General features: G+C 58.1%; 40 protein-coding genes, 1 tRNA gene and 1 pseudogene (2 of these 42 cut by a window edge). 19 read left to right on the top strand and 23 right to left on the bottom strand.

Annotated elements, in window-relative coordinates:
* From rplI to UH5x_RS16570, 4 genes are all read left to right on the top strand, one after another.
* Nucleotides 1–365, top strand: partial view of a 50S ribosomal protein L9 gene (gene rplI, locus UH5x_RS16585; protein WP_047814680.1) — the 3' portion only. The gene continues 181 nt to the left of window position 1, outside the view; only the last 365 of its 546 coding nucleotides appear in the window; its start codon lies beyond the left edge, outside the window; the stop codon is at nucleotides 363–365.
* 138 nt (nucleotides 366–503) lie between these two features.
* Nucleotides 504–585 (top strand) — tRNA-Leu (locus tag UH5x_RS16580).
* Between the two features lie 24 nt (nucleotides 586–609).
* Nucleotides 610–1,641 (top strand): hypothetical protein, encoded by a 1,032-nt coding sequence (locus UH5x_RS16575; RefSeq protein ID WP_482633066.1) that lies wholly within the window; start codon nucleotides 610–612, stop codon nucleotides 1,639–1,641.
* Between the two features lie 228 nt (nucleotides 1,642–1,869).
* Nucleotides 1,870–3,465 (top strand): endo-1,4-beta-xylanase, encoded by a 1,596-nt coding sequence (locus UH5x_RS16570; RefSeq protein WP_482633065.1) that lies wholly within the window; start codon nucleotides 1,870–1,872, stop codon nucleotides 3,463–3,465.
* Between the two features lie 314 nt (nucleotides 3,466–3,779).
* Here the strand turns inward: UH5x_RS16570 and UH5x_RS16565 are convergent, their stop codons facing one another.
* Nucleotides 3,780–4,406, bottom strand: coding sequence for a DJ-1/PfpI family protein (locus tag UH5x_RS16565; RefSeq protein WP_482633064.1), 627 nt, complete (start codon nucleotides 4,404–4,406; stop codon nucleotides 3,780–3,782).
* Nucleotides 4,407–4,806: 400 nt separating this feature from the next.
* On the opposite strand from UH5x_RS16565, the gene UH5x_RS16560 reads away from it, so the two are divergent.
* Nucleotides 4,807–7,461, top strand: a complete 2,655-nt coding sequence (locus tag UH5x_RS16560; protein ID WP_482633063.1) for a flagellin hook IN motif-containing protein — start codon at nucleotides 4,807–4,809, stop codon at nucleotides 7,459–7,461.
* A gap of 24 nt (nucleotides 7,462–7,485) precedes the next feature.
* On the opposite strand, the gene cydB is transcribed toward UH5x_RS16560, so the two are convergent.
* The 4 genes from cydB to UH5x_RS16540 all read right to left on the bottom strand — a co-directional run bounded on the left by cydB (nucleotide 7,486) and on the right by UH5x_RS16540 (nucleotide 15,204).
* Nucleotides 7,486–8,514, bottom strand: coding sequence for a cytochrome d ubiquinol oxidase subunit II (gene cydB / locus UH5x_RS16555; RefSeq protein WP_047814676.1), 1,029 nt, complete (start codon nucleotides 8,512–8,514; stop codon nucleotides 7,486–7,488).
* The gene (locus UH5x_RS16550; RefSeq protein WP_482633062.1) at nucleotides 8,511–9,986 is read right to left on the bottom strand and encodes a cytochrome ubiquinol oxidase subunit I; all 1,476 of its coding nucleotides are present in this window, start codon (nucleotides 9,984–9,986) and stop codon (nucleotides 8,511–8,513) included. Before UH5x_RS16550 ends, cydB begins: the two co-directional genes overlap by 4 nt.
* 238 nt (nucleotides 9,987–10,224) lie before the next feature.
* The gene (locus UH5x_RS16545; RefSeq protein ID WP_047814674.1) at nucleotides 10,225–11,658 is read right to left on the bottom strand and encodes a DUF1501 domain-containing protein; all 1,434 of its coding nucleotides are present in this window, start codon (nucleotides 11,656–11,658) and stop codon (nucleotides 10,225–10,227) included.
* A gap of 321 nt (nucleotides 11,659–11,979) precedes the next feature.
* On the bottom strand, nucleotides 11,980–15,204 hold the full coding sequence (locus UH5x_RS16540) for a DUF1553 domain-containing protein (RefSeq protein WP_482633061.1): 3,225 nt from the start codon (nucleotides 15,202–15,204) through the stop codon (nucleotides 11,980–11,982).
* Nucleotides 15,205–15,310: 106 nt separating this feature from the next.
* Here UH5x_RS16540 and UH5x_RS16535 point away from each other — a divergent pair, with 106 nt between their 5' ends.
* Both UH5x_RS16535 and UH5x_RS16530 read left to right on the top strand, forming a co-directional pair.
* The gene (locus tag UH5x_RS16535; RefSeq protein WP_047814672.1) at nucleotides 15,311–16,048 is read left to right on the top strand and encodes an AraC family transcriptional regulator; all 738 of its coding nucleotides are present in this window, start codon (nucleotides 15,311–15,313) and stop codon (nucleotides 16,046–16,048) included.
* A gap of 490 nt (nucleotides 16,049–16,538) precedes the next feature.
* Nucleotides 16,539–17,399, top strand: a complete 861-nt coding sequence (locus tag UH5x_RS16530) for a hypothetical protein (RefSeq protein WP_482633060.1) — start codon at nucleotides 16,539–16,541, stop codon at nucleotides 17,397–17,399.
* 218 nt (nucleotides 17,400–17,617) lie between these two features.
* Here the strand turns inward: UH5x_RS16530 and hemW are convergent, their stop codons facing one another.
* From hemW to UH5x_RS16515, 3 genes are read right to left on the bottom strand one after another with little or no spacing between them, the layout of a single operon-like run.
* Complete coding sequence (gene hemW, locus UH5x_RS16525; RefSeq protein WP_482633059.1) at nucleotides 17,618–18,796, bottom strand: radical SAM family heme chaperone HemW; 1,179 nt, start codon at nucleotides 18,794–18,796, stop codon at nucleotides 17,618–17,620.
* A gap of 1 nt (nucleotide 18,797) precedes the next feature.
* Complete coding sequence (locus UH5x_RS16520) at nucleotides 18,798–19,637, bottom strand: MBL fold metallo-hydrolase (RefSeq protein WP_047817557.1); 840 nt, start codon at nucleotides 19,635–19,637, stop codon at nucleotides 18,798–18,800.
* Nucleotides 19,637–20,440, bottom strand: coding sequence for a segregation and condensation protein A (locus UH5x_RS16515; RefSeq protein ID WP_047817558.1), 804 nt, complete (start codon nucleotides 20,438–20,440; stop codon nucleotides 19,637–19,639). Before UH5x_RS16515 ends, UH5x_RS16520 begins: the two co-directional genes overlap by 1 nt.
* A 323-nt stretch (nucleotides 20,441–20,763) precedes the next feature.
* On the opposite strand from UH5x_RS16515, the gene ilvN reads away from it, so the two are divergent.
* The 3 genes from ilvN (at nucleotide 20,764) to UH5x_RS16500 (ending at nucleotide 23,001) form a co-directional block, all read left to right on the top strand.
* Entirely contained in the window at nucleotides 20,764–21,303 is a 540-nt protein-coding gene (gene ilvN / locus UH5x_RS16510; protein WP_047817559.1) for an acetolactate synthase small subunit, read from the top strand.
* A gap of 62 nt (nucleotides 21,304–21,365) precedes the next feature.
* Nucleotides 21,366–22,370 (top strand): ketol-acid reductoisomerase, encoded by a 1,005-nt coding sequence (gene ilvC, locus UH5x_RS16505; RefSeq protein ID WP_047817560.1) that lies wholly within the window; start codon nucleotides 21,366–21,368, stop codon nucleotides 22,368–22,370.
* 4 nt (nucleotides 22,371–22,374) lie between these two features.
* Nucleotides 22,375–23,001 (top strand): DUF4254 domain-containing protein, encoded by a 627-nt coding sequence (locus tag UH5x_RS16500; RefSeq protein WP_482633058.1) that lies wholly within the window; start codon nucleotides 22,375–22,377, stop codon nucleotides 22,999–23,001.
* On the opposite strand, the gene UH5x_RS16495 is transcribed toward UH5x_RS16500, so the two are convergent.
* Both UH5x_RS16495 and UH5x_RS16490 read right to left on the bottom strand, forming a co-directional pair.
* Nucleotides 22,979–23,164 (bottom strand): DUF1589 domain-containing protein, encoded by a 186-nt coding sequence (locus UH5x_RS16495; protein ID WP_150122731.1) that lies wholly within the window; start codon nucleotides 23,162–23,164, stop codon nucleotides 22,979–22,981. The two genes, UH5x_RS16500 and UH5x_RS16495, sit on opposite strands and share 23 nt — an antisense overlap.
* Nucleotides 23,165–23,327: 163 nt before the next feature.
* Nucleotides 23,328–24,164 carry an amidohydrolase family protein gene (locus UH5x_RS16490; RefSeq protein ID WP_047817562.1) on the bottom strand — a complete coding sequence of 279 codons (837 nt, stop codon included), beginning with the start codon at nucleotides 24,162–24,164 and terminating at the stop codon, nucleotides 23,328–23,330.
* A 357-nt stretch (nucleotides 24,165–24,521) separates the two neighbouring features.
* On the opposite strand from UH5x_RS16490, the gene metH reads away from it, so the two are divergent.
* Nucleotides 24,522–28,226, top strand: a complete 3,705-nt coding sequence (gene metH, locus UH5x_RS16485; protein ID WP_047817608.1) for a methionine synthase — start codon at nucleotides 24,522–24,524, stop codon at nucleotides 28,224–28,226.
* 412 nt (nucleotides 28,227–28,638) lie between these two features.
* Nucleotides 28,639–29,964 carry an ArnT family glycosyltransferase gene (locus tag UH5x_RS16480; protein ID WP_482633057.1) on the top strand — a complete coding sequence of 442 codons (1,326 nt, stop codon included), beginning with the start codon at nucleotides 28,639–28,641 and terminating at the stop codon, nucleotides 29,962–29,964.
* A 223-nt stretch (nucleotides 29,965–30,187) separates the two neighbouring features.
* Here the strand turns inward: UH5x_RS16480 and UH5x_RS16475 are convergent.
* The 6 genes and pseudogenes from UH5x_RS16475 to UH5x_RS16450 all read right to left on the bottom strand — a co-directional run bounded on the left by UH5x_RS16475 (nucleotide 30,188) and on the right by UH5x_RS16450 (nucleotide 38,603).
* Nucleotides 30,188–31,860, bottom strand: a pseudogene (locus UH5x_RS16475) (serine/threonine-protein kinase).
* Between the two features lie 82 nt (nucleotides 31,861–31,942).
* Nucleotides 31,943–32,608, bottom strand: coding sequence for a sigma-70 family RNA polymerase sigma factor (locus tag UH5x_RS16470; RefSeq protein ID WP_047817564.1), 666 nt, complete (start codon nucleotides 32,606–32,608; stop codon nucleotides 31,943–31,945).
* A 183-nt stretch (nucleotides 32,609–32,791) separates the two neighbouring features.
* Nucleotides 32,792–33,517: a 3-keto-disaccharide hydrolase gene (locus UH5x_RS16465; RefSeq protein ID WP_047817610.1), complete on the bottom strand. Its 726-nt coding sequence runs from the start codon at nucleotides 33,515–33,517 to the stop codon at nucleotides 32,792–32,794.
* Between the two features lie 168 nt (nucleotides 33,518–33,685).
* Nucleotides 33,686–34,966 carry a glutamyl-tRNA reductase gene (hemA, locus tag UH5x_RS16460; protein WP_047817565.1) on the bottom strand — a complete coding sequence of 427 codons (1,281 nt, stop codon included), beginning with the start codon at nucleotides 34,964–34,966 and terminating at the stop codon, nucleotides 33,686–33,688.
* Nucleotides 34,963–35,898 (bottom strand): cytochrome c assembly protein, encoded by a 936-nt coding sequence (locus UH5x_RS16455; RefSeq protein WP_047817566.1) that lies wholly within the window; start codon nucleotides 35,896–35,898, stop codon nucleotides 34,963–34,965. Before UH5x_RS16455 ends, hemA begins: the two co-directional genes overlap by 4 nt.
* 53 nt (nucleotides 35,899–35,951) lie before the next feature.
* On the bottom strand, nucleotides 35,952–38,603 hold the full coding sequence (locus UH5x_RS16450; protein WP_482633056.1) for a ComEC/Rec2 family competence protein: 2,652 nt from the start codon (nucleotides 38,601–38,603) through the stop codon (nucleotides 35,952–35,954).
* A 255-nt stretch (nucleotides 38,604–38,858) separates the two neighbouring features.
* Here UH5x_RS16450 and UH5x_RS16445 point away from each other — a divergent pair, with 255 nt between their 5' ends.
* Nucleotides 38,859–39,287: a hypothetical protein gene (locus tag UH5x_RS16445; protein WP_201778970.1), complete on the top strand. Its 429-nt coding sequence runs from the start codon at nucleotides 38,859–38,861 to the stop codon at nucleotides 39,285–39,287.
* 46 nt (nucleotides 39,288–39,333) lie between these two features.
* On the opposite strand, the gene UH5x_RS16440 is transcribed toward UH5x_RS16445, so the two are convergent.
* The 3 genes from UH5x_RS16440 to UH5x_RS16430 are packed head-to-tail and all read right to left on the bottom strand — an operon-like array spanning nucleotide 39,334 to nucleotide 42,774.
* The gene (locus UH5x_RS16440; RefSeq protein ID WP_482633055.1) at nucleotides 39,334–40,086 is read right to left on the bottom strand and encodes a formylmethanofuran dehydrogenase subunit C; all 753 of its coding nucleotides are present in this window, start codon (nucleotides 40,084–40,086) and stop codon (nucleotides 39,334–39,336) included.
* Nucleotides 40,083–41,087 (bottom strand): formylmethanofuran--tetrahydromethanopterin N-formyltransferase, encoded by a 1,005-nt coding sequence (fhcD, locus tag UH5x_RS16435; protein ID WP_482633054.1) that lies wholly within the window; start codon nucleotides 41,085–41,087, stop codon nucleotides 40,083–40,085. Before fhcD ends, UH5x_RS16440 begins: the two co-directional genes overlap by 4 nt.
* Nucleotides 41,080–42,774 carry a formylmethanofuran dehydrogenase subunit A gene (locus UH5x_RS16430; RefSeq protein ID WP_482633053.1) on the bottom strand — a complete coding sequence of 565 codons (1,695 nt, stop codon included), beginning with the start codon at nucleotides 42,772–42,774 and terminating at the stop codon, nucleotides 41,080–41,082. Before UH5x_RS16430 ends, fhcD begins: the two co-directional genes overlap by 8 nt.
* Before the next feature lie 227 nt (nucleotides 42,775–43,001).
* Here UH5x_RS16430 and glmM point away from each other — a divergent pair, with 227 nt between their 5' ends.
* Nucleotides 43,002–44,345 carry a phosphoglucosamine mutase gene (gene glmM / locus UH5x_RS16425; protein ID WP_482633052.1) on the top strand — a complete coding sequence of 448 codons (1,344 nt, stop codon included), beginning with the start codon at nucleotides 43,002–43,004 and terminating at the stop codon, nucleotides 44,343–44,345.
* Nucleotides 44,346–44,569: 224 nt separating this feature from the next.
* Here the strand turns inward: glmM and UH5x_RS16420 are convergent, their stop codons facing one another.
* Nucleotides 44,570–46,192: an Nramp family divalent metal transporter gene (locus tag UH5x_RS16420; RefSeq protein WP_482633051.1), complete on the bottom strand. Its 1,623-nt coding sequence runs from the start codon at nucleotides 46,190–46,192 to the stop codon at nucleotides 44,570–44,572.
* Here UH5x_RS16420 and UH5x_RS16415 point away from each other — a divergent pair.
* The 5 genes from UH5x_RS16415 (at nucleotide 46,186) to UH5x_RS16395 (ending at nucleotide 53,086) form a co-directional block, all read left to right on the top strand.
* Complete coding sequence (locus UH5x_RS16415; RefSeq protein ID WP_047817573.1) at nucleotides 46,186–47,109, top strand: RDD family protein; 924 nt, start codon at nucleotides 46,186–46,188, stop codon at nucleotides 47,107–47,109. The genes UH5x_RS16420 and UH5x_RS16415 overlap by 7 nt on opposite strands.
* A gap of 445 nt (nucleotides 47,110–47,554) precedes the next feature.
* Entirely contained in the window at nucleotides 47,555–48,682 is a 1,128-nt protein-coding gene (locus tag UH5x_RS16410) for a KpsF/GutQ family sugar-phosphate isomerase (RefSeq protein ID WP_482633050.1), read from the top strand.
* Between the two features lie 19 nt (nucleotides 48,683–48,701).
* Nucleotides 48,702–49,226 (top strand): KdsC family phosphatase, encoded by a 525-nt coding sequence (locus tag UH5x_RS16405; RefSeq protein WP_482636008.1) that lies wholly within the window; start codon nucleotides 48,702–48,704, stop codon nucleotides 49,224–49,226.
* On the top strand, nucleotides 49,220–52,627 hold the full coding sequence (locus tag UH5x_RS16400) for a hypothetical protein (RefSeq protein ID WP_482633049.1): 3,408 nt from the start codon (nucleotides 49,220–49,222) through the stop codon (nucleotides 52,625–52,627). The genes UH5x_RS16405 and UH5x_RS16400 overlap by 7 nt, the downstream gene beginning before the upstream one ends.
* Before the next feature lie 135 nt (nucleotides 52,628–52,762).
* Nucleotides 52,763–53,086: a hypothetical protein gene (locus UH5x_RS16395; protein ID WP_236696786.1), complete on the top strand. Its 324-nt coding sequence runs from the start codon at nucleotides 52,763–52,765 to the stop codon at nucleotides 53,084–53,086.
* Between the two features lie 793 nt (nucleotides 53,087–53,879).
* Here the strand turns inward: UH5x_RS16395 and UH5x_RS16390 are convergent.
* The 3 genes from UH5x_RS16390 to UH5x_RS16380 form a co-directional block, all read right to left on the bottom strand.
* The gene (locus UH5x_RS16390; protein WP_482633045.1) at nucleotides 53,880–55,013 is read right to left on the bottom strand and encodes an IS110 family RNA-guided transposase; all 1,134 of its coding nucleotides are present in this window, start codon (nucleotides 55,011–55,013) and stop codon (nucleotides 53,880–53,882) included.
* A gap of 596 nt (nucleotides 55,014–55,609) precedes the next feature.
* Nucleotides 55,610–57,151 (bottom strand): YifB family Mg chelatase-like AAA ATPase, encoded by a 1,542-nt coding sequence (locus UH5x_RS16385; protein ID WP_482633048.1) that lies wholly within the window; start codon nucleotides 57,149–57,151, stop codon nucleotides 55,610–55,612.
* 120 nt (nucleotides 57,152–57,271) lie between these two features.
* Nucleotides 57,272–57,671, bottom strand: partial view of a hypothetical protein gene (locus UH5x_RS16380; protein ID WP_236696234.1) — the 3' portion only. The gene runs 11 nt beyond the window's last position; 400 of the gene's 411 nt are visible here — the last part of the coding sequence; its start codon lies beyond the right edge, outside the window — the gene reads right to left on this strand; it ends in the stop codon at nucleotides 57,272–57,274.

Genomic DNA, 57,671 nt, shown 5'->3' with positions numbered 1-57,671 from the left:
TCGCGACCGATCACCACAAACGAATGGTCGAAAAGCACCGCGAAAAATTGCGTGCCATCGAGTTGGAAAAGCTGAAAAGCTATCGCGAACAAGCCGACGAATTGGCCAAGCAGTCGATCACGATCGAAGCCAACGCCAACGACGAAGGTCACTTGTACGGCAGTGTCGGCCCTCACGAAATCGTGGATGCCCTCAAGGCCAGCGGGATCACCTTGGCTCAAGACCAGATCCGCTTGGAAGGTCCTTTGAAAGAGTTGGGTCTGTACACGGTGAAGATTCACCTGCACAGCGAAGTCGACGCCAGCCTGAAGGTTTGGGTCGTTCCAACGGTGGCCGCCGAAGGCGGCGAACCCGGCGCCAGCTGATCGGGACTGCGAGTTATTCGTCGTTGCAACCAGCAACGACGAAAAGCCAAAGTGACGATGCAACGATGTTCGACTTCACCGTCGAATGCTCGCTTCGGTGCTTTTGATTGACCGACCAGGCCTGAGTCTGGTCGCCACGGGGCTGTGGCGGAACTGGCAGACGCGCTAGATTTAGGATCTAGTTCCTTCGGGAGTGCAGGTTCGATTCCTGTCAGCCCTATCCCATCTGAACGAGTGAGACCTCATGGACGAGGGCACACGGTTTCGACGTCGCACATTGGATCGTGCACGTTCGTTCGTTCTGGGTGGTTTCTTTTTGTGGTTCACCGCTGGAACCGCTGTCGCTCAAGGGCAACCAACTCAACCGTCGGTCGCTCAGTTTTCAGCGGCCGAACTGCCGGTGCAAATCAATGCGCCCCAGCAATGGGCCGTCGCGAGTCCGCCGGAGATGGAACTCGAGAATTTCCGACGAGGTGTTTTCCAAGGTGGCGAACTGCTGGGTGGTTATCTCACCGATGGCAGTGGCTCACCCGTCGGTCCCGGGACAACGGGCGGACTGGATGAGACGTTTTGGGAGATTCGTCTGAGCACAGGGATCCCCCTGGGCAGCCTTGACAATTTGCTGGGAGTGCGTCCGTTCTTTCGTGCGGACCATCTCAGCGGTCTATCGGGCATTGATGCTCCCGAGACGCTGTACAGCACCGGCGTGACGTTGTTTCACCGCAAGAAGTGGAATGAGCGAATCTCAACGATCGTGATTGCAACGCCGTCCGTTCGCAGCGATTTCACCACCAGTGACAACGCGTTTCGCTTGTTTGGACTGGGGCTCGTGAATTGGCAATGCCGAGATGATCTGAGCCTTTCGCTGGGGGCGGTTTACTTCGATCGCAGCGACCTGGGTGTGTTGCCAGCGATTGGCCTGACATGGACGCCTTCGCCGGAGTGGAAGATTGATCTGATGATGCCCCGTCCGCAACTCAATCGCCGATTGTGGGTCGATCCGGGCCAGGCAGAAGGCTGGGCGTTTCTCGGCGGTTCAATCGGTGGCAATACATGGGCGGTGACCCGCGAAGGCGGCGTCAGAGACGGCCAAAGCGATGAATTGACCGTGAATGGCCTTCGGGTCTTCGGTGGCTACGAAACGCTTGTGACGGGCAATCGGGGATGGGGAATGGAGGTCGGCTACGTCTTCAACCGATCGCTGGAGTACGAGCAGGATGCGATTGAATTCGATTTGCACGATGCGGTGTTCGTCGAGGCCAGTTGGAAATTCTGAACAACTCCGAAAACGGGAGCTTCGGGGTTTGACCGGGCTACAATCTGTGCGAAGGGGGGTCTCTTGGGATCCCCGTTCCTTCAGATGATTCCACTGGTCGTGTGCATGTTTTCCTCAAGAAGTGCTTCTTTTCCCACGGTTTGTGTGGTTCTGCTTGGTCTTGCGTCCGGATGGCTGCCCGATGCTTCGGGACAGGAAGCTTTCCCTGGCGATCGCCTGAGGGAGCTCGTGCCGCCGAACTTTGCGATTGGCGGAGTGATGGGCGGGTACGACACCGATTCACTCGACACACCGGTCCTGGATCTGGCTCGCTCGGAGTTCAATGCGGTGACTGCAAAGGCATTCATGCCGTTTGGCCCTTGGACTGATCCGACGCAGCCGATCGACACGTCGGGACTGACGCGAAATGTTGCGTGGGCGGTTCAGAATGGGATGCAGGTGCATGCTCACGTGTTGGTCTACCCGACCGAGAATGTTCGCTTGCCATGGTTTCAGCAATTGCCCAATGAAGACGTTGAGCAGGTGTTGCAGCAGTACACGTCCACGATGGCGGGCAGTGTTTCGGGTGGTGTTTGGGTGTGGGACGTTGTCAACGAAGTCATCGGTGACAACGGCGATGTGATGGATGCCGATGGGCTTCGGATGGGGCTCGGTAGTGGCGAGAACTTCGTGCCTTACAAAGAGTACGCGGCGATGGGGCCGGACTACATCGCGAAAGCGTTTGAGTGGGCTCACGAAGCCGATCCAAACGCGTTGCTGATTCTCAATGAGTACTCCGCCGAAACCGTGAACGACAAGTCGGATCGGTTGTTGGCGTTGTGCAAGCGACTGCGCGATCAAGGGGTTCCGATCGACGGCGTTGGTTTCCAAAACCACTGGCTCGACCTTCGCTACGAACCCAACTACGACAGCATCCGTGAAAACTTTCAGCGGTTTGCCAATGAGGGTTTTCAGGTCTTCATCACCGAGTGCGATGTAGCGGCCGTGCACACGCAAGATCCGACGGGCAGTCCGCCGTCGCAGGAACAACTTCAGCGACAAGCTCGCGTGTTTTCGAACCTGTTGCAGATCGCGCTCGAGCAACCCGCGTGCAAGTCGTTCTTGATGTGGGATTACACCGATCAGACCTCATGGTTGCAGGACACGGACTTCACACTGACGTTGGCCGATCGTCGCCCGGGATACTCGGACACGGTGGTGCCACCGGGGACATCGATGTTCGCAACGCCGATCGCAGGCGGCGATGGCGTGGTTCCGATCTCGCCCAAGTTGGCTTATGTGCAGATGCAGGCGACGCTGTTGAATCGACCGTTCGACACCTATCGAGTGACCAGCGGTTGGGATTGGCAAACGTCGTACCTGGCACGCTCCGGGCAACCCGCCTCGGAAGGCCAATTTGTCCCGAGCGCGGAAGTCTACGCCGAGCGTTTGGACGAGCAATCGGAGTCTTGGTCGAGTTTGAAGTGGGAACTGGAACGCATTGGCCCCAGTGCCTATCGCATTCGCAATTTGTGGGGCGATGGGGCGGACTACCTGACGCGACAGCCAGCGGTCAGCGACGATCCGGAGGATGTCTTGCCGGGCAGCACGGTGGGGATGCAGTCGCTCAATGGGGCTTGGACGAGCCAGCAATGGTTCTTCATTCCAGCTGGAAACGGTGGCTTCCGATTGGTCAACGGATGGGCACCCGAGGACGGCGTTCTGACCCGCGAGGCTCAGGGTCAGAACTCAGCCGGCGACGAAGTGCCAGGTCCCGAGGTTCGTTTGCATCCACCTGCGGATTGGTCCAGTCAGGTGTGGTACTTCCACCGCATCGGCCAGTGACTTGAAGGAACCCATTCGGCCGACCCAATAAAAAGGGGACGCCAATAAAAAGGGGACGGAGGTCAATTAGCCAAGCGGTGCACACGGGATTCGCGTTGGTGCGGTTGCCAAGAGGATTTGGGCTCTCCTCGTTGGACGCTTGTTTGACTTCGCATGACATGTTTCGGATGGTGTCTCATCCGGGATGCCAGGCAGGTCGGCAGGAGTCTTTCGGTATTAGAACCGTTTGGGCAAGCGTTGTTGCTTCCGCGTACAACCGGGGCTAACGCCCAAACGGCTCACATGATGATTTCCGATGATTGCTTTCCACCTGCTTACCCCTTGGAATCGCGTGCGGCTTCGAGTTGGTTGATCCAGGGCGCGATGTAGAAGCCGTTGTCGCGGTAGGTGCGTCCGCTGACGAGGTTGCCGTCGATGACGCAGGGTTCGTCAACGAAGATTCCGCCGCAAACTTCTAAGTCGAATTGGCACTTGGCAACGGTGGCCATTCGGCGTCCTCGAACGCGATCGGCGTAGGCGGGAATCTCGACCCCGTGACAAACGCTGGCGATGGGTTTGTTGGTGTCAAAGAAGTGTTGCGTGATCCGCACCAAGTCTTTGTCGTAGCGAATGTACTCCGGTGCTCGGCCGCCGGAGAAGAAGATGCCCGCGTAGTCGTCTTCTTTCACCTCGGCGAAGGGGACGTCGCAATCGAGCGTGTAACCTTCCCATTCCTTGGTGATCGTCCAACCTGGTTTCACTTCGTGCAGCACCAGTTGGTAGAGCCGTTTCTCGGGTGCGGTCACGATCGGTTCGAACCCGGCTTCTTGCAGCCGGTAATACGGGTACATCGTGTCCAGCAACTCGGTGGCATCGCCGATGACGATCAGCACTTTTTCCATGACGAAATCTTGTGGTTTGGTGGTGGGACTGGTCGTGTGGCAACCGCTCGTCTGAGCCACGACGACGTGGGAGGCCGGTACTTTAACCTGTCGAGGATCGCTGCCCCAACAGGTCGAGCCGGTGACCGAAACAAGGCTTGGCGTCCAGAACAGCAGTGAATACTGCTGGGTGATTGCGTGATCTGATCTTGGCAGGTGGTGAAATTCGCATATTTATGAGGCTTCAGCTGCGATCGTGACCTAGAGTTCAGGTGCTGCCTCATCCGAGGGCAGTTCGGGAGCCGGGGGGTTCCTTCTTAGGTGACATGGGCAGTCAGCTGTTCCAAACCAAGTACCCCCTACGATGACAATCAGCTCCAGTACATCAACGAGTTTCGCCAGTCAGTCTCTCCTTGTCGAGAATTTTCAACTGAGCGCCCGTGCGTCCAGTCAGGCTGAACCCGAAACGCTTCTTCGTCGCGTGGACACCACGTCTGACCGGATCAATTCATTGGTTGCCGGGATCAGCGAAAAGCTCTTGGATGCTGCACGAGTTGGGAGTTCATTCACGAGTTTTCAGGGCAGTATCGACACGGCTCTGACTGAAATCAGCGAACTCTTGGGGCAATCGTTGACGTTGGGCGGATCCGAGAATTCCGTCGTGCGTGGTCTCGATTCCAGTCAGATCAAAGACTTGGAAATCCTCTCGCTGCCACCCAATGCATCGGCTCGTTTCTCTGGTGGTATCACCCAGCAGGCTGGCAACGCCGAGATCCTGATCACCGACGCGGGGCGTTTGCAGGGCGGCGGCACCCTCGATCTGAAGGTCGGCGACTCGGAACGACGGATTCAGTTTCAACCGGGACGTTCGATTTCCGGGATGGCTCAACAAATCAACTCGAAGAACGTTGGTGTCAAAGCGATTGAAGTGGATGGAAAACTGCGTTTGACATCGCGGACCTCGCAAAGCCTGGAAGCGACGGTGCGTCCGATCCGAACAGGACGGAACGAGGGCGAGAACCAGCTTTTTGGAGTCAACGAGTCACAGGTGGATCGTGTGGACATGAGCCGGTTGTCGAACGGCGTCTCGCAAACCATCCAGGGGCAAGTCGACTCGGTGGCGACGGTTGCGAGACTGACCTATCAAGGCAGCGCCGGTGGGTTGGTCTCGGGTTCGGCCAACTTTGATTTGACCGGAGACCTTGGCAGCGCCAATGTGGAAACCACTCGTGGTGAATCTTTGATTTCGTTTGCCGAGAAGATCAACAATGTGTCGGCGTTCACGGGGGTCAAGGCGGAAGTCAATGGCAACGAGCTTCGACTTGTGTCGCAGTTGCGTGGCGACGACGCGGAAGTTCGTCTGTCCAATGTTGTTCGCCAATTCCGCCCCACGATCGAAGGCGTCAACGCGGCACAGATTCCCCGATTTGATTTGCAGAGCATCGCAGACGGGGCTGAGGTCAATCTGTCCGGGACCATCACCACCGCCGCTGACGCCGCCAAGTTGCAATACCAAGGCAGCGGTGGCAGCGTCGTCGACACGGCTGTGTTCACTCTGTCGGGCAACTCAGGCAGCGAGCAAATCGCGATCGCTCAAGGGGAAGCTCTGACGGATGTTCGCGATCGAATCAATGCGGAGACGGAATCGACAGGAGTGGTTGCGACTGTCGATGGCGACACACTTCAGTTCCGTGGGCAGACCGTTGGGTCGTCGGAAAGCATCCAGGTGACATTGGACGACATCACGCAGTATGTCGACGTCGAGGGAGTCAACGCGAGTCAGATTCAAGGGTTCACAGTGAACTCTTCGGAGCCTCGTTCGACCAACATTCTCAGTGGTACCGTGGACCAAACGGCCACCCGAGGGCAGCTGACTTATGATGGTTTTTGGGGGGCCGCCACCAGCAGAGCCACCTTCAATCTCACCGGTGAATTGGGAACCGTGGAAATTGATGTGTCGACGTTTCAATCGCTCAGTTCGCTTCGGGATGACATCAACGATCAGACCGGTGACACAGGAGTGGTCGCGACGTTGTCGGGTAGCACACTGACATTGGAAAGCCAAAACGAAGGAACCAAAGGCAAGGTCGAAGTGGACGTGACATCGGGATCCTTCAGCACGGATGGCGGTGACGGCAATGGAAACGCCGCGGGCACGGACGCCCAGCTCACCATCAATGGTGAATCGGTCACCGCCGATGGGAATCAGGTGGACTACACCGATTCACTGGGATCGTATTCCTTTGACGTGCAGTCTGGGTTCACGGGAGCGTTCGACCCCATCGAGGTGACCACTTCGGACGGCGATTTCGATCTCACCGGCGGAGACGAAACCGGGACTGCCTATGGGGTGGACGCCGAGGCCACGATCAATGGCCAATCCTTCGTTGCGGATGGCAATGAATTTGAGATCACCGTTGATTCCGCGGTGATGAGCTTTGACGTCGACACAGGGTTCCTGGGGGCGATCGATCCCATCACGTTGCGCTCGGAGGAGGATGAGTTTTCCGTCACAGGTGGTGACGGCAACGGCAACGCGAATGGGCAAGACGGGCAAGCGACCATCAACGGTGAAACGTACACTTCGGCGACCAACACCTTTGAGGTTTCCGTCGGCGAAAGTTCGATCGACCTCGAGTTCGTCGACAAGTTTGTCGGAGCCATCGACGCCTTTGAAATTGATTCGGAGGTCACCGCCAAGCGTCGCACAGGAACCCCAAGCACCTATCACTCCTCGGCAAAGAGCGAACAGTTTGCAATCAATGGTCAAGAAGTGGACAAGGTCAATGGCCGGTATGAATTCGAACAGGATGGCGTTCGAATCGGGTTCCAAATCGCTGAAGGTTTTCGCGGGAGTTTTGATAACTTCACCATCACGGCCAATGGGGCGGCGGCGGAGTCTTACCGTGGGTCTCAGGTGTCCTCTTTGACGGGGACCGCTTTGGAAGCAACGCAAACCGCGTTGGTGGATCTGTTTCAATTGGCTTCCGGCGGCAAGTACGACAGCCAAAATTCAGACGCACTGGATGCCTACAACGTGACCAAGGAGACTCTGGTCAATCTGCAATCACTCTTGGGTGTCTCGACCTCGCGGGGGCGTTCACTCAACGGATTGCTGTTCGACCGAAACGCTTGAGCAACCGTCGTGTTCCAGGCACGTTCAGTAGCTGTTGGTGTCGATACGTACCTTCCCACGGAAGATCCAGTAGATGACAAGGGTGTAGCTGAGCACACAGGGCATGCCCAGTCCGGCAATGATCAACATGATGTTCAGGGTGCCTTCACTGCTGCGAGCGTTGTCCAGTGTGATGCTGTAGGCGGGGTCGATCGTCGACAGCATGAAGTTCGGGTAGATCGCGACGCTGAACAACGATGCCAGAGCCAGGATCACCATCGCCGATGAAAAGAAGGCGTACGCTGGTTTGCCCAGGTGCATGGCCCTGGGGATGTTCAGCACGGCCAACGCATTGAGGATCGGGACGATCCAAAGGAGAGGGTAATTGGCGATGTTCTCGGTGGCGTGAGGCACATGCCACCACGTCGCGAGGGTTGCCAGTGAGTACATTCCCGCGAACACGTAGAACAGCGGCGTGATCGCGGATCGAACTCGGCTCTGCAGTTCATGCTCGGTTTTGAGATACAAGTAGATCGCACCGTGCAGTGCAAACAGGGACACGGTCAACATCCCGATCATCAACGGGTACCACCCCAGTTGGCTGAGCAGGCTGCCTTCGTAGTGATACTTGGGACCAAGTTCCATTCCCTGCATGACGTTTCCCCCGGCGACGCCCAGCAGCATCGCCGCGGAAGTGGAGGACAGAAAGAAGCCAAAGTCCCACAGTCGTCGCCAGGTGGGTGAATGGACTTTGGAACGGAACTCAAGACTGACGGCGCGTCCGATCAAGCAGGTCAGGAGCAGATAGAAAGCCAGGTAGAAACTGCTGAACACGGTGGCGTAAGCGACGGGGAACGCAGCAAACAAGGCTCCACCAAAGGTGACCAGCCAGACTTCATTGCCGTCCCAGAGCGGCCCGATGGAGTTCATCACCAGTCGGCGTTCTTGATCGGTTTTCGCGAGGAACGGATGAAGGATTCCGACCCCGAGATCAAAGCCATCCAGGATCGCGTAGCCGCACAACAGCACGCCCAGCAACACGAACCAGACAAACGTCACGGTTTCGTAGCTCATTGCGAGTCCTCCTCGAGAAAGTCACCGCCGTGCGATTTGCCGCTGTGTTCAAATTGCTCGGACATGGAATCCGCTCGCGTGGTTCGTTTGTGTTCCAGCAGAGCCTCGACACTCTCGGGGCCATGTTGGATTTTATGATTCAGCACAAACACCCAGACCGCGAAAAGCATCGAGTAGATGATGCCAAATAGAATGATCGAACTGAGGACTTGTTCGGCGGTCACGGATTCACTGAGTCCATCGGCGGTCTTCAAACCCATCATCTCCACACCGTCTTGAACGGAGGGGTAAACGATCCACGGTTGCCGCCCCACTTCGGCGGTGACCCATCCCGCTTGATTGGCGGTCATCGCGGCAACGGGCATGAACACAATGGTCCACAGCAACCAACGTCGCTGCGACAAGGAATCACGAAACCAGAACCAACAGGCCAGTCCCGCCACCCCGATCATCATCGTTCCCAAGCCGACCATCAGGTGAAAGGTTTGGAAGGGCAGCCACACCGGCGGGCGTTCATCGGCCGGGATCTGATCCATTGCCGGAACGGGTTCCATGGGATCGTTGTGAACCATCAGGCTCAACAGGTAGGGGATTTGGACACCGAAGTGAACGGTCTCGTCTTCTGCATCGGGCCAACCGAAAAGGTAGAGCCCGGTGGGTTGGTCAGTTGTTTCGAAGTGAGCCTCCATCGCAGCGAGTTTGGCAGGTTGTGTTTCGACCAGCTTTTGAGCCGAGTCATGTCCGGTCGCAGCCGCAAGGATCGTGAACAACAACGAGGTGGGCAGAGCGATCGACAAGCAGCGACGAGCGAACTCTTCATGTCGCCCTTTGAGCAAGTAGTAGGCGCAAACGGACGCGACAAAGAAGGCTCCCAAGACAAACGCACCGATCAAGGTGTGAGTCAGTCGGTCCACCGAGGAGGGATTGAAAACCATGGCCCAGAAATCGGTGACCTCCGCTCGCGGCATGGATTCACCTTGCACGTCGTGCCACACGATGTGGTATCCCGCTGGTGTTTGTTGCCAACTGTTGGCGACCACGATCCAAACCGCACTGAATATCGACCCAAGAGACACCATCAACGTGCTGAACAAGTGCATGGTCGGACCAACCCGGTCCCAGCCAAACACCAGCACGGCCAAGAACCCACTTTCTAAGAAGAAGGCGAAGATGCCTTCCGCGGCGAGCGCCGATCCAAACACGTCACCAACGAAGCGTGAGTAGGCGGCCCAGTTGGTGCCGAACTCAAATTCCATCACGATGCCGGTGGACACGCCCATCGCGAAATTGACTGCGAAAACCCGAGTCCAAAACCGGGCCGCGGCTTCCCAAGCAGGATCGCGAGTCCGATAGGATGCGAGTTCGCACAGGAACAACTGCAGACCCAACCCGATCGACAATGGCGGGAACAGGTAGTGGAACATGATCGTTCCGGCGAACTGCAACCGACTGAGTATCTCAACGTCCATCATGGGAATGATCTTGGGGTTGATGCCGTAGCGGATCCATCACAGCGAATGACGACTGACAAAACGAGAGGTGTCAAGAAGGCCAGCACGCAAACGTCAGTCTAAATTATTGCGGCACGGAGGGTGGTGAAACCTGTGGCGAAGCGTCACACGCGGTGGACTGTCGCGAATTTGTCCCGATCGATATGCACCTGAATGTCATGTGCAGGCAAGCATCGGGCACAACGTGATCACCTGAAGATCAAGCCAGAATGTCGCGGACAACATGCCCGTGCACATCGGTCAGGCGGAACCGGCGGCCTTGGTACTTGTAGGTCAGTCGCTCGTGATCGATGCCCATCAGATTCAGGATCGTGGCATTGAAATCGTGCACGTGGACCCCGTTTTCAGCCACGTTGTAGCTGAATTCGTCCGTCGTTCCGTAGCTCATGCCGGGCCGGGTTCCGCCGCCTGCCATCCAGGTCGTGAAGCAACGCGGGTGGTGATCTCGCCCGTAGTTGCCCGGCGTCAGGGTGCCTTGTGAGTACGACGTGCGTCCAAACTCACCGCCCCAGATGACCAAGGTGTCATCCAACATCCCCAGACGCTTGAGGTCTTTGACGAGCGCCGCGGATGCTTGGTCGGTTTCCTTGGCTTGGCCGGTGATTCCCTTGGGCAAATTGGAGTGTTGGTCCCATCCTTGGTGGTAGAGCTGAATGAACCGCACGTCGCGTTGGGCCAAACGCCTCGCCAACAAACAGTTGGCGGCGAAGGTCCCCGGTTGCTTGGCGTCTTCACCGTACAGTTCAAACGTGGACTCCGGTTCGTCGGAAAAATCCGTTGCGTCAGGCACACTGGTTTGCATCTTGAACGCCATCTCGTACTGAGCGATGCGTGATTGGATCTCCGGATCAAATTCACGTTGGAATTGATGCGAGTTCAAACGGTTGATCGAATCGAGTTGGTGACGTCGATGATCACGCGAGATGCCGTCGGGGTTGGACAAATACAACACCGGATCTTCACCGCCACGGAACTGGACACCTTGGTACTTGGAGTCGAGGAATCCGTTGCCCCACAAACGCGAGTACAGCGGTTGGCCGCCTTGGCCTTTGGTGACCAGCACCACAAAGGCGGGAAGGTCATCGTTTTCGCTGCCCAGCCCGTAGGAGATCCAGGAACCGAGCGATGGCCGGCCCGCGATCTGCGACCCGGTTTGAAAAAACGTGATCGCGGGGTCGTGGTTGATCGCTTCGGTGTGCATCGATTTGATGAAGCACACGTCGTCGACGATGTCGCGGTGATAGGGCAGCAGTTCGCTCAGCCAGGCACCAGATTGCCCGTGTTGAGCAAACTTGAACTTGGAAGCCGCCACCGGCAGCGAGCTTTGGTTCACCGACATGCCGGTCAAACGTTGTTCACCGCGGACCTCAGGTGGCAATTCGCGTCCGTGCATTTGTTCCAGCATCGGCTTGTGATCGAACAAGTCTTGCTGGGCCGGTCCGCCCGATTGGAACAAGTAGATGATGCGTTTTGCTTTGGGAGCAAAGTGCATCCCGCCGAGGTCTGGCGTGGGTGTCGCAGCCGATGCCATGTCGCGCCCGAGCAAGTGCGCGAGTGCGGCGGCACCGACGGTGGAGGTGGCTTGTTTAAGGAAGACACGGCGTTTGGATTGCAGTGAAAAGTCAGGAGTCATGATGGTTTCCCTCGCAAGGAAGAAGGCGAGTTGGGGGAGGACTTGGAAGGGTGGGAAGCAGACTTCGGATGGACGGTTCGAAACAGGCAGGAATGTTTGCGGATGAACTCGTTCGAGACTTGGGCCGACGCGGCGAAGCATCTTTGACAACCCGAATGCGCAAGCGAGGGATTCGATGTGGTCCCTCACTCACGCGTCGGGTTGTGATTCTGATGTAGGTTGGCCACTCTTGGCCGACATCCACAACTCTGACCGGCAAGAGTTCCCAATCTGCATGCGTTAAAAATGGCGGCGATGTACCAACGCGGGCTCGTCTGCCTGCTAGCGTTTCCAAATCGTGGCGTCCAAGTTCAGGATGACTTGGCACAACGAGGTCATTGCGGCGAGTTCGGGAAGGGAAACTTCGCGGGGCAGTTCTCGCTCACCGATGGACAGGTAGCTTTGGGCGGACTCGACGTCTTCCTCAAAGAAGTCCAGTTCGCGTTGATAAAGCGTGACAAGTTCTTCCCGTTCGGTTGCATCGGGACGTCGTCCGGCCAGCTTCAGGAACGCATTTTCAATTCTCTGTTCAGGGGCTTGGTCGCTCACCAAGTGGGTCGCCAACACCCGGGTCGCTTCGATGAACTGTTCGTCGTTGAGCAGAACGAGTGCTTGCAACGGCGTGTTGGTTCGCGAGCGTTTGACGGTGCAGACTTCCCGCGTCGAGGCATCGAAGACCATCATGTTGGGAAGCGGCGAGGTGCGTTTCCAAACGGAATACAGCGAACGTCGGTAGAGCGACTTGCCGACTGATTGTTGATACGCAGGCGACATCCCGTTGGATTCTCGCCACAGGTCTTGGCCCGGTTGATACGGCGACACTGGTGGGCCGCCCATCTCGGGGTTCAGCAACCCAGAGGCGGCCAGTGCGAGATCACGAATTTGTTCGGCTGCGAGTCGGTAGGACGGGCCCCGGGCGAGCAATTGGTTCGTCGGGTCGCTCTCAAATTTTTCCTGGGTGCAGCGGGAGTCTTGCCGATAAGTCGCTGACAGCACGATGTTCCGGCACATGCGTTGGATGTCCCAGTCGTGATCGACGAAATCGCGAGCCAACCAGTCCAGCAATTCGGGATGCGTTGGCAGGTCGCCTTGCAAACCAAAGTTCTCGGGCGTGCGGACCAATGGATCGGCGAAGAAGTTACCCCACAGTCGGTTGACGGCTACACGAGCGGTCAGTGGGTGTTCTGGGTGCGTGATCCATTGAGCCAGGCCCAAGCGGTCTTTCGGAGCGTCCTCAGGGAACGGAATCGGGATGGCTTTCAGGACCGTTCGTTCCACGCGTGTGGTTTCGTCGGTCTTGGCATCGTATTCCCCGCGGAGCAACAGGTGCGTTTCGCGAGGTTGCTCCATTTCACGCATGATGGGGACTTCTTGGATGACTTCTTCGGCCATCACATATTGATGTCGAGCCTGGCGAAGTTGAGCAACCGCATCGCGAGTGACTTGATCGATGGCGGACGCGAACGTCACTTCGTCGGCAGGTTGAGCCTCGCCGGTTGCGAGGACTTGCAGTTCAAGTGGCGTCAGGTTGCGTTCGTACAGTCGGACGTCATCGATCAAGCCGCCGGCGAAGCCACGAGCTCGGAAACGTTGGCCGATCACGAAGTCTCCGCCATGGTCGACGACGACATTGCATGACTTTTTGACTTCGTCACGCAGCGTCACCGTTTCCAGTTCCCGACCGTTGAGGAAAAGTTTCAGCCCCGACGCCTGGGAGGACCCGTCGTAGGTTGCCGCGACTTGATGCCATTGTTTGGCTGGGATCGATTCCACCGTTTTGACGCTGATCGCGTTGCCAGGCCAAACCCGAGCCAAACGAGATTCGAGGTGGCCGTCTTGGATCGTCAGGTCGTACCCGTTGTAGCCGCAGTCGGTGCCGCGAGTGTGGTGGACGATCAGGCTGCGTTCCGGTGATCGTTCGGGATCGTTGAGCGTGACAACGACGGTGAAAGGCGTCCAGCGATCCAGCGGTTCAATCTCGTGAGCAGTCACGCCGCGTTCGCCATCGAGCTGCAATGCCATTCGTTCGATTGGACCGTTGGCTTGATCGGTTGATGGTGCTTTGGAATCGTCCTTGGCTGCTGAGCGAGCTTTTTCGTCATCGGCCAGCGTTGGATTCAGCCGAGCGATCTCGCAATTCTCGACGGGGACCAAATCACACATCTTCGCCCAAGACCGGTCGGACTCGGACGGGTGATAAACGGGTTTGACGGCGTTGTCGAATCCTTGGTCCAACGCCAAGGCGAGGCGGAGGTCGGGGATGTCGTCGGCGGTGATGGAAGTCGCTTCGCTGGTCTTGAAACGTTCCTTCGCATCTGCAAGAACCGCTTGGTAGTGTTGTTCGGAAGCGGCCATTTGTGTGCGCGCTTGTTCGAGTGCCGCGGATTCTTCTTCGGTTGGAAGCAGCATTGACGGGCAGGGCACTTTTTCGGTGCGATCGTAGACGCCGCTTTCGTCGATCGAGTTGAAGAACGCCGAGAGCGAATAGAAGTCACGAGCGGTGATCGGGTCGTACTTGTGATCGTGGCATCGGGCGCACTCCAATGTCAGTCCCATCACGGCAGTGCTGAAGGTGTGGACGCGATCAGCAGCGTTTTCGATTCGCCACTCTTCAAAGACCGCACCGCCTTCGTTGTTGAGACGGTGAATGCGATTGAAAGCGGTGGCCAGCCGTTGGTCTGGCGTGGGGTCTTCCAGCAAGTCACCGGCGATTTGCCAGGTCAAGAAATCGTCGTAAGGAAGATTCTGGTTCAGAGCACGAACGACCCAGTCTCGGTAGGGCCACTGCGTGTTGAGTTTGTCGCTTTGGTAGCCGTAAGAATCGGCGTAGCGAGCGACGTCGAGCCAGGCGATCGACATGTGTTCGCCGAACGCGGAGGACTTCAGCAGCTCATCGACCGCCGCTTCATACGCTCGTTCGCGATCTTTCTGGACGGCTTGTTCAAAGCTCTGAATGGTTTCCGCTGATGGTGGCAATCCGGTCAAGTCCAACGTGACTCGTCGCAACCAGCGCAACGGATCCGCTTCAGGGTTGGGCTGTTGCCCGGCCGCTTCGATTTTGGCCAGAACAAATGGATCGATGGTTTGTTGGGGCCAGTCGGCCTGTTTGACCGAGGGCGTTTCGACCGTCAGAGGCAGTTTTTCAAACGACCAATGCGCTGCGTAAGGAGCTCCTTCGTCGATCCAACGCTTGAGCATCTCTTTCTGCTCGTCGGTCAGCTCCAGATTCGCGTGCGGTGGTGGCATCAGCAGATCGGGATCGTCGCTTTGAATGCGGTCCAGCAACTCGTCTGATTCCAAGACGTACGCGGCATCTTCGCGAACATCCAATCGCAGGTCCGCTTCCCGGGTGGCTTCATCGGGACCGTGGCAGAAGTAACACCGGTCCGAAAGAATCGGCCGGATGTCGCGATTGAAATCAATGTCGTCGTTCGCGTGGACGATGACGCAGGTCACCGCAGGCCAAACGAAAAGCAAAGGGATCAGGTTGCGAAAAGAAACGAACATGGTGGGTGAGCAGCTGTGGGGGAGGATGCTTGATTCGGAGACCAGTTTGGCTGCAAAACACTTGGTTGTCTTGCATTGAGCGATTATTCTTGTGTAAAAAAACAGCATGAAAAAGACACTCCATAGACAAGGGTTTTTCGATCGATTGGCTCCCGGACAGGAGATTCTGAAGCTGTTTGATTGGATGCCCGACGTGTCGTTCTTCGTCAAAGATCGCGAGGGCAGGTTCATGGCTCTGAATCGTCGTGGCTGTGAATACTGCGGGGTGCTGTCCGAGTCGGAGGCGATCGGGAAGACCGATCACGACTTCTTTCCCAAGACGCGGGCGGATGAGTACCGGGAAGACGATTTGCAGGTGATGGAGTCAAAGGAAGCGATCGTCAACCGAATCGAAAGTGCGCCCGAAGAAGCTGGTTCGCCCCGGTTGGTCACGACCAGCAAGATTCCACTGAAGGATCGTCGTGGGCGCGTGATCGGTGTGGCCGGTTTTTCGCGACAAGTCGAGCGGATGCAATCAGGCAGCGCGGACTCGTTGGCAAAGGTGATGCAGTACATCCACGCTCACTACCGTGAAGACATTCCGACCGGGCACTTGGCCGAGATGGCGGGGTTGTCAGCAAGTCACTTTGAGCGGCGGTTTCGATTGGCGTTTGGTGCCTCGCCACGCCAGTATTTGATTCGCGTTCGAATTGAGAACGCGGCGCGTGAGTTGCGAGAATCGGATGAGCGTGTGACTGCGATCGCACAGAGTTGCGGCTTCTATGACCACGCGCATTTCAGCCGTAGCTTTCAACGCATCATGAACATGTCGCCGACGCAGTATCGCAAACGCAAACAGGGCTGAACGCCGCTTCCCCAGAGTCGAACCATTGTCCCCCATTGTTCCGTCAGGCAGCGTTCTCTGCCGAACCATTTTCCAGGTTCAAACCAACGGTCTTCCAACGCGTTAAGCAATGATGCGGAAGTTCACCTCGTTTGGGATGGCTGGCTCATTCGTGGAAGTTAAGCAGGTCGGCAGGAGTCTTTCGGCATTTGGACTGTTTCGGTAAGCGTCGTTGCTCCCACGTACAACCGGGGCTAACGCCCAAACGGCTCACATGATGATGCCCGATCATTCCTGCCGACCTGCTTAGCTTTCACACTTCCATGTTATAATTTGAGAGCCTGTTGAGCGTGATTCGTCGAAGGCAAATGTTGCTAGAATGCGGGGACCGTTTTTGTATTTGACGCACATCCGTGATGGATCTGAAATGCGAAGTTTCCTTGTCTCAAAGATCGCTGTTCTAGACCTATGGGCGAGGTGCCTTGCGTGTGTCTTGTTGGCATCCGTTGTGATGGCTGGAACAGCTCCAGCCGGTGAGTACGGCGACCTCACGGCCCAGCAACAAGCCGATCTGTCTCGTTTCTTGGGTTGGGTCTGGGCCGACGGCAAGCCATTGAATACCGATCGAGGAACCGGAATTCGATCGGAGGTGCGTCATGCGAAATACAAAGCTGTCGTTGAACGACTGTTGGCGATTCCCGAGCTTGGCATGCAATTGGGGAACACGGATGGCGAACCCGATAAACGGAAGATCAAAGCTCCTTGGGACTTTTGGAACCATTCGCTGCCAGGGGGAAACCCAGGAGATCCACAGCTTCTGAGAGACGCGATCCGCAATCCCAATTTCTTAGCCGGAGTGATCGAGGGGGAGGGCGGTCGAAGCAAACAGGGCCAGCTCTACTACATGGACGACCATTTCCACGGACCGGCCCGTCAAGACAAACTGTACGGTCTGGCTCACTTTGGACCCGAAAGAATTCTGCAGCTTTTCGAACTGCTAGGAGAAACCTACGGTTTCACTCGCACCAGCCTGCGAATTGGCGGAGAGAACCCCTCTTCACCGATCTACACCTACGCTCAAATTGATGAAGCTCGCGCAGATCTGCAGCGGCGATTCGCGGCCGCGAAAGGCCACAATGAAGCCGTGAATCGGGAAGGAGGGAGCGATTATCAAAAGTTGATTCCCACTCATCTCTTTGTTCATTCCGACGACTGGGACACGCTGAGGAGCTACGGGTTCTTCTTTGCGGGACGCATACCAGACTCACCAACCGGGACTCCGCATCGCAGCGTGGCGGAGGGAACGTTTCCCGCCAGCGACCTGCCGTTGGCGACAGGTACCATGAGCTTCTTTGGACCCGAGAACAATTGAGCAGGTCGGCAGGAGTCCTTTGGCATTTGGACTGTTTCGGTAGATGCCACTGCTGCCACATGCAACCGGGGCGAACGCCCAAACGGCTCACATGGTTGTGCCCGGTCATTCCTGCCGACGTGCTTGTCGTGTGAAGTGAGGGCACGGTAGTTCCACTCATGCACATCCCGCTTACCGGCGAAGCAACCCAGCAACGCAAACAGGGGAGGACAACGGTTCTAATTCGGCTCGGACAGCAGAGCGGATGCGACGGTGTCCGCGAACAGAATGCCGCGACGGGTGAGTCGCAGGTGATGATTCTGGTGCGTGACCAATTCCATGGATTGAAGCTTCGTCAACGTTTCAACAAGCAATGCTTCTAAGTCGATCGAAGTGCGGTCGTGAATTGTGGAAAGGTTGATCCCGTCGAGTTGTCGCACGCCAAACGCGGCCAGTTCACGCGCGTACTGTTCCAGCGTGATGGTTTCCGTTTCATCGGTCGCGTTTCCGCTCGCAAGCATGCGTTTGAGGTACGTCGTCGTGCTGCGATGATTGACTTCGCGTCGGCCGTCAACGAAGCGAGCGGCACCGGGGCCAACGGCATGCCATCCACGTCCCGCCCAGTAGGCCAAGTTGTGTTGGCACCTGAATGACTCTCTGGCGAAGCTGCTGATCTCGTACTGCTGCCAACTGGCTGTGGAGAACTGTTGTTGCGCCGCTTCGTACATTTGCAGTTCCAGCGTCTCGTCGGCTTCCGACAGATCACCTCGCGAACGTCGCGACCAGAACGAGGTGCCTTTTTCAAACGTCAGGGCATAGGTGGAGACATGCGAGATCGAGGAGGCTGCGGCGATCGACAGATCATTTTGCCACGTCGCGAGGGTTTCGTTCGGGGCACCAAAGATCAGATCGATCGAGACATTGCCGACTCGTTGGTGAGCCGCTTCGATCGCATCAAGTGCGATGGATTCGTCATGGCTTCGTTCGAGACATCGCAATTTGTCGGCGTTGAACGACTGAACGCCGAGGCTGATTCGATTCACGCCGATGGCTTGCAAGGCATCCAGGCATTCGGGCGTGATGTCCTCGGGGTTGGCTTCGGCGGTGATCTCGGCCTCGTCCGCGATCGGAAAGGCCTCCGCGATGGCTCGATGCAGTCGTTGCAAACGTGCGGCGGACAATCGCGTTGGCGTGCCACCGCCCAAGAAGATTGTTTGCAGCGGCAGTTCATCGGGACGAGCACCGTCACGTGTGATGCCTGCGAGTTCTCGCTCGATGGCATCCAGGTATTGGTCCTGCAACTCGTCGCGTCCGGCGATCACACTGAAGTTGCAATAACCGCAACGATGACGACAGAACGGAACGTGCACATACAGCGACTGTGGTTGGGGCCAGCCGCCTGGGGGAACACGCGTCATGTCAAATCCAAAGTTTCAGCCGGTCGTCCAACATGCCCGGCAAGGCTTTTTTGACAAAGCGTCGGATTTGGACATCGGTGTAACGCGTGCTGGCGTGCGATCCGATGATCAATTCGTTTTTGAAGTTGCCCGCTCTTTCACAATAGTCATCCACGTGCATGTGACCGTGCTTGTGGATCTTGGATCGCCGATGTTCGGGCGCAGCAAACGTGAGTTCACTGATCAAGATCTTGGACTCGTAGAACTCGGGGTTGTTGTCCAAACCTTTGGGTGACGTGTCGCCGGTGTAAGCGAACACTGGCACGCGTTGCTCGGTCGTGATCTCGGTGCCGGCGATCTTCAAATCACGAATCTTTTCGCCGGGTAGGTCCAAGTACTCTGGCTTGAGTTTGTGTCGTCGTTGGTAGACGACGAACCCCAGTGCATCGATCGTGTGATGCACGTTCATGGAACGGATGACGTATTCACGTCCGATGTTGGTTTCGTCTCCATCGAGCAGTCCGACCAATTCGCAGGGCATCGCACCGCGATCGAGGCTGCGGAAGGTTTGCAACATCTTCCACGCCATGTCGACCGCTGAGTCGGGGAGGTAGATGACCGGCGGATCCATCTTCATCATCCGTCGCCGGGAGACGTATGCGGGGAGGGCCGCAATGTGATCCAGGTGCGCGTGCGAAATGAACATCGTCGGCGTGCCCATGAAATCCCAGGGCTGGACGCCGACATCGAAGAGCAGCTTGAGTTCGTTGACGCGCCAGCAGGTTTGGACCGCGGCGCGGGAGTAGCCCTCGATCGTCAAGCCATCGTGGACGTGCGAGAGAATTGGAATGTTATCGACCATCAACGCATCCGGATCGGCATGTTGCTGTTGTCGATCGAGTCGGTGCCGTAGTTGTCGACTTCGTTGACGTTCAAGTTATCCGAGTAGCGGTCGGTTCGCACGACTTCGATTTCACCGAGGTCGTTTTGGTCGACTGCGGCACCGTGGTGCCGAGTCAGTTCCAGCATGGCCAGAAACCAACCGATGTAGGCCGATTTATGCTGCCCGGCGGGCACCAAATCGACCAGCGGCACGCGGGATTGGGCCGCCAGTTCTTTGTGGATCTTTTGCATGTAGACGTGAATGGGGGTGTCGTCGTAGACGACCTCGGTGGGCGGCGGGCCGGCGGATTCACGCATGATCCGCCCAAAGGCACTGACCAAGTCCCAGATTTCGAGTTCGACGATGGGTTGATCGGCGGGGTCGTTTCGGCGGTTGGGGAGGTCGTCGGCGACGCGTTCGAACCGGGTCTGCCAGCGAGCGGACATTTCGTCCAGGACCGCCGCCGCATCGCGAATCTCTTTGTATTGAAGCAGGCGTTCGACCAGTGCCTCGTGGGTGTCCTCGACCGCTTCTTCTGCGGTTTCGTCCTCGATTTTGGGCAGGACCGCCTGGCTTTTCATTTCCACCAAGGTGGCGGCCAGTTCCAGGAAATCGCCGACTTCGCCCAAATTGAGCTCCTGCAGCACGTCCAGGTGCGCGATGTATTGGTCGACCACTTTGGCCAGCGACATCTCCGTCAGCGACAATTCCTGGCGGCGAACCAAGTACAGCAGCAGATCGATTGGCCCTCGATAGACCGGCAAATCGATGCGAAAGCTCATGCGACGGGTCGCTCAGGGGGCAAAAAGGGTTGAAAGTGGGTGAAGAAGGGACAAAAACGCGAGTCGCAGGTTCGAACGGCCAGCAGGTTCGGGCGGAATCTCGGCTCGAGACGACGCGTCCGCGAACATTTGAGGGCTGAAAGTGGTCTGTCCCGGCTGATCAAGCAGCGAGTTTGCTGCGTTTGGCTCGCAGCCCTTGGCAGCGTCAACCTCCAAAATTATCATGCGTCGCTCTTGATCGCGACCCTTCCCTTGTATTTGTCGCGTCTTCGACGCGATTGGCGATCTTTTTTGCTCTCACATGGCGACTCACAGGCATTTCCATGGCCAGTCCCAACCAACGTCATTTGCTCTCGGCGCTCGTTCAAAACGTGCCCGGAGTGCTTGCACACATTTCCGGAATGCTCGCTTCCCGCGGCTACAACATTGATTCGTTGGCTGTCGGTGAAACCGAAGACACGACGCTTTCGCGAATGACGTTTGTCGTTGTCGGCGACGACCAAGTCCTCGATCAAGTCCGCAAACAACTCGAGAAAATCGTCACGGTTGTGCGAGTTCTCGACATCAGTTCCAACGATTACGTGGAACGCGACCTCCTGCTGGTCAAAGTCACCGCTCCTGCGGGAGGCATCCGCAGCGAAATTCGCGAATTGGTCGATATCTTCCGCGGACAAATCGTCGATGTCGGCGAAGGGGAAGTGATGATCGAAATCAGCGGCCGAGCCAACAAGGTCCAGGCTTTCATCGAACGAATCAATCGCTACGGCATCGTCGAATTGGTCCGCACGGGCCGCATCGCGATGGTTCGCAGTGGTTCGCAAATCACTTCGAGTGAGCCCACTGCAGAAACCGTCCAAGCCTAACCCCGATTCTGTTCCGATCCCTTCCAACTCATCCTTTCCCCACACACCCTGAGTGACTTCTGATGGCAGCCACCATTTACTACGAAAACGACGCCGACCTATCCCACCTGAAAGGCAAGACGGTCGCGATCTTGGGTTACGGTTCGCAAGGACACGCTCAAGCTCAAAACCTGCGTGACAGCGGTTGCGACGTCATCATCGGCCAACGTCCCGGCAGTGCCAACTACGATCTGGCGGTCTCGCACGGTTTCAAGCCGATGTCGATCGCGGACGCCACCAAGGCCGCCGACGTTGTCAACGTGTTGCTCCCCGATGAAGTTCAAGCGGACATCTATCGCGATTCGATTCGCGACAACCTGTCCGAAGGCAACGTGTTGATGTGTTCGCACGGCTTCAACATCCACTTTGGCCAAATCGATCCTCCAAAGGGCATCGATGTGTTGCTCGTCGCTCCCAAGGGCCCCGGCCACTTGGTCCGCAGCGAGTACGAAAAGGGCGGCGGCGTGCCTGCCTTGATCGCACTGGGCGAAGGTGCCTCCGAAACCACCAAGCAAATTGGTTTGGCATACGCCAAGGGCATCGGCGGAACCCGCGGTGGTGTCATCGAAACCACCTTCGCAGAAGAAACCGAAACCGACTTGTTCGGCGAACAGGTTGTCTTGTGCGGTGGTGTCAGCGAATTGGTGAAGGCCGGTTTCGAAACGTTGGTCGAAGCAGGTTACCAACCTGAAATGGCTTACTTCGAGTGCATGCACGAGCTGAAGTTGATCGTCGATCTGTTGTACGAAGGTGGTCTGAGCTACATGCGTTATAGCATCAGCAACACCGCTGAGTACGGCGATTACGTCACCGGCCCACGGATCATCACCGATGAAACCAAAGCCGAAATGAAGAAGGTTCTCGAAGAGATCCAACAAGGCGAGTTCGCTCGCAAGTGGATCAGCGAAAACCGTGCGGGTGCTCCTTTCTTCAAGGCCACCCGTCGTCGCGAACGTCAGCACGGTGTCGAGCAAATTGGTCTCGGCCTTCGCCGGATGATGAACTGGATCGACGAAAAAGAAGTTTGATCCGGTGGGCGGCCCCACGGAAGATCCAGGTCGCATTCCAACGGTCACCGGTTCGGTCGAAGACTGGACGCAATTGCAAATCGATTGCGTCCGCCGGTGGCACGATGAACCCATGGCCAACCCGCACTCGGGTTGGCTGGGATGGGTGTGCCAACAACACGCTTTCAATTTCAAGTTGTGGCACGAAGAAGACGTCGCACGCAATCCAAACGTGACCGACGCTCGCATCGCCGAAGTCAAACGCTCCATCGATCGGCTGAATCAACAGCGAAACGATTGGATTGAAAAACTGGACGATGCGATCACGGAATCCATCCAGCAATCAGGCGTTGCGGTTCCCGAAGACGCTCCGATCAACACCGAGACACCTGGTAGTGCGATCGATCGACTGTCGATCATGTCACTGCGTTTGTTTCATTACGCCGAGCAGTTGCTACGGCAAGACGTGGGGGCGGAACATCGCGCCAAGGTGGAGGCGAGGTGGTTGCTTTGCCAAGTCCAGCACGCGGACCTCTCGGGATCGCTGCAAACGCTGATCGATGACATTTTCGCTGGTCGCAAACGGCACAAGACGTACCGGCAAATGAAGATGTACAACGACCCCAGCCTCAACCCCGAGATGTCGGGTTGAGGGGGCAGGTTCGGGCGACATCGGAGACGGGAGGTGTGTTGGCCAATGACGTTGTCGCTGTCGGCCAGGTTGTCCCTGGCTGGGTGATTGGCCGGACCGCGTTGAGTCTTGCGGGGGCGGGCTGGACGCCTCGCTTTGTTCCAAAGCATCGGCTGGTTGCCAGGTAAGACCTGGCCTACATCGCTTGACAACTGGATTTGCCAGGAAGTCAGTGTGGTCCCTCGCTCACGCATTCGGGTTGTGAAGTGGGTGGCAGCAGGGTTCGCCAGAATTCCGATGCGCGAATTGGTGGGCGGTCCGAATTCTTGGCGAATCCGGCTACATCTTTAGGCGTCCAGCCCGTATGCCTTGATCGCGTTGCCGGCAAAGAAGGCGGCTTGTTCGTCCTCGCTCAATTCCGCAGCGAGTTCACGAACGGTGTCCAGCCATTGCTGGTATCCGGTGCGGAGCAAACACACCGGCCAGTCACTGCCAAACATCAGACGCTGTGGCCCGAACGCTTCCAAAGCCACGTCCCAGTACGGGCGAATGGTTTCGATGTCCCAGTCCGCGTCGCGAACTTCGGTGGCCACGCCGGAGAATTTGCAGGTCAGATGTTCGCGGCGAGCGAGTTCTTTGAAATGCGGTTCCCACTGGGGATCCATCTTGCCAGCTGAAATGCTGGGCTTGGCAATGTGATCGACCACCATGGGCAGATTCGAGTGCCGGTCCGCGAAATCGATCGCGGCGGGAAGTTGCTTGGCGAAGATCAGGACGTCATAGACCAGGTTGTGTTGGCCGAGCAGCGAGACGCCACGGTTGAACGCTTCGCCATCCAGAAAGCGATCGTCGGGTTCGTCTTGGACAACGTGTCGCATCCCAACCAGCTTGGATCGCCCAGAGATAGATTCCAGCTGAGATTCGACGTCCGAGTCGGCCAAGCCGATCCAGCCCACCACGCCGCGAATCAGAGGTTCCTCGGAGGCGATTTTCAGCAGGTCCTCGGTTTCTTGCTTTGATTGCCGAGCCTGGACGCTGACGAAGCCATCGACACCGCTTTCGGCAGCAACTTCACGAAGTTGAGCGGCGAGGAAGTCCTGGCGCAGGACGCTCATGTCGTCACTGATCCAGCTGTATTCTTCTGGATCGTAGGCCCAAAGGTGGTGGTGCGAGTCAATCAACATGATGGTTTTCTCTATAGAGAAATGTCGTGTGGGGAAGGGGGGTGGCACAGAGGAGCCCGCGCCAGCCACATCCTAGCCCGCAACGCAGGCAAGGGAACCTGAAGGCTGATGGGTGTGTCTTGATCGAGCGGCGAACTGTTGCCTAGCGGACCGCTGCCGGTCCCGCGCTGATCTCGGTGGAGGGCCACCGAGCTACGGTTGCACTCGTCACGCCATTTGAAAAATGTTCTCGTCTCCGCCGTTCGGGTTGCTCGTTTGTTGGCCGGCGGCGAAGATATCGGTTCAAAGGTGCCGGAAAAGTTCGTCTTTTCGCAACTCTTTTTGATTCACATCCCTCCGCCTGCTTTTGGGTTATCCATGTTGCAAGCTTCTTCAACTGACCAGCTTCTCGCCGAACTCATCCGTGAACGCATTCTGATGCTTGACGGTGCCATGGGAACGATGATCCAGCGTCTGGGGTTGGACGAAGCGGCGGTGCGCGGAGACCGGTTCGCCGAGCACAACAAAGACCTGAAGAATTTCTCGGACATCCTGTGTCTGACTCACCCCGAGAAGATCACCGAGATCCACTCCCAGTACTACGAGTCGGGCAGCGACATCGTGGAAACGAACTCGTTCGGTGCGTCACCCATCGGGATGGTCGAGTTTGGTTTGCCGCTGGAACTCGTTCATGAGATCAACGTGGCCGCGGTCGCGTGCGCTCGCAAAGCCGCGGATCGATGGACCGAGAAGACACCCGACAAACCACGCTTTGTGGCCGGGTCGATTGGACCGACGACCATGCAGTTGGCAATCAGCACAAATGTCGATGACGGTGCGTTTCGTGCCACCACGTTCGACAAGTTGGCGGACAGTTACTACGCCCAAGTGAAGTCATTGTGCGAGGCGGGCGTCGACATCTTGCTGCCCGAAACCGCCATCGACACGTTGAACCTGAAGTCATGTCTGTTCGCGATCCAGCGTTACTTTGACGAGGGAGGTCGCCGAGTTCCGGTGATGGTTTCTGGGACGTTTGGCAATGGCGGTCGGACGTTTGTCAGCGGCCAAAGCGTCGAGGCGTTTGTCACTGCGTTGTCGCACTTCCCCATGCTTTCGATCGGGATGAACTGCGCTCTCGGACCGGACATCATGCGTCCGCATGTGGAGGAAATGTCCAAAGCGACTGGGCTGCCCATCAGTTGTCACCCCAACGCTGGATTGCCCAATGAGATGGGTGCGTTTGACTTGGCCCCCAAACCGATGGCAGAGATCGTTGGCGAGTACGCCGACAACGGTTGGATCAATATTTTAGGTGGATGTTGCGGGACAACCCCGGACCACATCCGGGCGATGACGGAACGGGTCAAGGACTGCAAACCGAAGCAAGAAGACAAGGGCGGTCCGGTATGGACTCGTTTGTCAGGTCAGTTGCCGATGGTGATGCGTCCCGAGATCCCGTTCACGATGGTTGGTGAACGTACCAACGTCACTGGCAGTCGCAAGTTCGCTCGTTTGATTCGGGACGAAAAGTACGACGAGGCGGTCGAGGTCGCGCGTGAACAAGTCGAGAATGGTGCGACGATCATTGATGTGAACTTCGATGATGCATTGCTCGATGGCGTCGAAGCGATGACCAGGTTTCTCCGGCTGATTGCCGGTGACTCGGTGGTGGCTGCGGTTCCATTGATGATCGACAGCAGTCGCTGGGAAGTCATCGAGGCTGGTCTGCAAAACGTGCAAGGCAAAGCGATCGTCAATTCGATCTCTCTCAAGGACGGCGAGGAAGAGTTTCTCCGTCGCGCAAGGTTGGTGCGTCAATACGGTGCGGCAACGGTGGTGATGGCATTTGATGAAGAGGGCCAAGCTGCCGACGAAGACAACAAGGTTCGGATTTGCAAACGAGCGTATGACTTGTTGGTCAACCAAGTCCACTTCCCACCCGAAGACATCATCTTTGACCCCAACATCCTGACGGTTGCCACGGGGATGGAGGAGCACAACAACTACGCGGTAGATTTCGTCAACGCGGTCGAGCGGATCAAAAAGGAATGCCCGGGCGCGAAGACCAGTGGCGGGGTCAGCAACATCAGCTTCAGTTTCCGCGGCAACGATCCGGTTCGCGAAGCCATCCACAGTGCGTTTCTGTACCGAGCGGTGAAAGCCGGTTTGGACATGGGGATTGTCAACGCGGGGCAGTTGGAAGTTTACGAAGAGATCCCGAAGGACTTGCTCGAACGTGTCGAGGATGTGCTGTGGAATCGACGCGACGACGCCACCGATCGCATGCTGGACTTCGCCGAAACCGTGAAAGGCAGCGGCAAGAAGAAATCCGGCGAAGACTTGGCGTGGCGTGAGCATTCGATCGAAGAACGGATGAAGCACGCCTTGATCAAAGGCATCGACAAGTACATCGTCGAAGACACCGAAGAGGCCCGCCAGCACTACGACAAATGCTTGCACATCATCGAAGGCCCGTTGATGGCTGGGATGAGCGTGGTCGGTGATTTATTTGGGCAAGGCAAAATGTTCTTGCCTCAGGTCGTCAAATCCGCCCGCGTGATGAAGAAGGCAGTGGCCTACCTCGAGCCGTTCATGGAACAGGAAAAGATCGAGGCGGGCACGCAAGATTTCAAAGCTCGCGGGAAGTTCCTGATTGCGACGGTCAAAGGCGATGTGCACGACATCGGCAAGAACATTGTGGGGGTTGTGTTGCAGTGCAACAACTACGAAGTGATCGACCTGGGCGTGATGGTTTCCAGCGAAAAAATTCTGGAGGAAGCCGTCAAGCACGACGCCGACATGATCGGTTTGTCGGGGCTGATCACACCCAGCCTCGATGAAATGGTTCACGTTGCTCGTGAGATGAAACGCATTGGCATGAAGAAACCTTTGTTGGTCGGTGGTGCAACAACCAGTGCCAAGCACACGGCGGTTCGGATCGCACCGGCTTACGATGGTCCGGTGCTGCACGTCTTGGACGCCAGTCGCAGCGTGGGTGTCGTGGAGAAATTGCTCAGCGATGAGTCTCGCGATACTTTCTTGGAAGCCAACGTCAAGGAACAAGAAAAGTTGGTCAGCAGTTTCCGCGAGCGGAAGCAGGCCTTGGTGCCCTATGAACAGGCCCTCGAGAAACGATTCAAAACGGATTGGGAAACGGTTCGCATCGACCAGCCCGAGTTCATTGGCACGAAGGTGCTCGATGATTTCCCGTTGGCAACGCTTCGCGAATACATCGATTGGTCGCCGTACTTCATGACTTGGGAATTGAAGGGCAAGTACCCCAAAATCTTCCAAGATGAAACGGTCGGTCCGATCGCCAAAGAGGTGTTCGAGAAAGCGAACAAGATGCTCGACCGAGTCATCGACGAAAAACTGATCCAGGCCAGAGGTGTGTACGGGTTCTGGCCGGCGGCGTCCGATGGCGATGACATCATCGTTTACACCGATGAATCTCGGACGGAAGAACGCACGCGATTCCATTGCTTACGCCAGCAATGGGAACGCCGCGGACAAAAGGACTATCGTTCGTTGGCCGATTACATCGCACCGGTTGAGAGCGGTCGCAAGGACTACCTCGGTGGCTTTGCCGTGACCGCTGGACTGGGTGCCGAAGAATTGTCGATGCGATTCAAAAAGGAACTCGACGACGAAAGCTCGATCATCGCCTCCGCGGTGGCGGATCGTTGTGCCGAAGCCTTTGCGGAGTACCTGCATCAACAGGTTCGCCAGCAATGGCAATACGGCAAGGAAGAGGACTTGTCCAACGAAGACATGATCGCGGAAAAGTACCGTGGCATTCGACCGGCGGCAGGCTATCCGGCGTGCCCCGATCACACTGAGAAACGAACTCTGTTTGACTTGTTGGACGCCGAGAAGAACACCGGCATCCAACTGACCGAGAGTTATGCGATGTCACCGGGAGCCAGCGTCAGTGGTTTGTACTTCTCGCACCCCGATGCCAAGTACTTCACCGTCGACCGGATGACGAAGGACCAAATCGAATCGTACGCGGCTCGCAAAGGCTGGCCGATTTCGGAAGTCGAGCGATGGTTGTCGCCCAACTTGGCGTATGACCCTTCGTAATCACCGATGAATGTGGTTGGTCGTGTCGTTTTGCTGAACCCTCCCCTCGCTTCGCTCGACCCTCCCGGGGGACGTCGTTTTATCACTGACGTCTTCGAGGCGTCCTTCGCCCAGGACCTGAACCGTAGTGGACGAGGTGACGAGTCCTTCCCCACGCAAGGGACTCGTTGCCTCGTCCACTACCAAATGCTGCCCTTCATCAATCGACATCCCCCGCCTGCTGAGACAGAATCGGGAGGCGGAGCCTCCAAGACAGTGTGTTCCCGGGCAGAGCCTGGGAACAAGGAAACAGGGAAGAAAACCGTCAATCATTCAACCGACGTCCCGGAGGGCGGGGGATGTGATTGTGCGGACTTGTTTCGATACCAACGTCCAGACGGAAGGTGAAGTTTAGGAAACACTGGAAACTGAGATGCAAGTGAACCGCACGTCCTCGTGTCTACTCGTCGGGGTCGCCCTCGCATTCTTGGTGCGAGGGTCGATCGTGCTCGCCAAGCTGGATTCCCTGGACGCGGATCCAGATGCCTATCGGGTGATCGCAGAAACGCTGGCCCAAACCGGCACCTTTGGTTTGATGGGGGAGGGTGGGGTGGCGACGCCGACTGCGTTTCGTCCGCCACTGTACCCGTGGTTGCTTTCGTTCTTTGTGAATGCGGATGGCCATCTGGCGTCTGCTTGGGTCGCCGTGTTGCATGTGTACTTGGGCGTGCTGACAGTCGGTTTGACGTGGGACATCGCTCGCCGGTGGTGGTCCGATCGAGCGGCCTGGATTGCTGCGGCGCTCGTGACGGTTGATCCGATGTTGCTGTGGCAATCGACGCTGGTGATGACAGAAGCCATTGCCACGGCACTGACAACGTTGGTTTGGTGGTGGTGGGTGGCGAAACTGAATCCCAGGTCCGCGGATGTCCCCTTGAACGCTGGCACGCACGCCCACGGATGTGATCGATCGTCTTTGTGGTCCCTGGCCAACGCGGTGGTGTTCGGTGGTTTGCTTTCGCTGACCGTTTTGTGTCGGCCAACCTTCTTGGTCTGGGCGGCGATGCTGATTCCCGCGTTGTTCTTCATTGGTCCCACTTGCCGGGTCCGGCGAGCGGCGCGTGTTGGCGTCGTGGGGATGCTTCTCTTTGCGACCGTTGGCCTGTGGACGTTGCGGAACGTTTCGCAGCTTGGGCATCCGGTTTGGGCGACCACGCATGGTGGCTACACGTTGCTGCTGGCCAACAACAATTCGTTTTATGACTCCCTGGGCGAGTCCTCGGGTGGTTGGCTGCCATGGGATCGAACGCCGTGGGACCCGACGGAGTTTTTCGCGGCGTACGAAGCTCGTGAAAGAGGTGTCGATGAGGTCTCGGATGATCGCGTGGCGTATGAGATGGCCAAGTCTACTATCTCGAATCGACCCGCGATGTTTGGGTGGTCATGTGTGGTGAGAGGAGCGAGACTCTGGCATCCGTTTCCTGCTCGCACGTCCGATCGATCGATGCTGGTTGTGCTGGTGATCGGGTTGTATCAAACCGGTTTGTTGTTCTTGGCTGTGGGGGGAATTGGCAAGCATTGGCGCTCGTGGCGGCGATCCAACGCTTGGCCTGTGTTCGCGCTGATCCTCACCCTGACCGCGGTGCACAGTGTGTACTGGAGCAACCCCAGGATGCGTTCGCCGGTCATTCCCATGTTGGCTGTTGCCGTCGCGTGTTGGGTGGTGCCGAGGCAAGCGGATCGAACCAAACTGACGTAGCCGGATACCGTAGGCCAGGTTCTACCTGGCGATCGTGATTGACTGCTCCGTCGGAAGCTTGCAATGGATCGTGTTGTTGACGTCTCGCTTTGTTCCAAAGCATCGGCTGGGTTTCCAGGTGGTACCTGGACTCCGAGCTCCATTCATAACCTGCTGCGTCAGCAGGATGATTCAACAGCCGTCCGAATTCTTGGCGAATCCGACGACGGTTTCTTTGATTGGCTCAGCGTTGCTCGAGGAGGGATCGTTGGCGTTCGTACTTGTAGCCGGGGACGAAAAAACATCCCGCGGCGACGATGCCAAAGATCAGGTGCGCCGCGGAGGGGAACACCGCCATTGCCACGGACGTCGCCAGCAAGAGGACCGTTTGGATGTAGAACGCTCCGCTCAGCATCCCGGCTTTGATCAAGAAGACCATTGCGGTGATCACGCCCAGCATCGGTGCCAATCGCAATGGTTCCAGTCCGATCCACCATTCCAGCGGGAACAGCAAGGCGGTCGCGATCAGGCTGGCTCCCCACACATGAGCGACTTGTCGTTCAATGAAGGTGACCGGACCCATGCGTTGACGAAGTTTCCAAAACACAGCGGCCCAGGCACTCAGCCCGATCACCCACACGGCAATGTAGATCCAACGCTCATTGATTCCCGCCAACGCCATTTGCCAAGTCATCAGACTGGCGACCAACAGCACCAGCGAATGCCACATCCAAAGCAGGCCCCATTTTTCGAGCACGGCCGCATGATGCGTTTCACGAAAGACACGCGCGAGGACTTGGTTGAAGTGACCACTGCGAGCATCAACTCGTTCGTCGGCGAGGTAGGCTTCGATGTCTTTGGCGAGTGCTTCCGCGGTCGGGTATCGCAGATCAGCTGGTTTTTGCAGGCACCGAATGGTGATCATCTCCAGGTCCCGGTCCAAACTTGGACGCAACGCCCGTGGTGGCGTGGGGTCTTGCTCGGTGACCAACATCACCAGTTCCATCGGCGATTCTGCGACGAAGGGGGCGCGTCCGGTCAATGCGAAATACAGCACACAGCCGAGTGAATACACATCGCTGGCGGGGCCGATGTCGCCGCGACGACCGCCAGCTTGTTCCGGTGACATGTACGCGGGAGTTCCGACCAGCATCCCGGTGCGTGTCAGGTCCATCTTGGCGCCGACTTGTTTGGCCAACCCAAAATCCGTGATCATCGGACGTTCGTCGTCGGCGATCAGGATGTTGCCGGGTTTGATGTCGCGGTGCAGGATGCCGGCTTCATGAGCCACCGCGACGGCGCGAGCGATTTGCGCAACCATGCGGGCTGCCTCGCGAGGGGCCATCGGACCGGAGGCGACTCGTTGGGACAGTGTTTGCCCTTCGATGAACTGCATGCTGAAGAACGGCCGTCCCTCAATGTCGCCGACTTCGTACACCGGCACGATGCTGGGGTGATCCAGCGATGCGGTTGCGGCGGCTTCCGCCATGAACCGTTGCAGGTCAGCGTCGCTGGCCAAGCGACCGCGAAGGATCATCTTGATCGCGACTTCTCGATCGAGTGATCGTTGGCGGGCGCAAAGACGACGCCCATGCCGCCACGACCAACTTCTTCCAACAGATCAAAGTCACCGATGGTGGTGGGCAAACGAAGGCTGCGCCAGCGGTTCGAGGAGTCGTCGGCTGGCATTTCTTGCGGGCGTTCTGCGGGGAGTTCGTCGTGGGCGACTCCGGCCGTGTCGGTCACCAAGACCGCGCCCCACAGCTCTCGCAGATCTTTGGCGAGCGTTGGATGTTGAGAACAGGTCGCATTGAAATCGACGGGCCGGCCCTGGCAGACTTGGTCGGTCAATTCCGCCAACACGTTGGCAAGGTATTGGTCGTGCGATTCAGCGTTCTCAGGCGACGATGCCTGCACCGCACGAGCAGCATCGCTGGGCGCTGAGTGAGGCCGGGGCGGGTCGGGCCTGGGCCGGTCAGATTGCGAGGTCATCGCTGCCTCAACCCTGCGAGTCAGTGTCGACGCCGAAGTTTTCTTTGTCTTCTTCAAGCACCGCTTTCAATCGACGAACGGCCCGCAAGTAACGCATGCTGGCGGCGGGCGGGTTGAGGTCGAGGACTTCAGCGATCTCGAGGTTGGAAAGGTGCTCGTAGTGACGCATCAGAATCACTTCGCGGTCGCCCTCGTCCAACTTTTGAATGGCGGCCTCCACCTGAGCAGCAATTTCTCGCTGGGTCGCGACGGCGGCGGGCGTCATCGCAGGGTCGCACAACTGGATCGCCAAATTCACAGACGATTCATCCACCCGCCCACCGCCCGCGATCGGTTGCTCGCGGTCCATGTTGCGTTTGGCGCTGACACGGTGCCGACGGTAGGTGTCGATGATGTGGTCCCAAGCAATCTGCCGGAGCCACAAATGGAACGCCATCACGGGATCGTCCAGGTACTTCTGAAGCCGACCACTGGCTTCGACCAAAACCTCCTGGACAACATCGCTGACGTCCACGCGGCGTTGGACTTTTCGGTCCAAGCGGACCTCCACCAGGCGACGGATGGGGCCGCGGTGTCGGTCGAGCAATTGGTTGACGGCTTCGGGATCGCCCTGGCGTGCGGCTTGAAGCAGCACTTCTGTGTTGTCGCCCGAGGGCCATAAAGATTGGGTCATGGTCACGCTCCAGTCACATGGTAGCGTGTTGGAAATGGGGTCAGTCCCTCTTCCACACACGATTCTTGGGTTGGGTGACCGTACGACGGACTTCCGATTCCGTCGGTGCCGACGACTTTTAGCGGACTTGGAAGTCCGTCAGACCCCCAAAGTCGAGGCTGATGATGCACTTGCGTCGCGGGTTCACTTCCATTCGCGAATTTGGATGTTCTTGAACCAAACTTTCATCGCGGGGCCTTGGTGCAATTGCAATGCGATGACACCGGAGTCGGCCTTTTTACCCGGTTGTTGATCGACCACGCGGATCATCAACGTTTCGTTGATGAACTGCTCAAGTTGGTTGTCACGAACCAAGATTCGGTAGTCATTCCATTCGCCGAGGTGGATGCTGTTGGCGAGTTCTTCGGCGGTCGCGAATTGTTCGGTCGTCTTTTCGCCAGTCGCCCAGATGGTGGTTTGTTGTCCGCGAGTGGCCAGGATTCCGCGACCTTTCTCTTCGTACAAGATTCCCGCGAAACGGTTGGTCGCATCGATGTCGGCTTGGTAACCGCCGACGATGAATTTCTCTTCGTCGAGCACCTTGCTGCGGTACTGGATGCCCGAGTTGCCGCCAATCATCTTGAATTGCAGTGTCAGCTCAAAGCTGCCTTTGACTGGGCGATCGAGAATCAAAAACGTGTTTTGCTTGATCGGTGCTTCGTCGGTGGTTTGCCCGTGGATGGCTCCTTCGTCGACCGACCACAGGTCGTCGCGTCCACGCCATCCGTCGAGGGTTTTGCCATCGAACAAAGTGACGGTTTTCGCACCCTGCATGGTTTTGGCCAATGCAACCTTCTCACTGTCTTGGGCATTGGCGGGCGAAACCGCGACGGCGGCGACGAGAGTCAGAAAGCAAAGAACGCGGTTCACGGTTGAGCTCATGAGGTGGGTCCAGGAAGGTAGGTTGGTTAGGAAGGAGACACCAAGGACCGGCAGTTTAACCGGAGGAATGTGTCGATGTTGGCTGGCGAAATCAAAGGGGCAATAGTTTTTCGCCCGATGGAAGCGGTGTCCGACGGGATCGTTGTTGAGCGATCTCTATGAATCTTCACCGAGATTGAACAGGTGTCGCAATGCCTCCAGCAAACCTCGTGAGTGACCGTCGGCGGCGTCATCTCGCAGCGATGCCATGGGCGGGTGCAGCAATTTGTTGGTCAGTCGATCGAACGATTTTTCGATCTCTTTTTGCATTGCGGTGTCGGTGGAACCATTGAGTTTTCCGAACAGTCGCTGCAGTTCTTCGGCTTTGACTTTGTCGGCTCGTTCACGAAGCCGGCGAATGACTGGCCCGGTCGACCGCTGTTGCAACGATTGAAAGAAGCCATCGACTTCTTCATCGATGATCTTTTTCGCCTTGGGCCACTGTTTTTCGCGTTCCCGACGGTTGCGATTGCAAGCGGCTTGCAGGTCGTCGATCTGATACAGGTACACGCCGGGTTCGTCGCCAATGATCGGATCAAAATCTCGCGGCACAGCCAAGTCGAGAACCAGCATGATGCGGCCTTCTCGTTTGGCGTTCAGGGCCGCGAAGGTGGGGGCGTCGACGATGGGCTCCTCGGCCGAGGTGGTTCCAATCAGCAGATCGGCGCGAACGATTTGGTCGGACAAGTTCTCCATCAACTCGGCTTCGGCACCAAACTCCTCGGCCAGCTTTTGAGCTCGATCGAGGCTTCGGTTGACGACGCACAAATTGTCCGCGCCGCCGTTCTTGAGGTACCGAAGTGTTTCCTCGGCCATCTCCCCGGCACCGCACAGCACCACGCGTTTGCCTTGCAGGCGGTTGAAGACTTCGGGGACCACTTCCCCGATCGCGACACTGGGGACACTCAGGCGACGACGATGGATGCTGGTTTCGGTTTGAACGCGTTTGGCGGTTCGGTTGGCGGCTTGGAACACCCCATGGGTGATCGGGCCGGTGCGATCGGCGTCGTTGGCCAAGTCGTAGGACTGTTTGACCTGGGATAAAATCTGAGCTTCTCCGACGACCATGCTGTCCAAGCTGGCGGCGACCAAGAACAGGTGTTCGACAGCTTCACGGCCTTCCCGAAGGATCATGTGATTGGCAACAAAGTCACGCGATTGGTTCAAACAATCAGCGACCAAGTCGATCAAATCATCGGCCTGCAAGACGGAGGGATTGCTGCCGGAGGCGTACAGTTCGACTCGGTTGCAGGTGCTGAGCAAAACCAATTCTGCACCCGCGAAGCGTTGCCCAAACATTTCGAAGGTGCGACTGATCTCGCCTTCGGTGAATGACAGCTGTTCGCGAATTTCAACGGCAGCGTCGTGGTGGCTGCACCCGATCATCTTCAGCGTCATGACTGGCCTCGCGGCACAATCGTTTCCATTGCCGCTTCGTTGTCGAGTGACTCACTGCTGGCGTCGACGTCTTGCTTGGATGGTTGGACGGGGGCGTTGGATTGGTCGGCACCGTGAGAACTGGAAAGCACCCCGGTCATGGCGAGCACCAAGAATCCGAAGCTGGCCAGGGTCAGGTAGGCGATTTTGCGACCGCGACTGGCGGGAGCGTAGATGTACTCGACCACCGTGGCGGTCACCAACCACAGGAACAGCACGCCTGAGAGGATGATTCCGCCGTCGGTCCAGGGGATCATGCCGAGTCGGTTCCAGTTCATGACCACGCCGGAGACCAGCCCCACACCAACCGAAGCGGTGCTGATGACCAAGCAGCTTCGATTGAGGTTTTGCAGTGTTTCCAGTGTCGGCAACCTCAATGACGAACCGGCTTGCTTGCGTTTCAGACGCCATGACTGGACCAGGTACATCGCCCCGGCCAAAAAGCCGACCAACACGGCAGCCGAACCCAGCATCATGGAGACCCCGTGGACGCCACGCCACACCTCCACCGCTTCATTTCGCTCGAACGCGGGCAGGTTGCTGACCGCTCGGGAAAGCGCAATCATCGCCAGAATGGCTGGCAGGAAAAACAGCCCGATGACTGTGTCCGGCCGTCTCAAATAGAATGCAAAGAAGGCGATGGCCAGTCCCAATGCGACCATCAGTGACCAGTCCGTCCAGGTTGCCAGGCGACCGATGTTCGCTTCGTTGCTGATCGAAGCGGCTCGCAGAGTCAGGTAGGTGACGTGGGTGAAAATACCCAGCCCCATCATCACCACGACGGCCAGGCCACGACCCGGGACCCGGCCCAGAAAACGCAGCGCTTCCAGGACCAGCACCACGAGGTAGCTGGCGGAGAAACAAGTGACTGAGATTTGACGCAATAGTTCCATGGTGACTGTATCCTACACCGACCTGAAAAATTGTCAGCCTGGAGAGGGATCGCTCACCAGGGTTGTTGCAGGAATGCCCGGATTTGGAGAGCGCTTTCGGGGCCCATTCGAACCCGGATGGCTCCTTCACGGGAGGTCACGTGCACACCGCCTCCCGCTGCGGACAGCATAGCGGTGACCTCGGGTTTGGCGGCCCTCTGTCCACCGCTGACGACCGTTTCCAATGGCCGTGCCCATTGAAGAACCGCCTCGGCATCCATCCGCAGACTGCCATGATGTGGTGCCATCATCACCCCTCCGGGCGGTGGGCGAGGTGTGTTGGTCAGCACCGCGGTTCCGGGGGGCTCCAAATCACCGGGCAACAACAGCACGCGTTCGCCCCAGTCAATTCGCAGCACCAAAGAATTCGCGTTGTCGTTGGCGTCGATTCGTTCTCGGGGTGGGTGCAGCACTTCCAACTGATCCAGCCAGCTCGGTTGGCCACGTCGAATTCGTTGACCGCGGCTGACTTCTTGCACCGGAATTTGGTGGCGGCGGATTGTTTCGGAGGCCCTGGCCAAGGCAGTGCCGTCGCCCTCAAAAAAGCCGGGCGGAACGAGGACCATGCCAATGGAGAATCGCTCGGCCAATCCCGGCAACGCGTTGTAGTGATCGGTGTCCGCGTGCGACAGAAAAATCCCATCGATGTGGGTGGCTCCCAGCGACCACAGCGCGTCCTCGATGTTTCGGCTGGTCGCGTTGGCGTTGCCCATCCAGCCACAATCGTAAAGCCAGATCTCTTGACGGTTGGGGCGAAGGATCGTTGCGGTGCCATGTCCCACGTCCACGAAAGTTGCTTCCAAGGTTTGGTTGGGGAGTTCCGCCGGAGAGGTCGCCAGCGCCAACGCGATCCCAATCCACCCGACCAACAAACCGGCTTCGATGACTCGGCGGCGAATGCCTCGGGACGTGACCATCGGCCGGATTGCCGCCCAGGCAACCAATCCCAAGTAGAACGTGACAACCCAGGACGTCGGTGGGGACGGAAGCCAAAAGTGACCACCGGGGAGATTGGCCGCTGAATCGATCACCCACTGCATGATCGAAAGCAGCTTCCCGCAGATCCCACCGGGAATCCAAGCCAGCGAGGAAAGCGACCAGCCAGCCAAGATCGTCAGAACTCCGGCGGACAACGCGAGCGCCATCAGCGGCGACAGCATCACGTTGACGATGACGCTGATCGGCGAGACGACATGGAACTGCGACCACACCAAAGGCAGAGCCATCAACGTGACCGCCCCGCTGTACCACAGCACTCGGCCGGTCCATGAGGCGATGAATGACAGGACTCTTCGCCACGCCGCTTGAGATTGCTGGGCCAGTTCGTCGAAGCGTTCTTCCACGCGAATCGTTTCTGCCGCCGGTGTCAGTGCATTGGAAAAGGGGCGTCCGCAAAGCAACAGGGTGGCGACGGCCAAAAAGGACAATTGCACGCCGATGCCAAAGATCTCGGCTGGCATCCAGATCATCAGAATGATGGCCGCCAACGACAGTGAATTCAGCGGGTGGTGGGGACGAGCAAGCAACCTGGCCAGAATGACCGTCGACAACAAAATGGCGGCTCGGGTCACCGGAGGTCGAGCACCGGTGATGGCCACATAGAACAGCATCACGATCACGATCAAGGTGACCGAACCGGAGAGTGGCAATCGCAGCAGTCCCGCCACCGCTCCCGTCAACAGGACGATGATGCCCAAATGCAATCCGCTGACGGACAACAGGTGTGCGGTGCCCGTCACGAGCAAGCGTTCATTGGTGGTTCGGTCCAGGAAATCGCGTTGCCCCAGCGTCAACGCGAGCGCCAGTCCACGCTGCGATGGTTCGATCTGATTCAGGATGGTGTCTCGAGCCGAGGCGGCTCGATCGGCCAACCAACGCTGGAGCCAGACATCCCAGGAAAAATGCCCGTTTGCGTCCCCTGCGTTCGGTAGCTGTTCGACCTGAGCAGCCGAGCCCACACGCATGCGAGCATGGATGTTTTGTCGACGTGCTGCGATCCGTTGGTCGGTTTCACCCGGGTTGCTGGGCGGCGGAATCGCTGCGATGCGACCGTACAGCTTGACCGTATCGCCCGGTCGCAGGTCCTGTCGTTCTGCATCGACCATGACCATCACGCGGCCGGTGATTGGAACAGGTTGGGTCCCTCGTCGCATGGTCACCACGCGAACGACCAATCGAGTTTGGTACTGCATGTTGTGGTGGCCGTTGGGGCCGGAACCCATGCCTACGACATCGGACGTCCGCGCGACGGTGTTCTCCAGAGCATCGCGTTGCAAGCGGACCGGTTCGTCGATCACAGCAACCATGACGGTTGGTTCTTCTTCGCTCGACAAAACTTCCCGAATGGTCGCGGAAGCGTACTGCCATTCATCCAGGGCGTGCCGGCCCGCGAAAGCAAACAAGATGAATCCAAACCAGCACGCAGTTCGAAGGCGGGTGAGAACTTCTGTGCGGATGCGAAGCGAGTTGGAAAGCTGGGGGGCGGCAACCCAGGCGATCCACCAGACCAACACCATCGCGCACATTGTGCCCAGCCAGAACTGCATGGACTGAGGAAAAACGCGGTCGAGCAACAGCCCGCCCAATCCCGTTGCCGCAAACATGGTCAGCGGTTGGCGGCTGGGAAGTTCGGCCAGGTGACGAGTCGAGAGACTGCCTTGCCGCATTCTGAAGTCAATTCCTAGAGAAAAGTTGAGAGCGACGGACTGCAGGCCGGATAACCCGCATAACCGGCGAGGCTTCTTGCCCTTTCTGCTTGCCTGGTCGGCAAACTCGCCGGAAAGCTCAGCCCTGGCCTAACCCGCGTGCTACTCATTGTACGGCCAAGAACTCTCGGTCACACGCTTCTCGATCTTTGAGGGATGGGACAAATCGTCCACGTCCCAACTCTTCGCACCGTTTCTTATTGCACGAGGAAACCCATGCCAACGACTGTCAAATCATCGTCCAAGACTTCGACCGCCAGCAAAACCAAAGGTAGCAAAGTGAGTGACGAAGTCGTGACCATCGATCGTCGTCGCAACGAACGCCGCGACGGCAATGCCGATGCAAGCGATGCGGGGATGATGGATCAGCCACGTCGAAAGAAACAACGCCGTCGTCACATTGACCCGACCACTTGCGAACGCGACTACAGCGACCAAGAAGTCGAGTTCATGAAGGCGATGGACGACTACAAGCGTGACTCGGGGCGGATGTTCCCAACGTGCAGCGAAGTCTTGGAAGTGTTGCGTTCGTTGAACTACGTCAAACTGTCGGACGATCAGTTCGAAGAGTTGGGCCTGAACGACGAAATCGAAGGCGAAGAGAGCTGGAGCGAAGAAGAATCCGATGAATTGGCCGAAGTCTGATTCGACCATCGAGCCAACGTCGATCCGGTTCCACCGGACTCGCCTTCTACGGCATCCAAATTTCGCCGCGACCGTCGATGTGACGGTCGCCCCGGCAGACACGGAGTGATCGCAAGGATTCAGGCGTCAGCCAACTGGCACCACTGCTTCGACCGAGCAACCCAACAAACGCCGACCGAAGTGGAATCGGTGTTGAAAATCGATTTGCATCGAGTGTTGGTTGCTGGCCAAAGATCAACGTTCCACGACGCATTCCATAGGCAATGTTGGAGCCACATTTTCCAGCCACGCCAATCGTGCCAGCCACCTGCCACGTGGCCAGACGTTGCCCCGCATCGCCATCGATCCAAATCTCACCGCGACGCATCCGCTGGCCCGCGTCATCGCCGGCGGAACCTCGCACGATCAGTTGGCCACCGTTCATGCCAACATTGCGGGCGCCTCGCGGCGAACCGAGGTGGTGCCCCGCGTTGCCATGCACCACGATGCGACCGCCCAGCATGCAGCTTCCCGCATGATCGCCCACGTCGGACTGGCAAATGATCTCGCCCAGTTTGTGTTGGAAACCCATTCCTGAAACGTGTCGCAAACACCCATCGATGACCAATCGTGGCATCGAGACATCAGATTGCAGGGAGACCTCAAACAGCTCACCGATCGCGATCGGACCGGATCGAGACGGCAACTCGAACCGTTCGATCTCACTGGCCGAGAGTTGAACCCATTCATCCAGCCGAATTCGCGACGCATCCAGTGGCGCACGCAACACGGATCGCAGTCGCAATGTGATTTGGCTCATTGTCCGGCCTCCGAATCAGAGGACGGCGATTGGTCGCGAAACAATTCGTGCAGTTTGAAATGGTGTCGGCCCAGTTTGCCACCATAGTTGCCCGCCGACACGCTTATCAATCCTTCGGCAGCACCGGCTTGGCAAGCGGCAGCGATGCCGACTCGCATGGATTCTGCGATCTCATCAAACGACATCCCATCAATCACGACTTCGATCGCCGCATTGGCTTCGGGGGGGAGTGCCGACGGTGTGATTTCTCGAAGTGCGGGGCAGAACGCGTCGTTGCTGGATGCAAACAACGCGGCGTATTTCGATCCGACTTTGGAACCGCTGCGAGTCGTTCCGCCGGGAAAGGGTGTGATGATGCCGGGCAACTCTCGCATCGCATCGATCGCAGCACGACTGGCGATCGTCACAGACTGCATGCTTCGTCCGACCAGGATGAAGTTGCCGCCGCCGATGGCATCCACCCGGCCAACGTCGTGCTGGCAAACAAATTCTCCGTCCATCACGGGAATCCGCCAGTACCGCACCGGACGCGATTTGCCATCCGCATCCAAGTGCTGAATCTGCTTGCTGATTTGGTTCCCGTCGCCAAAGTATCGCAGTGACTTCCCGATCGGGACTCGTTTGGGATGCACCTCACGGCCGCCTGGGATGCCACCGTACAAAGCGGTTGTGGGGCAAGTCAAAACGCACTGGCCCGCTCGTCGGGGAATTTGCTTTTCGAGATCTTTGCCCGACATGCCGAACGCCAAAATCGCGACGCCGGGGCGTCCATCTGGAGTCTGCTCGGGTGCCAGCGTTTGTTCCACCGCGATCTCAAGACCGCAGGCAATGACGCTGGTTCCAAACCCGCACATCGCCGTCGCGGATTCCTCGCACCAACGTCGATCATCCGCCGTCACGATCAACCGGGTGGCCTTCATGTCAAAGGCTTCGGCAAAGGTGTCTTCGATCGCAACACCGGCAATCGAAAATCGGTTCGATGTTTGGGCGGAGTCAGCCATTTGGGTTCTCCGATCCATTGGTTTCGATCAAACGCGTGCCGATCACGTCGTCCATCTCACCTTGGGAAATCTGCAATCGGTCCAACGCGTAGGTGCCTGTGCGAGCATGCAATTCGCGGAACTTGGGGACGTAGGTTGGGTCGACTTCGACCGACGCGGCCAACGTGTTGTCTCGTGGGATGGAATCTCCAGCGTCCATGTTTTGACCCCGTGAACGAATCCGAACGCCCTGTTTGAAGACATCCCGCGGGGTGCGGAACATGGTTTCGACGTTCGTGTCGTGTTCGTACACAACCACATCGGCAATGCATCCCGGCTGCAATCGACCTCGATCGGAAAGTCCCAGGATCGAGGCCGGTGCGGACCGTGTCATCACCGCGATGTCGTCGAGTGTGTATTCTCGGTCGATGCCCGCCAGTGAACTGGCCGCCGCGGCGTCGGAGTGAATTTCAGTGAGCGCCGTTTCTCGTAGCGAACGATCGGTGAGCAAGGCGATCAGGTGCGGGTAAGCCGTGAACGGACCGCCGTTGGGATGGTCGGTGGTCAAGAAAACTCGCGATGGGTCATCGACCATCAGGAACAATTCCAACCCGATCGCCCATTGCAAGCTGTGGACAAACTCACGGCGTGCGTATTTGAATGGCACCACGCCGCAACCGGCTTCGCATTCGATGTCCAGCAACACTGACTTGCGAGGTTTCGCGAGTTTGCGGTGATCGAATTGATGCATGGCATCGGCACTGATCGTGACCGTTTGGCCAAATTGAATCTGTCCGACGTCCAGCGTCACGTTCGGGTTGGCTTTCAGGGCATCGGCCAACTTCGCTGCTGAAGAAGAAAATTTGTACGGTCCTTCGACGCCGTAGCTGTGGAATTGAGCGTGGGTCAAATGAATCGGATAACCATCGGCGGCTCGGATGGTTGCCAACGTGGATTCAATGTTGCCAGGCACGCCCAAGTTGCTGCAGTGGATGTGCAGGGGGTGCCGCAGACCGATCTCGGACACGGCTCGGCAAAGCACGCGAATGATTTGGCCGGGCGTGATGCCGTACTGGGGATGCCGCGTGTCGACATCCATCTCGCGTTCGTTGAACTTGAACGCGTTGATGCCACCTGGATTGACGACCTTCACCGCGATGCAGCGAGTCGCCTGGACCATCCAAGCCACATACGCATTGATGACCTCTTGAGGTTCCTCATCGGCGATCAATCGCAACAGCACGTCGTCGTTGCCGAGCAAGCAATACCCACCGGTGTCGAGTCCCCGGACGTCGGCCATTTCCGCGTGAGCCGATCGGGCGTTGCAGGGGATCACGGCGGGCTCAAAGCACGTCGTGTAGCCCATGTCCAGGTAACGCGAGGCGGTCACGGATGCCGAGGGAAGGAACTCGCATGAGGCGGCGTCTTCTCCAGCGAGGCCTGTCGCTTCTCGCCAAGGCGGCATTTGATCGCCTAGCAACATGCGGGCCAGCGTGACTTTTCCACCGCCGATGTGCGTGTGCAGATCGATGCCGCCCGCCATCGTGATGCAGCCACTGCCGTCGATGATTTGATCCGCGACCGTTCCTGGTTCAGGTGCCGCGACGAGGCGACCGTCTCGCCACCACAGGTCCGCGATCTCGCCACCCGGTTTGGCTCCTGGTGCCGACGGGTCGATCAGCCGGCTTCCTTGGAGACATGTGAGCATGGTGATGAAATGACGATCGCGAAGCGCGGAAGGCGAATGGACGCTGCCGCAGGAAATGAATGTTCGGCGGGAATATACGCGAATTCCCGTGTCCCTGGTACGATGCTCCCCCTGAACCCAGTGACAGAAGGCCAGCCGCCGGGCGGTTCCTGGTCAACGTCACCGCGTTCCATCTCCGTTCAGATTTGTTCTCTCCACCTCCTCGATCCAGTCTCCTTGTGTGTCCTATGAGTGAATTGATTATCAGTGTCAGTGGTCTTCGTGGCATCTTGGGTGAAACTTTGACGCCCGAAGTCGCCGTGCGTTTCGCGGCCGCGTTCTCGGCATCGATGCCCGAAGGCAAGATCGTGATTGGACGCGATGGACGCACGACGGGACCGATGCTTCGCAGCGCCATTGTTTCCGCACTGACGGCCTCCGGACGCGATGTGATTGATGCGGACGTCGCCGCGACACCCACCATCGGCGTGCTGGTTCGCGAAATGGGAGCCGTCGGGGCGATCGCGATCTCGGCCAGCCACAACCCACCGGAATACAACGGCATCAAATTGTTTGGCGGCGACGGGCGAGTCCTCGACGCCGAATCCGGAGCCAAAATTCGAGACGCCTACTTTGCGGGCACCAATCAATGGGCCACCTACGACCAGATCGGTGAGGTCAGTTCCGTCGAAGATCCCCACGCCGCGCACCTCGAGAAAGTGCTGGCGACGGTTGAGGTCGATGCGATCAAGGCCAAACAATTTCGCGTGCTGATCGACAGCAACCACGGTGCGGGCGGTCTGCTCGGCGTGCGATTGCTCGAAGCGTTGGGGTGCACCGTCGAAGCGATGGGGCACGAACCGACCGGGGAATTTGCTCACACGCCCGAACCCACTGCTGAGAACCTGCAAGGCATTTCCGCGGATGTGACGGGACGCCAGTGTGTGGTGGGGTTCTGCCAAGACCCCGACGCGGATCGCTTGGCGTTGATCGACGAAACGGGACGCTACATCGGCGAAGAATGCACGCTGGCGTTGTGTGTTCGGCAAGCCATGGAAACCGGTCGCACCTCAGGTCCGATCGTGATCAACGGGGCGACCAGTTCGATGAGCACGTTGATCGCAGAGCAGCACGGCGTCGAGACGTTTCGCAGCGCGGTGGGCGAAGCCAACGTTTGCGATTTGATGATCGCGAAGAAGGCCGCTTACGGTGGCGAAGGCAACGGTGGTCCGATCGATCCCACGGTGGGTTACGTTCGCGACAGCTTCGTTGGCATGGCGCAAACGTTGGCACTCTTGGCGCGAACCGGAAAACCATTGAGCGAACTGGCCGACGAGCTTCCGCAGTTGAGCATCCACAAGAGCAAAGCCGGTGTGTCAGCCGAACGTTTGCCGGCGGTCTTTGACAAGTTGGAAGCCAAGTTCACCGACGCGGAAGCAACCCGTGGCGACGGAATGCGTTTGCAATGGTCGGATCGTTGGTTGCTGGTCCGCGGCAGCAACACCGAACCGATTGTCCGCATGATCGCGGAAGCCCCCACGGCGGACGAAGCATCGTCGCTGTGTGACCAAGCCGCTGAGTTGTTGGGTTAACTCACCGTAGGCCAGGTTCCACCTGGCGATGCTGATTGGCCGGCCATGTTCACGCTCGCCGACCGAGCGTTGGGACGCCTCGCTTTGTGCCAAAGCATCGGCTGAGGTGCCAGGTAATGACCTGGCCTACTTGGTGCACAAACAACGTCGCCGGATTCGCCAGAATTCGGATTCTGACAAGCTCGCGTGCGTTCCGAATCCTTGGCGAATCCGGCGACGTGGTGTCAGGTCACGGTGGCGAAGATCGTCCAGACGCCGGTGATCAGCATCGCGATGCCGGACAACCACAGCATCCCATCCCACAGTTTGCCAGGACGCAGGCCGTCGACCGATCGTTTGTAGCGGAACCAAATGGCCGCCCCAGCGATCAGTGGCAACACCACGCCCTGGGTGACGCCGCTGATCAACACCAGTTTCGCCGGGGACGGGAACGCGATGTAGAACCCCAGGCTCATGATCGGGAAGAACGCACCGAGACCGCGGACCCATTTGTCTCGCGTCGCCTGGCTGTCGTCAATCCATCCGACGACTCGCAGCGCATCCGAGAACACGCGTGCGTGCCCGGCGCAGGCGACGAAGAATGTGCTGTACAGAACCGCGATTGCGCCAAACAGAAACAACGCCGCCGCCCAGTTGGAGAACACAGGCACATACATCACGGCCAGCGTTCGGACCAAATCCGACTTCTCTGGGTTCAACCCGACACGGTGCAGCACCGCGGCGCCGAGCAAGTAAAACGCGACGGTTGCAAAGGTGTAGACCAGCATCGATCCCCAGGCGTCGACCTGCATGACTCGCATCCATCCCGCCGCACGCTCACGCCACTGTGGTGTGCCATCGTTTTTGCCGGTGAACTTGGCATAGCCTTTTTCGAGGCACCAATACGGGTACGCGATCAACTCGCCGGCACCCACACCGATGATGCCAAACGTGGCCAAGGCGGTCGCCAGCGCTGTGCCGCCGTTTTCTGAGGCGGGCAGGGCCCCCTTCAATCCGGAGAAGAATTCGCTGGCCGTGACGCGGTAATCGACCTCGCCCTGCAACAAGAACAAGTTGATCAGTGTCAGCAACGTGAACGATCCGACCAGGACCGTGCTGAAGGTTTGAATCAACCCATACCGACCGACAAACAACAGGATGCTGGTCGCGATCGTGATGACCGTTGCCCAAAGTTTGATGTCGGGCGGTTCGTTTTTGCCGTGTTCCAGTTCGTGCGCCAACCGCAAAGCGACCACTTCGGCTTCGCGGTTGTCGAGTTCTTGGAGACGCGTGGGGGCTTCCTCGGTGGAACGCTCGGATTCGGATCGGACCGCGTAGCGTTCGAAGGTCAGCAACTGCTCCGCGTCGGCGACTTGGTTTTCTGAGACGCCGTGAGCGGTCGCTGGCATGGTGAGTGCGACCGCTTGGCCGACGCTGCCGACGATCCCGCCTTGTTGACCGATGCTGGCCAACCACATGACGGCCCAGGCCCAGACCAGCCAATTGCCATGGCGTCCCAGACGCGGGCCCGGCAGTTCGTTGAACGCTTGCAGGGACGTCTTGCCGCTGGTCAGCGTGTATCGCCCCATTTCGACCTGTGTGAAAACTTTGACCACGCATCCCAGCAGAATCAGCCACAGCAGGGTGAACCCGGCTTCGGCACCGGTTTTCGTGGTCGCGATCAATTCGCCGCTGCCGACGATCGAACCAGCGATGATCAGCCCTGGACCGATGTTGGTGAGGATCCGCCACCAGTGCGTGGGCGGATCTCGGCGTTCCGATTCTGGGGATTTCAAAACGTGCTCGCGTTCGACAACAGAGGTGGGATGCAGGGGGGAAAGCTTGATATAGTAGCACCACCATGCCACGCGATGAAAATCAACTCGATGCTGAATCCCAGCGACCGCTCGACACCACCATCGGTGTTGTCACGCCGGAGAACATTGCGTTTGAGTATCAATTGGCCGGTCCATTTCGGCGGCTGCCGGCTTACATCATTGATGTCTTTGTGCGAGCCGCGGTGATCGCCGCGATCGGGTTGTTCTTGCTGCTGTTCATTGGCCTGTCGGGGTTGCAAAGCCTTGGTTCCTTCGCCCTCGCGGCGGGAATCATCAGCTACTTTCTGGTCAGTTGGTTTTATGGGGCGGCACTGGAAGCGTTTTTCAATGGCCGTACCGTTGGGAAATGGGCCTGCGGCATCCGGGTGATTGATGTCGATGGGTGCCCGATCAACGGGAAACGAGCGGTGCTTCGCAATCTGCTTCGGATCGCCGATTTGGCGCCCGTCGCGGCGCTGAGCAGTGTGGATGAGAGCATTCCGCCCATGTTTTTGATTCCCACGGGCATGGTGGGGCTGATCTGCGTGATCAGCACGCGCCGGATGCAGCGATTGGGTGACATCGCCAGCGGCACGATGGTCATCATCGATGAAAAAACGTGGCAATTGCCGGTCGCGAAAATCGATGATCCCCGGGTCGCACCTCTGGCCACGTTCATTCCCGGCGACTACGCGATTTCGCGAAGCATGGCCAGGACGCTGGCCATTTACGCGGAGCGACGGCACTACTTGACCCCCGCACGACGCCGAGAAATCGCCCGGCACCTGACAATTCCTTTGATCGATCGATTTGAGTTTCGGCCCGACATTGACGCCGATTTGTTGATGATCGCACTGTATTACAAGACATTCTTGGCGGAACGAAACGCGGAACCCGCGGATTTGGGGCCATTGGCCGGCTACAGCCCTCTGATTCGGGACATGGTTGCCCCGGCGACAACCGCTTAGAAACGCCTGGTTGATGACTGGCGTGGTGGACGAGGTGACGAGTCCTCTCGTACGCGAACCAGGCGGCTTGTGGGCTGTCGGTTTGGGCGTCAACGACGTTTTAACGCAAGTGGGATGGGCACTCTTGCCCGTCAGAGTGATGGATATCGGCCAACCAACAACGAAATCCAGAATCCGGTGAGCGAAGGACTCGATGTGGTCCCTCGCTCACGCGTCGGGTTGTGATTTGCACTCGGTTCTCGCAGGAAGCACTGAAACACCAGCGAGCTTGTGCCGAAATCGAAGCGCGTTCGGGCCCGTTCCCTGCGACTGGTGTTCTGTGTTTCACGCCGTCGCGGGTTCGACTTGCGACGCCGTCGCCGTTTTCGCTATCGTCGCGCGTTGAGAATGCCCCGAAACCGCGTTCGAGGCACCGACGACCCGCGACAAGAGCAAGGACGCGATTGTGGCCCCACAACCTCAACCAAATCACGGCACGTCCATTTCGACGTTGACGCCGCTTTCGCCGTTGGACCAAATTCGTTTGGTCCGTGAGACGATGCTGCGAGAAGCCGACGCCATCCAAAAAGCCGCCGCGATCGCTTCGTCCGATGCCGCGGAAGCCGCCGCTTGGATCAGTCGCTGCGAAGGATCGATCATTTTGACCGGGGTCGGGAAAGCTGGCTTGATCGCTCAAAAACTGGTCGCAACGTTGGCCAGCACCGGATCACCCGCCCACTTTTTGCACCCCATCGAAGCCGTGCATGGTGATTTGGGACGCGTGCAGTCCAAGGATTTGGTGTTCGCCTTTTCGAATTCTGGACGCAGCGAAGAAGTCGTTCGCGTGGTCGAGTACCTGAAACATCAGGCCTGCGGCATCATCGCCGTCACCGCAGACCGAGAGAATCCGCTGGCAATGCTGGCGGATCATGTCGTCCCAATCGGACGCCACCGCGAGGCCTGCCCGGATGGGTTGGCTCCCACCAGTTCCACGTCGGTGATGTTGGCTGTTGGAGATGCGATCGCGGTCTTGGCGTCACGACTGTGCGGGTTCACTCCCGATGATTTCGCTCGTTTTCATCCCGGCGGTGCCTTGGGACGAAAGCTGGCCGATGTGCGGCAAGTCATGCGTCCACTGTCCGAATGCCGGGTTGCGCCGCGAACGATCTCCATTCGCCAAGCCATGATGGTGGGTGGTGCCGGACGTCGAAGTGGGGCGATTCTGTTGCTCGACGAAAACGACCGACTAGCCGGGATCTTCACCGACAGTGATCTCGCACGGTTGTTGCAACAGCGTCAAGAAACCAGCTTGGACGAACCGATCGAACAGTTCATGACCAAGCAACCGATTTGTGTCGCGGACGACGAGCGTCTGCCGCGGGCAATTGAGATTCTGTCAGAACGCAAAATCAGTGAATTGCCCGTGGTGGATTCGGATCAACGCCCCATCGGGGTGATCGACATCACCGACTTGGTCGCGACGGGCGATGTTCGCCAAATGACCCCCTCCATCCCTGTCTCAACCTCGTCCAATCAAGACGACTCATCCGGTGAAGATGGGCCTCGTTGTATCCCCATCACTTCTGGAGACTGATTTGTCCTCCCGCCATCCCATGATTTCAGATCGTGACATCGCCGGCAAAATCAAATGCATTTTGTCGGACGTCGATGGCGTGTTGAGTGATGGGAAACTGTATTACGACTCCACCGGAGCAGAGACAAAAACGTTTCATGTTCGCGACGGGTATGGCATCAAAGCCTGGGTGAATGCGGGACTGCAGTTTGGGATCATCACGGCTCGTCACAGCGACGCCTTGACGCGTCGGGCCAAGGAATTGGGCATTGAGCATGTCGTGCAGAACTCCAGCGACAAATGGCAATCCGCGACCGAGATGATGTCGGTGATGAAGGTCACCCCGGAAGAGGTGTGCTACATCGGCGATGATGTTCCCGACATCACGGTGATGCGCCGGGTGGGGTTGGCCGCTGCACCGGACGACGCCGCCATCGATGCTCGCGAGGCCGCGCACTGGATCACGCGTTTGCCGGGTGGAACGGGCGCGGTTCGTGAATTGATCGAACGTCTGATGCGAGCCGGAAACACTTGGCCGTCCCTTTCGAAAGACCCTCCATGCTGACGCAGTTGCGCGACTACTTGGTCGGCCTGTGTGTGTTGGTGGCAGCGGCCGGTCTCTATCAAGTCACCGTGGCGGCATGGCTGACGCCGCCCGAAATCGTCGCTGCGCCCGTCGCTCCCACCAAAGTGAGTGGTGGCGATGGCAACTTGGATGACTTGTTTGCTGACACGGATTGGCAACGCGGTCGCACGATTCGTTTGAAAACAGACGACGGGATGCTGCTGTGCCAAGAATGCACCCAAAAAGACGGTCAGACGTGGGAACTCAAACCGATCACGATCGTCATCGGTCGCGGCCTGAATGAGGATGGTTCGAAAGAGCCGATCTTGATCACCGCCTCCGAGGGTGCTTCGATCAAATTCGATGCCCCGTTGGATGTGATGAGCGGTGTCGCACCTTCGATCGAACGCGGTCAACTTCGCGGCGAAGTGATCATCCAGCGATCAACCCTGCCCACTGGCGACGCGGCCGAAATCGCTTCGTCGGCCTACCAGGTGCGTGGGATCGCCGCCGAGCCTCCGAATCCCAAGGACGCAGGGGATTCCGTGCTGCACATTCGGACGTCCAACGTCGGCATCGATCGCCGCACGATTTGGACCAACGACCCCATTCACATGCAGGTCGGACGGGCCACGATGATCGGGCGTGTGCTGACCTTGCACTTGGCCGCATCCGCCGGCCGATCCAACGACGTCACCGGCACCTTGGACCGCATGGAGTTGGTGTACCTGCAGAAACTAACGCTGCCACTGGATGACCCACACGACCCGTCACAAGACGATCGCAAGGGCGTGGTCGAAGTCCGTTGTGGCAACATGATTCAGTATGACTTTGCGCTCGATCAATTGAGTCTGAATCAAGACGTGGAACTGATGCGATTGCCCGCGTCCGCGATCGAAACGGCCAACCAGATTTCGCCACCGCGAGAAGATTGGATCGACCGCTTTCGTTGTGACTCGTTGGTGATGACGCTGCGTGACCCACTGAACTCGAAGTTGCGGCGTGATGACGCCTTGGACTGGATCGATCGCGTCGAAGCGACCGGTTCTCCCGTGCAAATGGACATTCGGTCACAAGCGTTTGGGATGACCGCCGGCCGGGTTCTGTTCGATCCGGTGGAAGGTTGGTTGATCGCGGATCCCGTTTCGGCCGGCGATGTCGCTGGCGCGGTTCAGCCAAACAGTGCGGCGGCCAATGATCCCAACCGAGACTATGTGCGACTGCAGCGTGGCGACTTGGAAGGCTTTCTGTCGCAGATCCGGTATCGATTCAATCCGGCCGAGCCCAAGCAATTGGGAACCATCACGGTCGAAGGTAGCGGACGGGTGTTTCACCATGCCGCGGATTCCGCGTTGCGTTCGTTCGCTTGGCAAGACGGATTGCAAATTGAACCGCAAGGCATCGCGACCACCGATCAAATGCAGGTCAAATTCGCGGTCTGGTGCGAAGGCCAATTGCAGGCGATGTTGGCCGATGGCGGATCCTTCTTGGCCGACCGCGTCGAAGGCATCCTGAGTCCCGTTGCCGATGTCAAACCCAAGCGTTTGGGGGATTCTCAAAACTCGGAGGGTTCCTTGGACCAAAAATGGTTGCCGGAAAGCCTGGCAGCAATCGGCAACGTGCAAATCAATTCGTCGTCGTTGCGTGCCCGCACGAATCGCATGCATCTTTTCTTTCAACATGGAAAAGAAGCCCAGAACGGACAAGGGAATCAAGAGAGCGACGATCCGATCCGCAATTGGGTCCGGCAACCTGATTCGTCCAACACCGCCGTTCGTGATCGTTCGAATCCAAACCCGTCTCAGCCAGCGACGATCCGTGGTGACATGGTGGCGGCGACGTTGTCGATGGACGGTGGAGACTTGACCGCAACGGACCTCAGCGTGACCGGCGGAGTCGAAGTCACGCATCCCATGAAAACTCGCGTTGCGAAGACACCGATTCCTGACAGCGGTGCGAGCACCGTTCCGGCGACCTTGTTGGCCACCCTGACGGGAGAGAAGCTGCGTTTTCGGGATGGTGGTGGCAGCGATGTGATGGAACTGACTGGCACGCCCAGCGTTCCGGCACGACTTCAGATGGGGGACGGCTATTTCATTGGTCCTCAAATCCAAGTTCGACCGGAAGACAACTTTGTGTGGGTCAATGATGCGGGGCAGTTTGTGCTGCCATCGCACATGTTGCCATCGCTTTCGGTCGCTTCTCGCAACCCATCGCAATCGACGGCGCGGTGGTCGCGGCCCCCACGTTGTCGCTTTGGTGGTTCACTGACGTTCGACGGAAAGGTCGCGACGCTTGCGGGCGGCGTGGTCCTCGACACGGTGATCACCCAAGACGAATCGACCAACGAAATTCAGATGCGTGGCGATCAGTTGATGTGGACGCTGACCGACCCGATCCACCTGCGAACACCCGCCAGTTTCAAAAAGTCCGGCATCGCCGAAATTGCATTGGTGCAAACCGGATCGCAACCGGTGGAATTGACCGTGGACCAGTTCGCTCGCGATGGTGTGCATGAGTCGCGGCATCATCTGCAAACCTCTCGCCTCGCGTGGGTGCCGGGGGCGGATCCCAACCCAGCCGTGCAGAACGCCGCCGGTGTCGCTCCGGTTTCGACCAGTGAGGGTGCCTCGGGAATGATCATCGCGCCGGGCCCAGGTTCTTATCGAGCTTGGTTGCGGAACGCGAAAGGCGGCAATTTGTTGACCAGCAATGCGCCTGCCAATTCCCATCCTGCGAGCAACGCCACGGGCTCACCAAACGGTGCACCGGATTCGCGATCGTCGGCTTGGAACCCCGGCATGATTGAGGACCCGAATGCTTCGGCCTCGGGAGCGGGAGAACGCTCCGAGCCGACGATCATGGGCGTGCACCTGATCTTCCAGGAATCGATGCAAGGCGACTTGCTGGCCAAAACGTTGACGTTTCGTCGAGGCGTGCGAGTGGCCCAGCAAAACCTGCCGGACTTTGAGACGTTGATGGACGCCAGCCGAATGGATTTGTTGTCGGAAGGCGAATCCACCATCGATTGCGATGCCCTGCGAATCGCGGTCGATCCCAGTGTTCCGTTTCGGCAACGCACCATGGGCACGACCACCACCGCGTGGGAAATCGAGGCCTCGGGCGGGGTGTTGTTTCGAACTCGGACCGATAAATCGGCGTTCACGGTCACCGCCGACCGCTGTGGCTACGCTGCGGCCAAGGACTTGTTCACCGTGTTTGGGGCACCCACGCGTCCGGCTCGATTGCAGCAAACGACGGCGCTCGGCAAGCCGGGCCTGAATCTGGAAGTGGGCCACGCCACGATGCGATTGAAGACGATGGAGATTCTGTCGATGCCGACTTTCAAGGTGTTGCCGGGCGACATCTCTTCGCTGAACAATCGACCCACTCAGAGATAGTCGCCGGATAAACGGAACAACTGGTACGAAGATTGCGTTTATGGAGAGCATTCTCTGCATTCAATCCTGTGCTGGCCCGCTTGCTCGTCGTGCACACCAATTGGGGTGCAGAGTTGTCATGTCGATTTTGAACGGGTGAAAACCCTGCGTTCACCGCTCCATCCCACCACGGGCACCGAAGTCATGAGCCAACTGTTGGAAGCGACCCAGTCTGAGTGTCAGGTCCAGCGCACGCTGCAGCGCATCGAGGGCATGTTCCAGGAGCACGAGTCACTCGGCCGCCATGCGAGCAAGTTGAAGATCACCGTCCAAGAATCGAAGGTCGTTTTGGGCGGCACGCTGCCGAGTTTGGAATTGAGACGGCAATTGGTGCCTTCAATCCGCCAAGCCGGAGTCCTCTGGCGAATCGACAACAACGTCGCCGTGGAAAAGCCCGCTTCCGTCGCAAGAGCATCCTGAATTCCCTCCTGCGATTATTGAAGCGGACTCGTCTGATGCAACAGATTCGCAACCACTCCAAGTTGCGAGAGATGCATCTTCAAATGGGCTGCCGGATGGTGCCATCCACCCACCATGCAGGGAAATTCGCCCCGGAGGGGCCGACATCGGTAGCTCGGGGCGGAAGCCCCGAGACCGTTGGTGCCCCCTCACCATGTCGCCCCGGACGGGGCCGTCGTGGATGATGTGGCTCGGTATCGGCACGAAATGGCAGGCACGATCTGCCGCTCCGTGACGATTGCGCGGACGTGTTGCCCAATCGAACGATGGGGCGGTGATATGCCGGCGACCTTGCGACCGGTGCTGCCTGTGTCCAAGCGGCCGAACCGCGGAGCGGTGACAGAGGAATCCAAACTGCATGTTGCTGCTTGGTTTGTTTTCTGCCGGCTGTCGTCGCTGCTATGTAGGTTTTTTCGTCAAGGGTGAATTTTGGATCTCGCTGGGAGATTCCGATCTGCATCGCAAGCTGCTATTCGATCGTGACAGGATTGCCGTCAGATCAGTAAACGAGTTCGCTTCGCAAAGCGGGTGATTCAAGTGAGAGCCGGATCATTCTCCGCGACGGGTAGGACCCAGCGACGATTCGATCGCGACTCTCGAAGGACTCTTGGCCAATGCGGGAATCTCTTCAAAAGACTTCAAGCATCAACCCTGTGACGAAAATTCCTCTCCTAGCAGGTGACGGTTCGGTTGTTGGATGTGGTTCAACTTCAATTGCGGATTCAGTGGCATCGCACGGTGGTCGTTCTCTCTTCTAGGCAGCTTGCATCCTCGAAGCCTCTTGAAGATCAACTGGGCCGCTCCGCCCGAGTAGTTCGCTCGACACACCGCACTCCAAGGCACGATGCCACATCACCACCCCGAGCTTCCGCATCATCGCCACGAGTGCTTTCTTGGTTCGTTTGCTTTGGCCCTGTTTGATCCGATGGTAGTCCTTCGCCGCTGACTCACTCCGCGAGATCGATACCCAAGCCGCTTGACAGAGCAATTTGCGAAGTCTGGCAGGCCCCTGACGCGTGATTCGGCCTTTGCGATTGTCACTCTCTCCACTTTCATGACTCGAGGGAACCAGCCCCAAATACGCACCAACTTGCCGGCGATTGCTGAACCGCGTCAGGTCACCCATCTCGGTCAGGAACGTCATCGCCGTCAACAGCCCAACACCAGGGATCTCACGCAGCCTTTTGTGAGCAGCGGCGTAACGCGATTCGCCCGATAGTTTTCGCAACGCGCTGTCGAGCTTGGTCTGTTCCTGACGGAAGGCTTCGTAACGATCCGCTAGTCGCTCGAACGTCGCGGCGACGACCGAGTCCATCTGAGCGATCACGTCTTCTCGCAGCCAGCGAACGAATCGCTTGGTCCAGTGGGTTTGATACCACGACGGCTTGGTGATGCCGCGTCGTTTCAGCCCCGAGAGGATTTTCAGTTTGACGCGAGTCAGCTCGTCGCCGACGTCGATCCGAGCCCGGACGAGCTCCCGGTCATCACGAAGTCGCTGGGGTGGTGTCCAGACGACCGGCAGCGAATTACCGGCTAAAACGTGACCACGGACTTGTTCCAATAGCATTTGAGCGTCCTTGGCATCCGTCTTGAGCTTGGCGGACTTCGGGGTGGTGGGCAACAGTGATGGCGAAAGGACGTAGCATTCGATGCCCGCTTCGTGCAGTTCGTCGGAGAGTCCGAACCCGAGCCCGGAGGCTTCGTATGCAAAGACAATCCGCTGGCACCGCTCTTTGTCAGCGAGCCGTTTGATCCGCGCGATCATGTTTCGGCGTCCCGATGGATTGTTTTCGTGGGCAAGTTGCTGGGGCACTTGCGTGCCGACGGCGTAGCGAAGGAGCATGCTGCGGTCGTGAAGGTCGCAGCCAATCATGATAGACTTGGACATGGATTTGGTACCTCGTTGTGGATTGTTTCAAAAGCTATTAAACGTCCCAACGAGTGTGCCAAATCTTTTCCACTCTGACCTGCCCCCTCCATAGTTTCTCCGCGACTGGTTGTTTGGGAGTGGCGTCTTGGGACCTTGGGTTGAAACCCAAGGCTGGTCGGCTGCCGTCACTCTGTGACTTTTGCGCGAACGAAAGGCCGGATGGTGCCATCCACCCACCATGCAGGGAAATTCGCCCCGGAGGGGCCGACATCGGTAGCTCGGGGCGGAAGCCCCGGGACCGTTGGTGCCCCCTCACGATGTCGCCCCGGACGGGGCCGTCGTGGATGATGTGGCTCGGTATCGGCACAAAATGGCTGGCACGATCTGCCGCTCCGTGACGATTGCGCGGAAGTGTTTACCCAACCGAACGATGGGGTGGTGAAATGCCGGTGACCTTGCGGCCGGTGCTATCTGTGTCCATGCGGCCGAACCGCGGAGCGGTGAAATCTGTCAGCCTTGGGTTTCAACCCAAGGTCTGGACGACGGAAAAGACAAAGCAACAGCCGCGGAGCGGCGGCATCTGTCTTCACGCGAATCGCCATACCGGGCCGGCGCTACACCCAGAGGTCAGCGTCGAGGTTTCGGTAGCCGATGGCTTCGGCGAGGTGTTCTTCGCTGATCGCGGGTTCTCCGGCCAGGTCGGCGATCGTTCTGGCAACTCGCAAGATTTTATCGTGGGCTCGGGCGGACAGGCCCAGTGATTCCACGCCGGCTTTGAGCAACGTTTTGCTGGCGGTGCTGAGCTCACAATGCTGCCGTGTTTGCCGGCTGCTCATTTGGGCGTTGTAGCGGATCGGGCTGCCTTCGAATCGTTCGGCTTGCACATCCCGAGCACGCATGACGGACTCACGCATCATCGCGCTGGTCTCGCTCGACGCGTCACGAGCCGTCAATTCCTCAAAGGGAACCGCCGGAACCTCGATGTGAATGTCGACCCGATCGAGCAGCGGACCCGAAATCTTCCCCATGTACCGTTCAATTTGGGGCGGTGTGCAATTGCAGCTTCGTCGAGGATCCGAGCGATACCCACACGGGCACGGATTCGCGGCTGCGATGAGCATGAAGTCAGCGGGAAAGGTGGTCGACCGGAGGGCTCGCGAGATGGTCACGACGCCGTCTTCGAGGGGTTGTCGCATGACTTCGAGGGTCTTGCGATTGAACTCCGGCAGCTCGTCCAAGAACAGGATCCCGTTGTGGGCCTTGCTGATTTCACCCGGTGCCGGTGGGCTGCCTCCGCCAACCAACCCGGCGTCGCTGATGGTGTGGTGAGGGCTGCGGAAGGGACGGCGAGCCAGCAAGGGTTGTTTGGAAGGCAATTGCCCCACGGCGCTGTAAATGCGAGTGGTTTCGATCGATTCGGCGGGCACCAGCGGAGGCAGGATGGTTGGCATGCGTTTGGCCAACATGGTTTTCCCGCTTCCCGGAGGACCGATCATCAGTAAATTGTGGCGGCCGGCCGCGGCGATCGTCATCGCTCGCTTGGCAGACTCTTGGCCTCGGACGTCGGCGAAGTCGACTTCGTATTCGCTGAAGGCTTCAAAGATTTCTTCGACGCCGCTGGGCACAGGCGGCACATCGATCTCGCCGGCAAAGAACGCAACGCACTGGGACAGACTGTCGACGGCGATGACTTCGAGGTCTTCGACCACCGCGGCTTCGGCAGCCGATTCGGTGGGCACGACCAAACCCTTCAGTGATTTGTCCTTGGCGGCCTCGATCGCGATCGACAGGGCGCCTTTGACCGGGCGGGTGATGCCTTCGAGGGCCAGTTCCCCGACCACGGCGTAGTCTTCCAAGCGATCGAGCACCAATTGACCGCTGCCCGCCAGGACACCTAGGGCAACCGGCAGATCGAACGAGGGTGCTTGTTTGGGCAGGTCACCGGGAGCCAGGTTGATGACCACGCGATCTTGCGGGCGGATGAAACCACTGTTGACGATCGCTCGTTCGACGCGGTGCGTGGATTCTTTGACGGCTGCTTCCGGCAAACCCACCAAGATCGTCTTGGGCATCGCGGCTGGAGAGATGTCGACTTCGACATCAACAGGCATCGCTTCGATGCCGAGCAGCGTGAATGTTTTGAGCCGTGCCAGCATCGATTGTGTGCCCTTGCGGAAACCATGATCCAGGTACCGATGATGACGGCGGCGCCCGCACAAAGCAACCAGGGACGCGATTCTCGCCGTGTTTCAATGCTTGGAGGCGACGCAGCCGTCTTAGCGTTGGTTGGCGGCGTCTGCTGCTTCACGGGCCGCGGTGATGGCTGGCAGCAGCAAACCGACCAGCAATCCAAAGGTCAACAAACCGAACACGATTCCAAGGATGAGTTTGAGCTTGGCGGACTGAAAACGTTTGGGAAGACTTCCCGTGGGAGCATTCGGTTCGGTGAGGAATGGGTGTTGTTGGGCAAGGGAACGCCACTGGAAAAGACGGAACAAATACCAGGGGAAGATGATGACCAAACCGATGCCACTGCAGAAAAAGCACAGCACAATCGCCAGCCAAAATTGCCGGGCGTCCTTGATGATCGCTTCCACCTTTTTGACAACGTCAGGTGGGAGGCCTCCCGTTCCAGGGCTGAACGAGGTTTCGGACACGTTGCCGGCAGCGTAAGGA

This window comes from Rhodopirellula sp. UH5 (assembly GCF_056839225.1).
This window is presented reverse-complemented; position numbering and strand designations above follow the sequence as displayed.

Bases quoted from the DNA above. Each gene is read 5' to 3' on its own strand.
- UH5x_RS16385 (WP_482633048.1), bottom strand. From the start codon at position 57,151: ATGCTGGCACGGCTCAAAACATTCACGCTGCTCGGCATCGAAGCGATG.
- UH5x_RS16550 (WP_482633062.1), bottom strand. From the start codon at position 9,986: ATGATGGACGTTGAGATACTCAGTCGGTTGCAGTTCGCCGGAACGATC.
- UH5x_RS16545 (WP_047814674.1), bottom strand. From the start codon at position 11,658: ATGACTCCTGACTTTTCACTGCAATCCAAACGCCGTGTCTTCCTTAAA.
- UH5x_RS16440 (WP_482633055.1), bottom strand. From the start codon at position 40,086: ATGAGCCAAATCACATTGCGACTGCGATCCGTGTTGCGTGCGCCACTG.
- glmM (WP_482633052.1), top strand. From the start codon at position 43,002: ATGAGTGAATTGATTATCAGTGTCAGTGGTCTTCGTGGCATCTTGGGT.
- UH5x_RS16455 (WP_047817566.1), bottom strand. From the start codon at position 35,898: ATGGAACTATTGCGTCAAATCTCAGTCACTTGTTTCTCCGCCAGCTAC.
- UH5x_RS16470 (WP_047817564.1), bottom strand. From the start codon at position 32,608: ATGACCCAATCTTTATGGCCCTCGGGCGACAACACAGAAGTGCTGCTT.
- hemW (WP_482633059.1), bottom strand. From the start codon at position 18,796: ATGACGCGTGTTCCCCCAGGCGGCTGGCCCCAACCACAGTCGCTGTAT.
- UH5x_RS16480 (WP_482633057.1), top strand. From the start codon at position 28,639: ATGCAAGTGAACCGCACGTCCTCGTGTCTACTCGTCGGGGTCGCCCTC.
- UH5x_RS16530 (WP_482633060.1), top strand. From the start codon at position 16,539: ATGGCTGGAACAGCTCCAGCCGGTGAGTACGGCGACCTCACGGCCCAG.
- metH (WP_047817608.1), top strand. From the start codon at position 24,522: ATGTTGCAAGCTTCTTCAACTGACCAGCTTCTCGCCGAACTCATCCGT.
- UH5x_RS16390 (WP_482633045.1), bottom strand. From the start codon at position 55,013: ATGTCCAAGTCTATCATGATTGGCTGCGACCTTCACGACCGCAGCATG.
- UH5x_RS16490 (WP_047817562.1), bottom strand. From the start codon at position 24,164: ATGTTGATTGACTCGCACCACCACCTTTGGGCCTACGATCCAGAAGAA.
- UH5x_RS16520 (WP_047817557.1), bottom strand. From the start codon at position 19,637: ATGGTCGATAACATTCCAATTCTCTCGCACGTCCACGATGGCTTGACG.
- hemA (WP_047817565.1), bottom strand. From the start codon at position 34,966: ATGACGCTGAAGATGATCGGGTGCAGCCACCACGACGCTGCCGTTGAA.
- UH5x_RS16515 (WP_047817558.1), bottom strand. From the start codon at position 20,440: ATGAGCTTTCGCATCGATTTGCCGGTCTATCGAGGGCCAATCGATCTG.
- UH5x_RS16445 (WP_201778970.1), top strand. From the start codon at position 38,859: ATGCCAACGACTGTCAAATCATCGTCCAAGACTTCGACCGCCAGCAAA.
- cydB (WP_047814676.1), bottom strand. From the start codon at position 8,514: ATGAGCTACGAAACCGTGACGTTTGTCTGGTTCGTGTTGCTGGGCGTG.
- UH5x_RS16575 (WP_482633066.1), top strand. From the start codon at position 610: ATGGACGAGGGCACACGGTTTCGACGTCGCACATTGGATCGTGCACGT.
- fhcD (WP_482633054.1), bottom strand. From the start codon at position 41,087: ATGGCTGACTCCGCCCAAACATCGAACCGATTTTCGATTGCCGGTGTT.
- ilvN (WP_047817559.1), top strand. From the start codon at position 20,764: ATGGCCAGTCCCAACCAACGTCATTTGCTCTCGGCGCTCGTTCAAAAC.
- UH5x_RS16450 (WP_482633056.1), bottom strand. From the start codon at position 38,603: ATGCGGCAAGGCAGTCTCTCGACTCGTCACCTGGCCGAACTTCCCAGC.
- UH5x_RS16535 (WP_047814672.1), top strand. From the start codon at position 15,311: ATGAAAAAGACACTCCATAGACAAGGGTTTTTCGATCGATTGGCTCCC.
- UH5x_RS16400 (WP_482633049.1), top strand. From the start codon at position 49,220: ATGCTGACGCAGTTGCGCGACTACTTGGTCGGCCTGTGTGTGTTGGTG.
- ilvC (WP_047817560.1), top strand. From the start codon at position 21,366: ATGGCAGCCACCATTTACTACGAAAACGACGCCGACCTATCCCACCTG.
- UH5x_RS16405 (WP_482636008.1), top strand. From the start codon at position 48,702: ATGATTTCAGATCGTGACATCGCCGGCAAAATCAAATGCATTTTGTCG.
- UH5x_RS16540 (WP_482633061.1), bottom strand. From the start codon at position 15,204: ATGTTCGTTTCTTTTCGCAACCTGATCCCTTTGCTTTTCGTTTGGCCT.
- UH5x_RS16430 (WP_482633053.1), bottom strand. From the start codon at position 42,774: ATGCTCACATGTCTCCAAGGAAGCCGGCTGATCGACCCGTCGGCACCA.
- UH5x_RS16415 (WP_047817573.1), top strand. From the start codon at position 46,186: ATGCCACGCGATGAAAATCAACTCGATGCTGAATCCCAGCGACCGCTC.